Here is a 57,671-nt window from a genome sequence, read left to right as displayed (position 1 = left end):
ATTTAGGCGGGCAATGAATAACAATATTTAGAAATAAGATGAAATTCATCTTACGGGTAAGTATTGCCTAAACAAAGGATATGGCGATATTTACCCAGCCAATAACTCAAAAGTAATAAAAAAGGAAATTAAAATGAAAAAAGCAACATTGACAGTCGCTATTTTAGGTTCTTTATTCGCCACTCAAGTTTCAGCGGTCGATTTCTATGGTTACGTACGTGCTGGTTTGGGAGCCAGTGCTGATGGAGGGGGTACTAAGGGAGGAGATGAGTTTTATAAAACGACATTGGGCCGCTTGGGTAATGAGTTTGACACTTATTCGGAAATTGGATTAGGTCAAGAGTTGTTCAATGCAGATGGTCGTTCAATGTACTTTGAAAGTATGTTTGAAATGTCATCGGACGGGAATCTAGAGTCTGAAAATAGTAAAGATGACAGTGCCAACTTTGGAATTAAACAGTTAAATGTTCAAGCTAAGGGCTATATCCCTGCTTCTCCTGATGCGGTTATCTGGGCTGGTAAACGCTTTTATCAACGTCATGATATCCACATTATAGATACCAAATACTGGAATATTTCTGGCTACGGTGTGGGTATCGAGAACATCAAGCTAAATACCGGTGCGATTTCAGCAGCGGTTATCCGAGCCGATAATGAGTTGGCCGAGTGGGATGATACTGGCACCAAAACGAGTTACGGAGATCTGAATACTTACTTCTTAGATTTACGTTACGCTGGCTTTAGCCCATGGGAAGGCTCTTGGACTGAATTCGGTGTTGACTATGCAATGGTTAACCCAACGGATGAGCAAGAAGACGCCGCTGAAAACTTCGATAACGGTTTAATGTTAACGGCTGAACTTAGCCAGAGTTTCGAATTGGGATACAACAAGTTTGTACTCCAATATATGGACAAAGGACTTGCACAGAACGCTATCTCACAAGGTGGTGGCTGGTATGACATATGGAGTGGTGACGTCAGCGATGCAAAAGGGTTCCGTTTTATCAGTACTGGTGATTTGAATTTAGGCGAAAATGTCGTGATAAACCATGTTCTAACTTACGGTAACGTGAAAGATCATGGTGACTGGTTAGATAAGGAAGAGTTGTTCTCATTTGTAGCTCGTCCAACTTACAACTGGTCGCCATACAACAAGACTATGTTAGAGGTCGGCTACTTTGACCAAGAAAAAACTTGGGATTCAGGCTCTGAAGACAAGTTTAGTGGTACAAAATTCACTATTGCACATGCTATCTCAACGGGAGAGTCTTTCTTCGCTCGTCCAGAAATCCGATTCTTTGCGACTTATTTGAAGGACAATGAGGGTGACTCTTTTGACAACAATAAGAGTAACGATACGATCAACTACGGTGTGCAAGTCGAAGCCTGGTGGTAACCAATAAAAATTGCCATTTTACTACTTAGATAGGCCTGTTTAACTCCATTCTGGCCTATCTCAAGCTTAGGCTTGAAACGCTTATTAGTAGTGTGCTCTTAAAGTGGGTCATATTTTACCGAGGGGGAGGGGTATGGCGATGTTATCATTTTAGGAGCTTTTTTTATTTGTACTTGTCTCTGAAATTTCTTTTTCAAAAGAATAATATGATTTTTCTTGTTTTCTGACTCGCAGTGTATTTTTGTAACTTATTGTTTTTAAGGGTAAAGATAAATTTTTGCACTTTTATATAACGCAAATCGTAAGTCATTGGTAGGGCTGCGCCCTTAATCGTAACGATTACATTGCTTGGTGTAAATTTGATCTCTTTTCAAGTTTTATTCTTATCAGATTAGAGTTGTTACTACCCATCTTCAATTCAGTTAGATCACAGTTGCGTCCCAGTCAATGTAACAAGCCTCTGCCCCATTTGGTGTTAACGATTACGTTGGTTAACACTACATGTGAGCTGATTTTCCTTAAATTTTCTAATCCTTTATTTCGGTTTAATTTGATTAAGATTGCCTCCTTAGATTCGATTGTTACAGCTATGCTTTAATCGCTATAATGCTAATTCCTATAGTCATTTGTTGGATTTATGAAAGTTAGCTTAAGTATCCGCGCATATACCAAGCGTATGAGTCGCCATGTTCATCATGACTTTCACCAACTAGTGTTGCCTACTCAAGGTAATATTCATATCGATATGGACGGTTTTAACGGTAAAGTGTCGGTTGGAAACTGTATCGTTATTCGCAAAGGAGTAGCTCATGGTTTTAATGCAGACGATGCTTCCCGTTTTATCGTCGTAGATATTGAAGAGTTGCCTTGTCAGTTGCTTGACGAAGCTATAGTCGTTTTCTCAGTGACCTCGCCTTTACTAAGCTTTATTCAATTTGCGGAGAAGCAGCTTGAATATCAGGTAAATAGTAAGTTGGAAACCTCAATCGTAGGGACCTTCTTCTTGCTACTGGAACAACAGGAGTTGTCTCAAACCATCGACTCACGAATCCGAGCTGTACAATCATTGATCACCGAACAGCTTGAGCAGTCACTGACAATCACTGTTTTAGCTAATGCCGCCTACTTGAGTCCCACACAGTTTAAAAAATTATTTAAAGACAATTTAAGCATAAGCGTGCATAAATACATCACTTTGCAGCGTATGGAGAAAGCCAAAGCTTTACTGACTCATACGGATCTCCCTGTTCAACTGATTGCCGAACGAGTTGGATATAGTGATCTTTCAGCTTTTAGTCGAAGGTTTTCAAAACACTTCGGTGTTTCACCAAGAGAGTTCTCTCGAACTTGATTTAAATAGTCTGTTCAAACAACTATTCCGTCTTTTTAGCAAACAATCATCCTTTCTTTTCTTTTATGCTTTCTACCCAGTAAACGCTTTTAACTAGGCAGAAAATAGTGGCTTCTTCAGATATCAGTCTGCCCGCAATTGTTATCGTAAAGCTATGTTTAGCGTTATTAGACATCTGATTTAAATGGGAAAGAAAATGAAATACATAGAATGGAGTGACTTCCAAAAAGTAGATATTAGGGTTGGTACCATTATTGAGGTAGAGGGTTTTCCAGAAGCTCGTCGACCAGCCTATAAATTAAAAGTCGACTTAGGACCCGATTTAGGTGTAAAAAAATCAAGTGCTCAGATTACAGAGCTTTATACAAAAGATGCACTGTTGGGTAAGCAGGTGTTAGCTGTTGTTAACTTCCCGCCAAAGCAGATTGGTCCAATTATGTCGGAGTGTCTCGTTACAGGTCTACATTGTCCAAACGGCTCAGTTGTTCTTTCTACAGTTGATATGGAGTTGCCAAACGGTTCAAAGCTGGCTTAACAGACTTCTAAGCCTTCAAAATACTTCTCCTAATCTGACAGAAACGTTTTAGACCAATAGAGATAACGCGTTTCTGTCCAATAACGACTTAGCTCGAGTCGCGACATTAACGTCCATGACCAACTGTTCTTGTTTGCATCATAAGTGTCCCTATATATTGGTCAGCGACATCCATTGACCCACTCAACTTAATATTTCATTATCTATGAATGACTAATGTTATTTTCTTGGATGAAATAATGAAAAAACCTCGTCATTCGATGAGGCTTTGGTTAGGGGTCAAAGCTAATTATAACTTTTCTTAAGCGTTCTGCTTACGGTAAAAGTCGCGCATGGTTTTTATAAACAACGAGCGCACCTTATTTATTGAATGGGTCTTTTTGGTGATCGCCATTATTTCTACATAATAGTGTCTTGTATCTGGGGCGATCGGCACAAGTTCTCCATTATCGACATAGGGCTTAGCGTAGTTTTCTGGCAAGTAACCAATAAATCTGGACGAGAGTATCAACGCCATTCGAGATTCATAGTTATACGCCGTGGCTTTTAAGTTCATTTTAGATAAAGGAGAGTGGAGTAGCTCCTGTGGCTTTAATCCTGCGTAAACAACAGGGAATCCGTTGATGATGTCCTCAGAAAGCTCTTTCTCGGAAAGTTTGGCAAGCGGGTTATCTTTGCTGGCATAAAGGTAACAAATATCGGTATAGATGTGTTCGTATTCCAGGCCATCAAGCTCACGGTGAAAAGGGATAAAACCGATATCGGCTTCTTCTTGCAGCACTTTGCGTTCTATTTCCGTCATGCGAGCCACTTCAGCCGTTAGGTAAACTTCTTTGGCGATGCTGGAGAAGTTACGGATCACTTCAGGCATCTTCGCCCTATTATCCAAACTTATGTTATCGCTAAATAGCACTTCTAAGCTGCCAGACGGTTGAATGTCGAGATGGTTAATGGTGTTACGAAAGTCCTCAAGCTCCCCCAGTAGCTTTACTGTTGCCTCGTAGACTACGGCGCCTTCTTCCGTTAAAGCAAACCCGGATCGTCCACGACGACATAAGACAAGATTTAATCGTGATTCGAGATTAGATATATGAATACTGATTGTAGAGCGGCTTACGTTGAGCTCAGTTTCTGCAGCGGAAAAACCACCGCAATCAGCGACGACTTTAAAAATTTTCAGTTGTTTTATTTCGTAGTCACCAATGTGACCAATAGGTACGGCGTTTCTGGTCATTGTTTTATGCTCGTAAAACTTTATGTTTATCGAGGAATATTTATATGCCTCAATAGATTGTTATCATTACGTTAACTTCCATCGCTATTTTGTGCGATATGGTTTTTTAAATCTTTGACAGTGTTAAAGTTTATAACAGTAGGAATAGAACTAATGACAGATTTGGTCTTATCCCATGGTTTTATAAATGGGGAGTGGGTTGAAGGGCACGATGGTAAGCAAGTTGATGTAATAAACCCAGCTTCGGGGGAAGTAATTACCTCTGTCCCTGATATGGGGAAGGAAGAATCGGAAGCCGCTATCATGGCCGCTCATTCAGCATTTAAAGAATGGCGCACTACCACCGCGAAACACCGTGCTGGATTACTTAAAAAGTGGTTCGATTTAATTATCGAAAACGCAGAGCAACTCGCTAAGATACTTACGACAGAACAAGGTAAGCCTTATAAAGAAGCATACGGTGAAGTGCTTTATGGCGCATCGTTTATTGAATGGTTTGCCGAAGAAGCGAAGAGAATGTACGGCGATGTGATTCCGTCAGGCAATCCAAATAACCGTTACATGACTATCAAGCAACCTATTGGTGTCGTTACAGCGATTACACCATGGAACTTTCCCGTCGCAATGATCACTCGTAAAGTTGGCCCAGCCCTGGCTGCGGGTTGTACTGTCGTGATTAAGCCGGGTGAAGACACACCGCTATGTGCGTTAGCAATGGTAAAACTTGCCGAGCAAGCGGGTATACCAAAAGGTGTGGTTAACGTTGTGACAACTTCTCGCCCTGCTGAAGTCGGCGATGTACTGTGTTGCCACCCTCTAGTAAGCAAAATCTCTTTCACAGGATCAACGGCTGTTGGAAAGCTGATTCTTCGCCAAGCCGCTGATACGGTCAAAAAAGTTTCTTTAGAACTCGGTGGCAACGCGCCATTTATTGTTTTTGATGATGCAGATATTGATAAAGCGGTTTTGGGTGCCGTGATTTCTAAATACCGTAATGCAGGGCAAACTTGTGTCTGTACCAACCGATTCTACATTCATGATGCTGTGTACGATGAGTTTATGGATAAATTCACTTCAGCAGTGAAAGCACTCAAGATAGGTGATGGTTTAGTCGAAGGTACTGAGATCGGTCCGCTAATCAATCAAAAAGCGTTTGAAAAAGTATCGAGTTTGGTAGAAACAGCAATAGAGCAAGGAGCGACGTTAGCGTTAGGTGGCCAGGGGCTGGAGAACGGTCAGCAGTTTTATCAGCCAACCATCTTAACCGATGTGACTGAAGCGATGGATATTGCCCATCAGGAGCTGTTTGGTCCGATTTCAACCATCTTCCGATTTAATGACGAACAGGATGTGATTCGTCGAGCCAACGACACGCCATATGGCTTAGCGGCTTATTTCTATACACGAGATCACAGCCGCGTATGGCGTATGAGTGAAGCGCTTGAGTATGGGATTCTTGGCATCAACGAAGGCATTATTTCGACGGAAGTTGCGCCATTTGGTGGTGTGAAGGAGTCGGGATGTGGGCGTGAAGGTTCTAAATATGGCATTGAAGACTATTTGGAAATCAAATACCTATGTCACGGAATTTAACGAGTCCTCCACTCAATGTGAGAAACGCTCAGTCTTTATTTTAAATGATTTACCCTAAGCAGTTCTTTTCCATATATTTGATAAAAATATTTTGCAGCACTTCGAGTGCTGCTTTTTTTTGTTTTAAAAACAGGTAATTCGCCGTGAGGTCGTTATCCCATTTCATTGGTTTGATGGCTGTAAAACTTTAGGTGAAAAAATATGAATTTAACGAATGTGATTAAAACGTAACAATGCTTAACGTGACTGTAACAAGGAGTGACGAGTCACTTCTCATTGTTTCTGGCTGCGTCAGAGCAAAAAATAATCCAAGGAGAAAGTTTATGTTTAAAAACTTAGGAAAGCTGAACAAACGAAGCCTGGCAAAGATTGTTGCTGCTTGTTCTCTTGCAATTTCAAGCACTTTATTCACGGTTCCTCAAGCGTTTGCAGCTGAACATAATTGGCGTTTTGTAAACCTATACCCACGTGGTACGGCATACGGTGAAGTGTACAAAGACTTTGCTGATAACATTGAAGCGATGTCAAACGGTCGTATTTCTGTTCAGGTCATGTACTCAGGTGAAGGTGTAGGGCAAACGGGTGTTCTTGGCTCAGTAAAATCAGGCTTGATAACAATGGGCGCTCCTTTCCAGCCAATGCATGCAGGTGAATTCCCAGCGGGTGTTGTGGAAGTTGGTTTGCCAGGTATGACCGATGATGTTGGTGAACTTAGCGCGCTGTTTCATGAAAAAGGCTGGGGAGAAGTCCTGGAAGAAGCATATGACAAGCAAAACCTAGTTTGGCTTGAACCTTACATCCAGCTACCCGTTTACGTCCTAACGAAAGAACCAATCAATTCTATTGAAGATTTTCAAGGTCTGAAGATTCGTGCTCCTGGTGCATACGGCAAATTCTTACGCAATTTGGGCGCATCGCCTGCGTCACTCTCTTACAGCGAAATTTACACCAGTTTAGCCACGGGCGTTATTGATGGCTCGATCGGCAGTAATATTATTGACCACCGTGACGGTAACCACGTTGAAGTAGCGAAGTACATGTACCGCCTACCAATTGCTGGCGCGCAAACTTTACCGATTGTGGTTAACAAGGGAGCATGGAACAAACTATCGGATGATTTGAAAGCGATTGTTCGAGCAGCAAGTGCGGTTCATGCCCGTGAGCAGATGACTAAATCTCGTCTTTGGGAATCACAAGCTATCGCTGAAATGGAAGCGAAAGGCATGAAGTGGAGCCCTGAGCCGAGCGAGCAAGACAAAGCGAAATGGAACGAAAGTGCAGGCTCACTTTGGAAAGAATATGCAGATTCTGACAAGTACAGCCAGCGCCTAATTAAGATCGTTCAAGACACCCAATAACGCACTTTAGATGATTTCGCTGGGGGAATCTCTCCGGTTGAATCAGCACTTAAGGGGGAAATGCCTTCCCCCTATCTCTTTCACATTGTTATAGGTGATGTCTATGTTGATTAGAGTATTAAAAATCTACTGTCGCGGTATTAATCAGATAATTTATTGGATTGGCCTTTCTGCCTCCATCTTAATGCCTGTTCTCGCTGCTACCGTTGCCTTCGAAGTCTTTTCTCGTTATGTGCTCGGCAGTCCAACTATTTGGGCGTATGACGTTTCACTTTTCTTATTCGGGTATATAGCGGCGTTGGGTGGGGCACTGGCTCAACAAAATAAAGCTCATATTAATGTGGATGTGCTGTACCTGTCGGTATCTAAGCGTGTCCGTTCGTTATTTAACCTTGTGTCTTATTCATTGGCCATATTCTTTCTCTGTGTGGTTTTAATGATGGCACTGGGCAAATTTGAAGAAGCTATCGAGTTTAATTATCGTCGCCAGTCTGAGTGGGCGCCTTCTATGGCACATTTCTGGGTGATGATGATTGTCGCTTGTGGGGCGTTTATCGTGCAGTTTACCAGCGACATTATTCAGGACCTTTACTACCTGGTAACAGGTAAAGCGCTTATCGAACAAGTTCCTGAAGAACGTGAACAAAAAGAGACATTAGTAGACTCAGCGGAGGGCATATGAGTATTGAAGTTCTTACGCTGTTACTCGTTGGTTGTATTCTTTTCACCTTTGCACTTGGAGCACCAGTTGGCCTTGCTTTAGGTGGTATCGCAATGGGGATGGGGTACCTTACTTGGGGTGAAGGGATTTTTAACTTGGTTCCAACAACTATTGAGAGCAACTTTTTTAGCTTTATTTTGCTGGCGATCCCTCTGTATATCTATATGGGCCAATTACTAACTCGCTCCGGAATAGGCGATGCGATGTTTAATGCAAGTCAAATGGTTATTGGGCGTATTCGTGGTTCACTCGCGGTCAGTGTCATCGGCGTTTGTTCCATGATCGGTGCTATGGTTGGCATTATCGGGGCAGGGATCATGACCTCGGGGAGTATTGCACTTAAGCCAATGTTAGAGCGTGGCTATGATAAGCGACTGGCTCTGGGGGTGATCATGGCCGGCGGTGGCTTGGGAATTTTGATCCCTCAGAGTATACCGATGATTATGTATGCTGCGACGACCCAAAACTCGGTTGGGCGGATGTTCTTAGCAGCGCTGATTCCCGCGCTTATCTCTATTGTTTTGCTGATGGCTTACGTGATCATTAGCTGTAAGCTTAATCCGAAAAAAGCACCGCTAGGCACGGGCATTGAAAGCAAAATGACGGGTAAAGAGAAATTCACGACGGCACGTGATGGTCTTTTTTCTCTTCTACTGATCGTGGCGGTATTGGGCAGCATTATTACTGGTATTGCTACGCCAACCGAATCGGGTGCGATCGGGGTTGTTGGCGCGATCATACTTGCGATTGTTTTTAAACGATTCCGTTTCGAGATGTTCAAATCATCAGGGTTTGAAACTGCGATGCTGGTCAGCGTGTCGATGTGGATCATTTTAGGCGCGTCACTATTTAGTAACTTCCACATGTTAAGTGGCGTGCAAAATATGGTGGCGCAAATCACTGAGGATCTGGGCTTACCGCCTTGGGGCGTGATTATCTTAATGCAGGTGATCATGTTACTGCTTGGCTTCATTATTGATGAATTAATCATCGTTTTGATGTGCGCTCCGTTGTTTACGCCAATTGTCGTATCCCTGGGCTATGACCCAATTTGGTTTGGTATTTTGATGATCCTAAACATCGAAATTGCCGTGCAAACGCCGCCTTATGGTTTCGCGCTGTTTTATCTAAAAGGGATTTCACCTCCAGGGGTCAGCATGATGGACATCTATCGCTCGATTCTTCCGTTTATCGCGCTAAAACTGTGCGTACTGATCTTGTGCATGATGTTCCCAGAAGTCGTGATTTGGTTACCAAACACAGTGATGGGAGTAAATTAATATGAGCCTCAAGCGAATTCTAATGCCAGTTGACCTTTCCCATACCGATGTAGTGCAAAAAGAGATCGACGTGGCGCTTAAGCTGATAGACGAACAAGGTGTCATCGACATGTTGTATGTCGATGAGGCACGGGTGCATCACAGTATGGTACCGACAGCATCTGGAAGTGCTTTTTCAGCCCAACATCAAAGTGCCTTTGATTGTGTGCAGACGATGTTAGAAACCTACGTGCCAAAACAACATCGTGGCAAAGCGATTGTTCGTAATGGTGTGGTGTTTGATGAAGTGTTGCTGCAAGCCAAATATTCTCAAGTGGATGCCATTGTTATGGCATCCGCAAATCCGAATTTTCGCTCATATTGCTTAGGTTCTAATGCCGCAAAGATAGTTCGCCATTCTCACTGTTCGGTGTTTGTGGTGAAAGGCGATCCTACTTAACGATTCTTCGCGTTTAGCTAACGCATACAACAATAAATAGAAACTAAAGTCGCCAAAGGGAATCATTCCTGGCGGAGGTATATGTACAACTCAAGGAATACAAAAATGACTAACCAACAACTACACGAGAGAAGAAATCAGGTATTTTCTAACGGTATGGGTGCACTTTACCCACTGTATGTTGCCAAAGCTGAAAACGCCCTAATCTGGGATGTGGAAGGCAATAGATATATCGATTTTGCGGCGGGTATTGCGGTAAATAATACGGGTCACGCCAACAAGCGTATTACTGAGGCAGTAAAAGCACAGTTAGATAACTTTTCTCATACCTGCGCTTTGGTGACACCTTATGAATCGTTTGTTGAGTTGGCAGAGAAGTTAACTCAAATCGCACCGGGCGACTCAGAAAAGAAAGCGATTTTCCTGACTACAGGCGCAGAAGCCGTGGAAAACGCGGTAAAAGTGGCTCGTGCACACACTGGTCGTAGCGGCGTGATTGCATTTAAAGGTGCTTTCCATGGTCGTACTAACCTGACGATGGCACTAACGGGTAAAGTTGCGCCGTACAAAGCGAGTTTTGGTCCGTTCCCTGGCGAAGTTTTCCATGCACCGTACCCGAACGAGTTCCACGGTGTATCTGTAGAACAGAGCTTACAAGCACTTGAGGACCTATTTGCTTGTGATATCGAAGCAGCACGTGTTGCGGCGATCATCTTCGAACCAGTACAAGGTGAAGGCGGATTCTACCAAGCGCCAGTTGCCTTCGCGCAAGGCTTACGTGATATTTGTGATAAATATGGAATCATGTTGATTGCAGATGAAATCCAAGCGGGCTTTGCACGTACTGGTAAAATGTTTGCAACTGAGTACTTGGGTATCGAACCAGACATGGTGACCATGGCAAAAGGCATTGCTGGTGGCTTCCCAATTTCAGCCGTGGTTGGTAAAGCTGACGTTATGGACTCAGCACCAGCAGGTGGCCTTGGTGGTACCTATGCAGGCTCTCCGATGGGCTGTGTTGCTGGTCTGGAAGTGTTAAAGATCATTGAAGAAGAGCAGTTGTGTGCAAAAGCGATCGGTATTGGTGAAGTTGTTAATGCACGTATGACGAAGCTACAAGAGACGGTTCCACAAATCGGTCAGGTACGTACGATTGGCGCGATGATGGCAATCGAGTTCACTGATCCAGAATCTGGCAAGCCACTACAAGATCTTACTAAGGCAATCATTAGCAAGGCGCAAGAGAATGGTGTGATATTGCTTTCTTGCGGCGTAAAAGCGAACGTAATTCGTCTACTTCCAGCACTGACCATCGAATCTGAAATACTAAGCGAAGGCTTGGATAAGCTAGAGAAAATCATCAAAGAACTGGTTTAAGTTGCTCAAATTTTTGAGCTTTTTTATTCAGTTCAGGAGAGGTAATAGTATAAAAAAGCCCCATCGTGAGATGGGGCTTGGGTTATGGAGCACGGTATAGACAAGTATTGTAGATTACAACTTTTCCTGGATTCTTTCTGCGTACCAGTTGATGAAATCAATAACACCAAACTCAAAGGTTTCTGAGTAAGGTCCTGGCTCGTAACTTAGCGAGTTGATACCACGTTGGTTTTCTTCGCCTAGTCGACGGTCTTGCTCGTTCGTCGCGTCCCAAACACGACGTAGGTTTTCTGGATCATAATCCACACCTTCGATAGCGTCTTTGTGAACAAACCACTTGGTCGTTACCATCGATTCTTGCGCTGAGATAGGCAGAACGCGGAAAACGATAAAGTGATCACTTTGCATGTGGTTCCACGAGTTAGGTAGATGCAAAATACGCAAAGAACCCAACTTGTCGTTTTTGATGCGACCTAGCAGTTTTTGTGAGCCGCTCGAACCATCGATAGTCATTACCGATGTACCTTCTTTCAAAGGCATGCGCACCAAGCGGTTTCTACGGCCGAATTTTTTATGCTCGTGAGGGATTGATTCCGCATCCCACTCTGCAGCCATACTCTCGTAATATTTCAAGAATTCTTCAGTCGCACGTGGGTCGTTTGTGTCATCCCACTCCAGAAGCGTGTTTAGAAGCTCTGGGTGGCTGCCTGAACAGTGATAACATTCACGGTTGTTTTCTAGAACAAGTTTCCAGTTCGCTTTTTCATACATGTTGGATTCAACAGCGAGCTTGGTGTTCTCAACGTCGTACGGTTCCATGTATTCTTCTAGCGTTGCCAGGAACTCATCAAAATCTGATTCTGGTGGCTCTTCGCCAAGGCAGATAAAGATAAAGCCACCGGCCGTTTTACAATGAACTGGTTTGAGTTTGTGTTTTTGCATATCAAACTCATCGCCCATTTCAGTGCCAGCGAATAATAAATTGCCTTTCGTATCGTATGTCCACTGGTGGTAAGGACACACTAGGTTGGCTACTTTCCCTCTGTGCTCCAAGCAGATTCGAGAGCCGCGGTGGCGACATGTGTTGTGGAACGCGTTAACTTGTCCTTCTGCGTCACGGACGATAAGGACAGGGCTCTGCGCGATCTCTACCGTAAAGTAGTCACCTTTTGACGGTATTTCACTCGTCATGCCAACAAATAACCACTCCTTCTGAAAGATCTCTTCTACATCAATTTTGAATAGAAGTGGATCATTGTATAACGGACGCGGTAGTGAATAATTAATACGACGCTCTTCGAGCATTTTTTTCATTTCTGCTCGAGCTACTTCTAGGCTCGAGTAGCTGATGTTGAGAATATCGTTTTGTGTCATTGTCTATCTTCTTCTAGAAAATGTGGACGATACGCCCTACTAGGGGGCTTCCATGCGTTTTGGGCCAACAGCCTTACTAAAAGTGGGTAAATGTTTGGCTCGGAGATATCCTGCCATTATTGGCATGTTTAGAAGTGGTCTAAATGCGACATTGAGTGAGCCTATTTAAGACACGTAATAAACTATTTTCCCTTACGTGACCGTTTTGGATAACTCCGTGTCGCTAATGGATAACTAGAAGAGTCAATAATACCGAAAATAAGCACAACCCATGGAGGGAATCCACCAAATACACCGTTGCGGAGAAGCCGGATATGAATACCCCAATGAACTCTCTAGCCACCAGTGGCTCTTTTATACCTGTTGAAACTCAAATTTGGGATAACGGTCGTCACGCAGTTCGATGCGTAAAAACCATTCAAGAAACTTGGGACACAAAAACCTTTTGTTTCATGGCTGAACAGCCAATCATGTTTTTCTTTAAGCCAGGTCAATTTGTAACGCTTGAGCTTGAAATCGAAGGTGAGCAAGTTTTCCGTTCTTATACTATTTCTAGTTCGCCGTCAGTTCCTTACAGTTTTTCGATCACGGTTAAGCGTGTTCCTGGTGGATTTGTATCTAACTGGATTCACGACAACCTGGAAGAAGGCTCAGAACTAGCAGTCCATGGACCGGTTGGGGCGTTTAACAGTATTGATTTTCCGGCAGAGAAAGTTCTTCTATTGTCTGGCGGGGTTGGTGTAACGCCGCTGATGTCTATGGCACGCTGGATTTATGATACTAATAGCGACGTTGATGTTACTTTCGTTCACAGTGCTCGTACGCCGCGTGACATTATCTTCCATCGTGAACTTGAATTCATGTCATCGCGTATCTCCAACTTTCACTTGCATCTAATTTGTGAGCGTCTGGAGTCTGGACAAAACTGGTCGGGATATCGTGGTTACTTAGACGACATCAAACTACTGATGATCACGCCAGATCTACATGAGCGTGAGATCTTCTGTTGTGGTCCGACACCATACATGCGCGCGGTAAAATCTATCCTTGTCAGACTAGGCTTCAACATGGAACACTATCATGAAGAAGCATTCGGCGAGGCTCCGGCTGGCGTAGAAGAACAAGCGGTTCAGGATGCTGAAATTGCAGCGGAAGAAGCAGAACAACTGAGTGAAAGCGATCTAATCGAAGTTATGTTCACGGAAAGCGACAAGCAAGTTCAGGTCGCACCGGGCGAAACCGTACACGCTGCAGCTGCAAAAGCCGGTCTTACTATTCCGAAAGCGTGTGGTATGGGTATTTGTGGTACTTGTAAGGTCAAGAAAGTCAGTGGTGACGTTGAAATGAGTCACAACGGCGGTATTACCGACGAAGATGTCGCAGATGGCTACATTCTTTCGTGCTGCAGTGTTCCAAACGGAAACGTGGTTATCGACTGCTAATCAAATAGTAAAAAATCACAACCTTAACTTCAGTACTTAATTCAAAGAATAAGTGTCATTAAATTTAAATTGGTGAATTTATAGCGCTTATATATTTGAATTAAGAACTGAAAGATCTTGCGCTAAAAATATTGTTAATAAAGTTATTAATAATGTTTTTTAGGATTGTAGACAAGGAGGTGTACATAACAAGACTTATTGATTTTTATCGGGATTTTTGCAGAGCGTAAGCTCTGCTTTTTTTATTTAAAATTAAATTAAAAGATGTCGCAAATCCGCAGATTTTGTCGTATTTACGCAAGCGAAATATTACGAATTAATTACTATTGAGTTGTCGATTAGGTTTTCATAGTAACGATTTTGAATTCAACGTCGTGCGGCAAACCTGATGCCTAAACAGGGAAGCGAGATTCCAGTATCAAGGAGAAGATATGTTTAACAATACTCAAAATATCGAAGCGTACGACAACGAACTATGGTCGGCGATTGTAAAAGAAGAACAGAGACAAGAAGACCACATTGAGTTGATTGCTTCTGAAAACTACACCAGCCCACGAGTGATGCAAGCTCAAGGTAGTAAACTAACCAATAAATACGCTGAGGGTTACCCGGCAAAAAGATACTACGGCGGCTGTAAATTTGTTGATGAAGTAGAAGAATTGGCGATCGAACGTGCAAAACAGTTGTTCGGTGCAGAGTACGCGAACGTACAACCACACTCAGGATCACAAGCAAACGCTGCCGTGTACATGGCTCTTTGTGAACCAGGTGACACGGTTCTGGGCATGAGCCTGGCTCACGGTGGTCACTTGACTCACGGTTCGCACGTTAACTTCTCAGGCAAAATCTACAACGCCGTTCAATATGGTCTGAATGCCGAAACAGGTGAAATCGACTACGAACAAGTTGAGCAACTTGCCCTAGAACACAAACCAAAAATGATCGTAGCTGGTTTCTCAGCGTACTCACGTGTCGTTGACTGGCAACGTTTCCGCGATATCGCGGACAAAGTTGGCGCTTACCTTTTCGTTGATATGGCGCACGTGGCGGGACTGGTAGCAGCTGGTGTTTATCCAAACCCTGTTCCTTTTGCTGATGTAGCAACAACAACAACACACAAAACTCTACGTGGTCCACGCGGTGGTTTGATTGTATCTCGCGACGCTGAGCTAGAGAAAAAGATCAACTCTGCAGTGTTCCCTGGTGGTCAAGGTGGCCCACTAATGCACGTGATTGCTGCAAAAGCAGTAGCGTTTAAAGAGGCGTTAGAACCAGAGTTTGCTGAATACCAAAAACAAGTAGTCGCTAACGCACAAGTGATGGCTAACGTATTTATCGAACGCGGTTTCGACGTTGTCTCTGGCGGTACAGATAACCACTTGTTCCTGTTGAGCCTAATCCGTCAGAAATTGACAGGTAAAGCGGCAGACGCAGCGCTTGGTATGGCGGGCATTACGGTAAACAAAAATGCCGTACCGGACGATCCACAATCTCCATTCGTTACTTCAGGTCTGCGCATCGGTACACCAGTAATCACCACACGTGGTTTTAAAGAAGCTGAATGTGAACTGCTGGCAGGTTGGATCTCAGACATTCTAGATGTACTTGATGACCCGCAAGCGCTTGCAAGTACGATTGAAGTGGTAGGAAGCAAAGTTAAGTCACTATGTCGTGATTTCCCTGCATACCAATAGATATCAAAACGGTATTTGACTTTAGCTGAAATGAAGGAACAGACAAATGCAGCATTATTCTGGTTTTGGTCTACTTAAACACTCACTTTCCCATCACGAAAATTGGCAGAGTGTATGGCGCAACCCGACGCCAAAGAAAAAGTATGACGTAATTATTATTGGTGGCGGTGGCCATGGTCTAGCGACCGCTTACTACTTGGCAAAACAACATGGTATTACCAATGTTGCCGTCATTGAAAAAGGTTATTTAGGTGGTGGTAATACAGCACGTAATACAACCATCGTTCGTTCTAACTACTTGTGGGATGAAGCTGCATTTCTATATGAGCATTCACTGAAACTATGGGACGGCTTGTCACAAGATCTGAACTATAACGTGATGTTCTCTCGTCGTGGCTGTCTCAACCTGGGACACACACTGCAAGATATGCGCGACATCGAACGTCGTGTTGCAGCAAACCGCCTGAACGGTATCCAGGGTGAAGTTCTTGATACTCAACAGGTTAAAGAACTTGTACCGCACATGGATTGTTCTGCGAACACTCGTTACCCAATCCTTGGCGCTTCATGGCAGGCAAATGCTGGTGTAGCGCGTCACGATGCGGTTGCTTGGGGCTTTGCTCGTGGTGCAGACAGCATGGGTGTTGACCTAATTCAGCAAACTGAAGTCGTTGACATGATCATTGAAGATGGCGCGATTGTTGGTGTGAAAACGAACCGTTATGGCGACATCATGGCTGACAAAGTGGGTTGTGTGGTAGCAGGTAACTCAGGCGTGTTAGCGAAAATGGCAGGTTTTGAAATGCCATTAGAGTCTCACCCACTGCAAGCGTTGGTATCAGAGCCGATTAAACCAATTCTAGACACTGTTGTGATGTCTAACCACGTACACGGATACGTCAGCCAATCAGATAAAGGCGACTTGGTTATCGGTGCAGGTATCGACGGCTACAACGGTTATGGTCAGCGCGGTTCTTACTCAACCATCGAACACACAGTTCAAGCGATTGTTGAAATGTTCCCAATCTTCTCCCGTGTACGCATGAATCGTCAGTGGGGCGGCATTGTTGATACAACAGCAGACGCTTGTCCAATCATTACGAAAACACCGGTTGAAAACCTATTCTTCAACTGTGGTTGGGGTACGGGTGGATTTAAAGCAACACCTGGGTCAGGCAATGTATTTGCAGCCAGCTTGGCGAAAGGCGAAATGCATGAACTGGCTGAACCTTTCTCAATGTTCCGCTTCAACAATGGTGCATTGATCGACGAACACGGTGCTGCGGGCGTAGCGCACTAACAGGAGAAGAATTATGTTTCTGATTTATTGCCCTCACTGCTGTGAGTATCGCGAAGAAGAAGAGTTCCACCCAAAAGGTCAGGCTCACATTACACGTCCAGTCGATGCGGACAGCTGTACAGATGAAGAGTGGGGTCAATACCTATTCTTCCGTAAGAACCCAAGAGGACTTCACCACGAAATGTGGGTGCATGCAGCGGGTTGTCGCAAGTTTTTCAACATGACACGCGATACGCAGACTTATGAAATTAAAGAAGTCTACAAGATTGGTGAGCAACCTTCACTGGCTGCAGAGTAAGGAGTGTTAAGGATGACACAAGTAAATCGTATTTCATCACAAAGTCGAGTTGACCAGTCCAAGTCAGTGACTTTTGAATTCAATGGTAAGTCATACCCAGGTTATGCTGGTGACACATTGGCTTCAGCGCTATTAGCAAATGGTGTTGATGTTGTAGGTCGTAGTTTTAAATACAGTCGTCCTCGCGGCATCATCGCGGCAGGTGCAGAAGAGCCAAATGCAATCTTCCAACTTGGTGCGACAGAAGCAACGCAGGTTCCAAACATTCGTGCAACACAGCAAGAGCTTTACGATGGTCTTGTTTGTCAGTCAACCAACGGCTGGCCGAATGTTGATAAAGATATTATGGGTGTTTTAGGTAAAGTCGGCGGTGGCATGATGCCTCCAGGCTTTTACTACAAAACGTTCATGTACCCAAAATCAATGTGGGAAACCTACGAAAAATACATTCGTAGCGCTGCGGGACTAGGTCGCTCACCATTAGAGAACGATCCAGACCGTTACGAAAATATAAACCAACACTGCGACGTTTTAGTCGTTGGTGCAGGCCCTGCAGGTCTGATGGCTGCATTAACAGCAGCACGCAGTGGCGCTCGCGTAATTCTTGCAGACGAGCAAAGTGAGATGGGCGGCAACCTACTTAACACTAAAGAACAAGTAGATAACCGACCAGCGACTCAATGGGTGCAAGATGTACTGGCTGAGCTTGAAGCGTGTCCGGAAGTGAAGTTACTACCACGCTCAACCGTGAACGGCTACCATGACCATAACTTCTTAACTATCCACGAGCGCTGTACAGATCACCTGACTGATTTAGCGCCTAAGCATACTGCTCGTCAGCGTTTGCATCGTGTTCGCGCGAAATGGGTAGTGTTGGCATCAGGCTCTCATGAGCGTCCACTTGTATTTGGTAATAACGACTTACCAGGCAGCATGCTTTGTAGCGCTGTATCAACATACATTAACCGCTACTCAGTGGTTCCAGGTCAAAGCCTTGTCGTTATGACGACGAATGACAGTGGTTACCAGACCGCATTGGATTGGCATAGTGCAGGTCGTAAAGTTGCTGCCGTTGTTGATACCCGCGCAAATGCGGACAGTGCAATTATCCAGAGCGTGATTAAAGCGGGTATCCGTGTCATCAAAGGCTCTGCGGTTGTTGAAGCGCTAGGAAGCAAGCGCGTAACTGGCGTTCGTATTAACAAACTCGACGCGAGCGGTAAGAAAGTTGACGGTTCGAGCGAGACGCTACAAGTTGATACGATCGCAACATCAGGTGGCTACAGCCCAGCAGTACACCTTTCTTGTCACACTGGCAGCCGCCCTGTGTGGAACGAAGAGGTCATCGGTTTTGTTCCTGGTGAAACTAAGCAGAAGCAACTGATTGCCGGTGCGATCAACGGTAACTTTACTACTAAAGGTGCAATGCAAGAAGGTATTGACGCTGGTAATAAAGCAATCCAAGAGCTCGGCCTGAGTGCAGTGGATGTTGCGCTACCAAAAACGAATGAGTTGCCGGTAGCAAAACCAATGGCATTGTTCCATATCCCGCACCCTAAAAAGACATCGAAAGCGCCTAAACAGTTTGTCGACTTCCAAAACGACGTAACAGCAGCTGGTATTGAACTGGCATGTCGTGAGGGTTTTGAGTCTATCGAACACGTTAAACGTTACACTGCAATGGGCTTTGGTACCGACCAGGGTAAGCTAGGTAACATTAATGGTATGGCTATCGCAGCCAATGCGTTGAACAAGTCAATTCCGGAAACGGGTACGACAATCTTCCGTCCAAACTACACGCCGGTTACCTTTGGTGCGATTGCTGGACGTAACTGTAAAGAGCTGTTTGATCCTAAGCGTTACACTGCAATGCATCAGTGGCACTTAGAAAATGGCGCAGAGTTTGAAGATGTTGGTCAATGGAAACGTCCATGGTACTTCCCTAAACCAGCAGAAACGATGCAACAATCACTGGATCGTGAATGTCTGGCGGTACGTAACTCAGTCGGTATTCTGGATGCATCGACTCTTGGTAAGATCGATATTCAAGGTAAAGACGCGCGTGAATTCTTAGGCCGTATTTACAGTAATGCATGGGCAAAACTGCCAGTTGGTAAATGTCGCTACGGCTTGATGTGTGGCGAAGACGGTATGGTGTTTGACGATGGTGTAACGTCATGTCTTGGTGAAAACCACTTCTTGATGACGACGACGACCGGTGGTGCAGCGCACGTACTTGAGTGGTTAGAGCTATACCATCAAACAGAATGGCCAGAACTTGAAGTGTACTTTACTTCGGTTACTGACCACTGGGCAACAGCAACAATTTCTGGACCAAACAGCCGTAAACTGCTGCAAGAACTGACAGATTGTGATCTCAGCAAAGATAACTTTAAGTTCATGGACTGGAAACAAGCAACGGTTGCTGGCGTACCAGCGCGTATCTTCCGTATCTCATTCACTGGCGAACTCTCATTCGAAATCAACGTTCAGGCTAACTACGGCCTACACGTTTGGAAGAAGCTGATGGAGCACGGTGCGAAATACGACATCACGCCTTACGGTACTGAAACGATGCACATCCTACGTGCTGAGAAAGGTTTCATCATCGCAGGTCAGGATACAGACGGAAGTGTTCACCCTTACGACTTAGGCATGGGATGGTGTGTAGCAAACAGCAAACCATTCAGCTTTATCGGTAAACGAGGCATGGCTCGTGAGGATTGTGTGAGAGAGAACCGTAAACAACTGGTTGGCTTGAAAACAATCGACCCGAATGTCGTTATCCCTGAAGGCTCACAAGGTGTGCTTGATCCAAATGCGCCAATTCCTGTTCCAATGGTTGGGCACATTACGTCTAGCTACTGGAGTGCAAACCTGAATCGCAGTATCGCGATGGGCTTTGTAAAAGGTGGTCTGGACCGCATGGGAGAAAAGGTTTACTACCCTCAAGTCGACGGTAGCGTGATTGAAGCTGAAATCTGCAGCTCTGTATTTTTGGATCCAAAGGGAGAGCGCCAAAATGTCTGATACAACATTGATTGAAAAAGAAAACACACAACCATTGGTTGACCTAATGAACCAGGTACCTGGTGGAGAAATTTTCGGTGAATCTCCTTTGCATCATGCTGAGTTCGATAAACTAGCAAGTATGCCACCAGACCGCCAAGGTGTGGTTCTGAAAGAAGTGAAGCTGATGGGGCATCTGACTTTACGATGCGATCCAGAAAACGAAGAAATGATCAAAACGGTATCTTCGATTCTTGGCTTCTTATTACCGCTAGAGCCTTTAACATCAACGTCGAAAGGTGATTTTGCTGCTCGTTGGTTGGCGCCGGATGAATGGTTAATTACTGTACCTGGATTGGCTGCCTTTGATGTTGAATCTGCGTTTCGTGAGCAGATGAAAGGTCACTACTCTCTGGTTAACGGTAGCGGCGGCTCAACAATTCTAGAGCTATCTGGTACTCATGCTGTAGATGTGCTGAAAAAATCAACGCCGATTGATCTTCATCCTAGCGAGTTCCCAGTTGGAAAAGTGGTTTCAACAGTTTTCGCGAAAAGTGGCGCAATCATTCGTCGTCTTGACGAAGACAAGTTCGAGTTGGTCATCCGTCGTAGTTTCGCTGACTACCTATGGTTGTGGATTCAAGATGCAAGCTTAGAGTTTGGTCTGACCATCGCGAAATAAAGCTAGCTAACTTGTTATCGAGCCGGTACGGGATGTACCGGCTATACCATGAGTAGAGGGAACTATGGAAAATTCAACTCAAACTTGGATTCTTACCGCACATTGTCCAAGTGTAAGCGGTACTGTTGACGTCGTTACTCGTTATTTGGCGAGCGTTGGTCACTACATCAACGAAATTCAGTCATTCGATGACAGAGCAACGGGTCAGTTTTTTATTCGTATTGAGTTTATTCCTGCAGAACCAGATTTTGATCCGCAGCAGTTTGACTCAGAATTTGGTGTAAGAGCGAAAGATTTCTCTATGGAGTGGAATCTAACCGCTTCCGGTCAGCGCATGCGCATGGCTATCCTGGTGTCAAAATACGATCACTGCCTGAACGATTTGCTGTATCGCTACCGTACCGGTCAGTTGAACGTTGAAGTGCCGGTTATCATCTCTAATCATCCAGATTTGGAAAACTTGGCTAAGTGGCACGGTATTCCTTACCACCATCTGCCGATTACTCCAGAGACCAAGCCAGAGCAAGAAGCGGAAATCGTTCGCTTGCTGGATGAGTACGACATCGAATTGGTTGTATTGGCACGCTACATGCAGATTCTCTCTCCTTGGCTATGCGAACGTTTAAGTGGACGTGCAATCAACATCCATCACTCTTTGTTACCAGGCTTTAAAGGCGCTCGCCCATATCATCAGGCCTGGGAAAAAGGCGTGAAGATGGTTGGTGCAACGGCCCACTACGTAAACAACGATTTGGATGAAGGTCCGATCATCTCTCAAGGCCTCCAGGAAGTCGGGCACGCTCACTACCCAGAAGACTTGATTGCTAAAGGCCAGGATGTAGAAAGAATCACCTTGTTTAATGCCGTAAAACATCATGTTGAGAGACGGGTATTTTTATCCGGTACTCGCACCATTATTTTAAGCCATTGATAGGAGTAGCAAGGGATGTCTATCAGTGTTTTTGATTTGTTTAAAATTGGCGTTGGACCATCAAGTTCGCACACCGTAGGCCCTATGGTTGCCGCCAATCGATTTGCCAACGAGTTAGATGAGTTAGGTTTCTTAGAGGCGACTCATCGTATCGTGGTTAAGTTAATGGGCTCCTTGAGCGCGACTGGTGTCGGTCACGGCACAGATTCCGCCATTATCGTTGGTCTGATGGGAGAACTGCCTGACACCGTCGACACAGCTACGATCCCGGTTATCACACAGGAGTTAAAGCAAGGTGGTGACCTATGGCTAAAGCGTAAAAAGTTAGTTGCGTTTGATTGGCCAAACGACATGAAATTCTTACGTGAAGTGCATCCTTATCATCCTAACGCAATGGAAATCATTGCTATCGATGAAAGCGGAAATACGCTATATCGAAATGCATACTTCTCAGTAGGCGGTGGTTTCATTTTAGATAAGAAGGAAGCTCAGTCAGAGTCGTCTGCAACCGATACTGTTACTCTGCCTTATGACTTTCATAGCGGTGAAGAACTTCTGCAGTTATGCGAACAAAATAATCTTAGTATCAGCGAACTGATGCTGGAAAACGAAAAGGTTTGGCGCTCAGAGCAGGAGATCCGCGACGGCTTGCTTAATATCTGGTACGCAATGAAATCTTGTATTTCTAATGGCCTCAGTGCTGAAGGCGTGTTACCAGGCGGGCTAAATGTTAAACGCCGTGCAAAGAAACTGTTTGATTCGCTTGTCTATTGCGCTAATCCGAATGTCATCAGCTCCACACTTAGCGGCATGGATTGGGTCAATTTATACGCATTGGCGGTTAACGAAGAAAATGCGGCTGGTGGTCGAATGGTGACGGCACCGACCAACGGTGCGGCGGGTATCATTCCAGCAGTATTAATGTACTTCAAAGAGTTCACTCCGAATTGCTCTGACGAGCAGGTGGTTGATTTTCTACTCACAGCAGCAGCGATAGGTATTCTATGCAAGAAGAATGCGTCTATCTCTGGCGCGGAAGTGGGTTGCCAGGGTGAAGTTGGCTCCGCGTGCGCAATGGCTGCGGCTGGTGTTTGTGCCGTTCTAGGGGGAACGCCACTACAAATTGAAAATGCAGCAGAAATCGGCTTAGAGCATAACTTGGGATTAACCTGTGACCCGGTCGGCGGGCTTGTTCAGGTACCTTGTATCGAGCGCAATGCGATTGCGGCAATGAAAGCAATCAACGCTGCACAAATGGCGCTACGTGGCGACGGGGAGCACTTCGTCTCTCTGGATAAAGTTATCAAAACGATGCGTGATACTGGCTTGGACATGCAGGACAAATATAAAGAAACATCAACAGGTGGCTTAGCTGTTAATGTGATTGAGTGTTGATATTTTCTATCTCTCGTCCTTGGTGTTGACACTCACTTACTAAGCCAAAGAAGACACAGCGGGCTCTGTGTCTTCTTTTTTTATGGCCGCTGTTTTTATCGGAACTTGGCTTGTCATCGCGTTGGATGACCGGAATTTTTACTCTTCATGTTTTGACGCAGTTGAGTCGGTGTGTAACCAAAGAAGTCTTTAAAACAGTTACTGAAGTGACTGCTACTCACAAAGCCACAGCTTAAGCCGATTTGAATGATCGGTTCTTTATTCTTCTCCAACTCTTTATGTGCCGCTAACAGACGTAGTTTCAAATAATACCTTGATGGTGACAGTTCTAAATGGGTTTGAAATAGACGCTCTAGCTGTCTGCGTGACATCGATAAAAATCGTGCCAGTTCATCAGGGGTCAAAGGCTCTTCAATGTTTGACTCCATAAGAGTAATTGCGTCTTGTAATGCCTCTGGGCGGGCGAGGGTATCCACCGACGGCTTGTTTGGTTGGCTGTGTAATATTGCTTGTCTTCCCTCAGATGCTTGATCACAGCTTAAAATCTCGCGTACAGCACGTACTAACTGTTTATCAAATTTCGCCTCAATAATATTCAGCATCATTTCCATTGCACTGTTTGGTCCCGCACAACTAGCACGATTGGCCGAGACTTCATACGTATGTGTTGATAACGCCAGAGTGGGAAATGTCGAATGAATAAACTGATGGCTGTTGGGATGTACCGCCGAAGGTGTCGTCTCTTCGAGGGTATCCGCGTGTGCCAGAGCAATGGTTCCATTCCAGATGCTTCCCAGGCTCACTTTTTGATTGTGGGCGGAAGTTAAACATTCAGTGAGCGGAAGTGAAGCTTGAGTGCTGCAACGGTAACCTCCGCACACAAACAGCCAATCCAGTGAGCCTCTGTTATGTAAGTTCAAAGACTCAACCGTTGCATCTGTTGCTATGTCTATTCCAATGTCGCTAAGTACCTTGCGTGAATCGATACCGAAGGTTTGGATTTGAAAGTGTTCCATTTCATGTACAAGGTTGGCCGTAATCAGTGCATCCATCGCAGCGGTAAAGGCCATGAGAGAAAAATGTGGTTGGAGAATAAAACCGATTCTGATTGGTTCAGGATAAGTATTACGCTGAATAGATTGCGGGTTTTGTTCCGGCATTTACTTCTCACTTTCTCTTAGGTTGGGGCATATGTTTGGATATGGATATTATTCCTATATTTAGGCATAAATATCTCCCGACGGCTAATCACTTTGACTGAGATTGTGAAGGTGTGTGAATGGGAGAGGAACTGGTGGCTTCTTTTCTGATTTACCTCGTGACTTTAGGTTTTATTCCACGGCTAAGTGAATAGATAGCAACCCTATGCTTTTTGTGCGCAGACGACACTATATGAATGATTACCGTTGAGCCTCGCTTAATCTGATTTCGGGTGACTACTATTGAGCAAGGATAAGAGATTATCGGGCAAGAACTGTGATCACTAAGGGTATAAGGTGACAGTGATGACATCTATTTGATAGTCATCCTATTTTATTAAGCAATAGAGAATAAAAGGATATTGTGACATGAAAACAGTTGGATACGCGGCACAATCAGAAAATACGGATCTTGTACCATATCATTTCGAACGCAGAGAGTTACGTCCAAATGATGTCGCGATTGAAATAACCTATTGTGGTGTATGCCACTCAGATTTACACACAGTGAACGGTGACTGGGGCCCTCAGCCTTACCCGCTTGTTCCTGGCCATGAAATTGTTGGTATCGTTACTTCTGTAGGCGCTGAAGCGTCCAAATACAAAGTGGGTGACCGAGTCGCTGTTGGTTGTATGGTCGACAGTTGTCAGGAATGTGATCACTGCCATGACAGCGAAGAGCAGTACTGTCGCAATGGTATGACACCGACTTACGGTGCGCCAGATCGTCATACTGGTGAAATCACGCAAGGTGGTTACTCTAAACACATCGTGGTTCGCGAAGAATTTGTATTAAGCGTGCCAGACTCTCTAGATATGTCTCGTACTGCGCCTATTCTTTGTGCTGGTATTACAACATACTCTCCGCTACGTACCTGGAACGTCACTAAAGGTTCGCGAGTAGGGGTCATTGGTTTGGGCGGTCTGGGCCATATGGCAGTTAAACTGGCTGTAGCGATGGGCGCTGAAGTAACGGTAATCAGCCGTACAACCAGCAAGGAGCAGCAAGCAAAAGCGTTGGGTGCCAAGGCTATTCTGGCGTCAACTGACGAGCAGTCTATGCAAGATGCCGCTTCTTCGTTCGACCTTATCATCGATACGGTTCCAACCAAACATGACGTTAACCTCTACACACCATTACTGGATCTAGATGGTTCACTTGTGATTGTTGGTCAGGTTGGTCCGTTAGAAGAACTAATGAGTGTTCCGCTAGTGTTCGGTCGTCGTCGTGTTGCTGGTTCTCTGATCGGCGGTATTGCTGAAACGCAAGAGCTATTAGAATTCTGTGCAGAGCACAACATTTATCCAGAATGTGAAATGATCAAAATGGATGAAATTAACGATGCATTTAAACAGCTAGCGGCTGGTGACTTGGCGCATCGTTTTGTTATCGATATGGCTTCAATAGGATAATCCATCAACTAGCCAAAAATCGGAAAAACAAAAAGCGAGCTATGAAGCTCGCTTTTTTATTTTATTTAGTAACAACAGACGGTTAGAAACAGTCTTCCAGAATGTTCAGAACTTCGTCAGTCGTTAGCTTTTTATAACCATTACCAATGATGATGGTTGTTTCTGCAATTTTTGGTAGCATCTCTTTTGTTGCGCCCAGCTCTTGAAGAGAAGTAACAATGCCACACTCTTTAGTGAATGCTTCTAGTGCATCAATACCTGCAAGTGCAATTTCTTCTTTCGTTTTGCCTTCAGCAGATACGCCCCAAACTTGTGTTGCGTAACGTACGAATTTGTCTAAACCAAATTTGTAGATTAGGCGGTAGTAAGGCAGAGATATTGCAGCCAGACCCATACCGTGAGCACAGTCTGTGTAAGCGCCAAGCTGGTGCTCAATCATATGTACTTGCCAGTCTTGAGTCTTAGACAAGCCAGTGATTGTGTTCAGCGCTAAAGTCGCGTTCCACATGATGTTGCTGCGAGCTTCGTAATCTTCTGGATCTTTCAGAGCTGCACGTAGGTTATCGATTGAAGATTTAAGCAAGCTTTCAATAACGTAGTCAGTTGTGTTTGCACCTTGATCAGAGAAGTATTGCTCCATAAGGTGAGACATCGTATCAAATACACCACTTACCATTTGGTACTGAGATACGGTAAATGTGTACTCAGGGTTCAGGATAGAAAACTTAGGGTAAGCTACTGGCGGGAATACGCGACCCGCTTTGTTTTTCGTTTCTTCATGAGTGATCACTGAGCCACCGTTCATTTCTGAACCAGTACCTACCATGGTAAGAATAGAAGCTACAGGCACAACTTCGTTTGAGATATCTTGCCATTCTACCCAGTATTTTTGGAATGGGTCTTCATCGGTACAGTGTGCTGAGACTGCGATACCTTTTGCACAGTCAACAACTGAACCACCACCAACAGCAAGAATCAGGTCTACGTTGTGCTCACGAACAAGCTCAACGCCTTCCATCATTTTCGCATAAGTAGGGTTAGGCATAACACCAGACAGTTCAACGACTTTTTTGCCTGCTGCTGTTAGGCTAGCGATGACTTTATCGTAAAGGCCGTTTGATTTAATCGCGTTACGGCCATAGACCAACATGACCGTTTCGCCGTAGTTTGGTAGTTCGCTGTCTAGTTTTGCTAAAGAATCTTTACCAAAGTGAATGGTTGTTGGGTTGTAGTATGAGAAGTCTAATTGCATCGTCACATCCTTCTAAGGTGTTATCACTTATGATTTATGGTCGCAAAACCAGACAGTCACAAGCCGTTTATTTATCGCTCACAAATTGAATCGCAAACGTATTTACTATAGGGCGTATTTTAGAAGACGAAAGGGTTTTCGTGAATGTCGGATCGTCCCCGAGTATTGCCTATTCCTCCAAATTTATGAAGCTGAAAAATAAAATGACAACTCATAACTTACCATGATTTAACTTAACTTTTTGTAATTTATGGTGTTTTTATTTGGTTGATGCATTGAGCGTAATTTTAATGCTGGTTTTATTTTGCCCAAAAGTAAGTTAATTTGAACAAATAAACCGTAAAAAGTTTATGGTTATTTTGTTGGTGAGAAGGGGAGGATTTATGGAGCTGAATTTTGTGCTTGAGAGAGGCTTCCTCCGGTGGTTGTCACCGGAGGAGTAGACCTTTAAGGCGTGTTGGCTTCTTTTAGGGCTTTAATATCTTTCGAAGGTGGCGCACCAAACAGGCGGCTATATTCACGGCTGAATTGGGAAGGGCTTTCATAGCCAACTCTAAATGTTGTCGCCATTGCATCTAAGTTCTCTGTCAGCATCAATCGACGTGCTTCACTGAGTCGCAATTTCTTCTGGAACTGTAATGGCGTCATTGATGTCATCGAACGGAAATGCGTGTAAAAAGCAGATTTACTCATACCGCTGTAGGCCGCAAGGTCACTTACACTTAATGGCTTTACAAAGTTGTTCTTAAGCCAGTCAATCGCTTTCGAGATTTGATGGCTGTGGCTGCCTGTTGTCACGATCTGGTTTAAACGAGCGCCTTGCTCAGTCATTAATAGTCGGTAAAAAATTTCTCGCTTGATAACTGGTGCAAGGATCTTAATGTCATCTGGCTCATCTAACAGCGCCATCAGGCGAATGAACGCATCTTGTAATGAGTTAGAAAGTTCACCTACCGCTATCCCTTTTTCTGCTTCTCTGCTGTTATTAAAAGAAAGCTCACTATCAACAATGAGTTGAGAGATCTCTTGTAAATCCAGTTCCATTATCAAGCCTAGGTATGGCTCTTCTTCACTTGCTTCCAGAATGTTGGCGGTAATAGGGAGATTAACGGATGAAATCAAAAAATGGTTGGCATCATAGGTGTAGCTATCTTCACCAAGTAACACACGCTTCTTGCCCTGCGCAATCAGGCAGATACTTGGGTTATGGGTGTAACTGGTTGGTGGTGTTGGCGTTGTCCATCGACTTAATTTCAGCCCTGGAATTGCGGTATCAAATTGCGTGGCGTCACCGGTCCACTTTTGGATTTTTTCAGCGAGGATTGATGCTGCTGCATTCATGTTGTGTGAGTCGTTCATAGCTACTCCATGGGCAACCAAAGGGTTGGACTACTTCTGGTTTTGACTATTTAGTTATAACAGCTATTTTTTTTATGTAAAGATTATTAGGCAATTCCTTATTGACCAATTTATCACATTTTACGTGGCCGATCTCTCGCGATCTCACTCGCTAAGTTATACTTTATATATCTATAAATGGATATATAACAACGAGTTACACCATAGTTGCTGTGGGGTAATTTCAAGTCTAGCCTCCATTCTGCTTTCTACACCAAAACACTCATTTGGATAATTAGGCAAATATTGGCAACCATTAGGCTAACGGTTTTTGCAATTTAGGCGTAAATTTAAACATGTCGTCACAGTAAACAGAGCTCACTTTCTCGGGCTCAAGTCGTACGAGACAACTATTTACCTTTGACTCAAATTTCGGGGGGAACCATGCAAGAACACTTTTCTAATAAAGAGAAAGCCATCATCCCAATCGCGGCATTCACGGCAAGTGGTGATATTGAAAATCTGAAGACGAGTTTGGTCGAAGGTCTGAACGCTGGTCTTACCGTCAGTGAAACCAAAGAAATACTGGTTCAGATGTATGCTTACACCGGCTTTCCAAGAAGCCTTAATGCGTTGGGAACGTTTATGGCGATCGTAGGAGAGCGGAAGCAACAAGGTATTGTTGACCCGGAAGGGGAAGCGTCAAGCCCACTACCAACAGACGAAAGTAGCTTAAGTTTTGGTACTAAAAATCAAACACAGTTAGTCGGACAACCTGTTTCTGGTGCCTTGTTTGATTTTGCCCCTGAAATCGACCTGTATCTTAAAGCACATCTGTTTGGTGATATTTTCCAACGTGATGTACTGACATGGAAAGAACGAGAGTTAGCGACAATTGCAGCCTTGGCAAATATGCAGGGTGTGAATGGTCAGCTTCAGGCCCATTTTGGCATCAGTCTGAATAATGGTATCACCCCAAGCTTGTTAAAAGAGTTTGTTGGCGAAATGGCGCAGCACTGTGGAAAGGAAGTGGCGGAAAATGCCAGCCAAGTTCTGGAGAAGGTTTTAGGCTCTAAATAAACGAGAAGAATATTTCTATCGATTTTCTTAAGTAATAAATAAAAGAAAATAACGTCTGAAATATTCAAAAAATCTATATTGACCTGCTCATGAGCAATATAGGTGGAAATAAATGTATTAAAGAGGTTGTCACCTAAGAGACGATCTCTTGTAAGTAGTTTTGCGTAAGGTTTACCGGTCCACTGCCTTTTTTGTATTCCTTACCTTTTTTATTAAGTGTTAGTGTGGGTAACTTATTTAATTACCTACGCTAAATACAATAATAACAATGATTAGTAGGGTACCTGTGTGGCGCCCGGGGCGTTTGTTGCTCAAATATAAATAATTTAAAGCGTTGGTATACGTCAACGATTATCCCAAATTCGCTAAGTTCAGGTACACCATGACTCTATCAAAGACAATTCAAGAAAATCTCTGTAATCAAGAGAAAATCTGCGACACCTTTTTTGAAGGTGAAAGACCGTTATACGCGGAAGAAAACAAATATCTGCATAAAGTGCGATTTTACCCAGGGGAGTCAGCACTTAAACATACTCAAAATATAATGGTTAAACACTGTGAGTTTATGGGTAAGTACCCATTCTGGCACAGTAATGAAATCCTAATTGAGCAGAGTCTGTTTACGGTATATGCACGAGCGGCAATTTGGTACACAGAGAACCTAACCATGAACAACTGTGTTGTCGAAGCACCTAAAATGTTTCGCCGCGTCTCGAATCTTACTATCGAAAACTCACGATTTCCTAATGCGGGTGAAACATTGTGGATGTGTGACAATGTCAGCCTTAATAATGTTGAAATGCGCGGCGCTGACTATGTGTTTATGAACTGTGAAAATGTTGATATTGACGGTTTCAAGCTGCAAGGAAACTACTCGTTCCAAGATGCTAAAAACGTCACGATTCGCAATGCGTATTTGGACTCTAAAGATGCATTTTGGGGTACAGAAAATGTGACGGTGTATGACAGTGTTTTAGATGGCGAATATTTAGGTTGGCATTCTAAAAACTTACGCTTAGTGAACTGTACAATACGCGGTGAGCAACCGTTGTGTTACGCGCAGGACCTGGTTATGGAAAACTGTGTAATGGAGGAGACAGATCTGTGTTTTGAATACGCGACATTGAACGCAGAAATTGTTTCCGACATTATCAGTGTTAAGAACCCGTTGTCTGGTTCTATCAAGGCGCGCTCTATCGGCGAAATTATCCTTGATAAGCATTGTAAGAACCCAGGAGGGTGCACAATTGAAACGGAATTTGAGGTAAGAACGTAATGTCATCTTTCAACTTTGATCAAATTGTTGAACGGCAGGGAACAGGCAGCGTTAAGTGGGACAGTGTGAGTAATGACGCCATTTTACCGATGTGGGTTGCGGACATGGACTTCCGCACTGCCGAGCCTATCGTTAACGCGTTGAAAAAACGTGTTGAACACGGTGTGTTTGGTTATACGAAAGTGCCAGAAGGCTACTATAACTCGGTTATTAACTGGTTTAGTAGAAGGCATAACTTCCACATTAAACCTGAATGGATACAGTACACATCGGGCGTTGTTCCTGCATTATCAGCAATACTAAAAGCACTGACTAATCCAGGTGATGGCGTTATTGTGCAGACGCCAGCGTATAACTGCTTTTTCAGTTCGATTCGCAATATGGAATGTCACCTAGTTGAAAATCCATTAGTTAATCGTGATGGTTATTACGAAATGGATTTTGAAGATCTCGAACGCAAAGCCTCAAGAGGTGATGTCAAAGTTTTAATTCTATGTAATCCACACAACCCGGTCGGTCGAGCGTGGACAAAAGAAGAGCTTATCAAACTAGGCGAGATCTGCTTCAAGCATGGTGTCAAAGTGATCAGTGATGAAATTCATTGTGATCTTACGTTTCCAGGAAATGAGCACCAGCCGTTTGCTGCATTAGGCGATGACTTCCTTGCAAACACAGTGACCACAAACTCACCAAGTAAGTCGTTCAATATTGCGGGGCTGCAAATCGCCAATATCATCACTGCTGATAAATCACTACGTGACAAAATCGACCGCGCATTGAATATTCATGAAGTATGCGATGTGAACCCTTTTGGTGTGACCGCATTAATGGCGGCATATGACGAAGGTGAAGCATGGCTGGATGCGTTGAGGGAGTATCTGCATCAGAACTATTTGACGGTCGTTGAGTTTATCAACCGACAATTGCCACGTTTAAGTGTCATTAAGCAGGAGGCCACGTATCTGGCATGGATCGATTGTCGCAAGCTAGATATACCTTCCGCTGAAATCGGCGAAAAGTTGATCAGTGAAGGGGCTGTAATGCTCAATCAGGGCACGGTTTATGGAGGCCCGGGCGAGGGTTATATTCGTCTCAATATGGCTTGCCCGAGAGCGCAATTACTTGAAGGCTTGCAAAGAATGTCACGAGTATTACGTAATCTCTGATACTGCAGAAGGGAATCACTATTATGTTTTTAAACAAGTGGTACAAAAACATTTTAACCATGCTTACCGTGTTGCCCGCATTAATTATTAGCCAATTTTGTTTCGCTACTGAGAGTGGATCTATTACTGGGGAAAGTACCATGAAAATTCGTTTTGTGTTTGACGATCAAACCGTCACTGCAACCTTAAATGACAGCCCGAGTTCACAAGACTTTGTGGCTCAACTGCCATTAACGGTAGAACTGGAAGATTACGCAAGTACTGAAAAAATAGCCTACTTGCCATCAAAGTTAACCAAGCAAGGAGCACCCGCAGGCGTGAGCTCAAAGGCGGGGGATATCTCGTACTATGCACCTTGGGGTAACCTGGTCGTGTTTTATAAGAGTTTCGGATACGCGTCTGGCCTGATTAACCTAGGTAAAGTTGACGGAGATTTATCTCGCTTTACTTCTGGTGGTTCAATGAAAGTCACTATCGAAGTTATCGAGTAATACCCATAAGATTGTAAGAAGGCCTGTTGATCCTTGCGATTAATAGGTCTTTTTTATTTTCGCGCACTGCTTCATCTAAGATCCGCACATACCAAGTAATACTTTCCTGCGACTAACCATTATTAAGATAATTAATAAACGATCAGTCATCGCTATTTTATCTTCAAGTCAGCTAGCTTTATATTACAAATAGTCAAGTTCTTGCATTAGTTTAAAATGTTTCCGAATGTAACATATTGTTTTTTCTTTTATCTTTATCCTAAGTGAAATTATTTAATAGAAGATTAGGCAATAATTAGACTCTTCTAGGCAAAGTACTATGCGGATTTTGAGATAAGTTTATATATGAGAGTACACTTGAAGTACTCATAAATACAAAAGGGTATAGGGAGACTCAAATGTTTCGTATAGGCAGATATGTCAGTAAATGGTCCATGTTGGTGGCGGGTTTGTTAGCGGTATTGTCGATAAATACAGCAACAGCTGCAGAAGGTTTTGACGAAAAAGAAAAGGCGATTATTCCGATCGCGGCGTTTGCGGCTAGTGGTGAAATTGATAAGTTGAAAGTAAGCCTGAATGAAGGATTAGACGCTGGTTTAACCATAAACGAAACCAAGGAAGTCTTAGGTCAATTATACGCTTACGCTGGTTTCCCACGTAGCCTGAATGCGTTGGCGGCATTTATGCAGGTTGTCGAAGAAAGAAAGAGCAATGGAATCGAAGATGTTGTCGGGCCTGAGCCATCTCCATTACCGACAGACAAAACCAGCCTGGAATTTGGTGCAGAGAACCAAACTAAGCTAATCGGTGTTGAAGTGAAAGGGCCGTTATTTGATTTTTCTCCTCAAATTGATGAGTACCTAAAATCTCATTTGTTTGGTGACATTTTCGCTCGTGATGTGTTGAGTTGGAAACAACGTGAAATCGCAACCATTGCCACTTTATCCAATATACCGGGCGTAAACAGCCAGTTAGCTGCTCACTACAATATTAGTATGAATAATGACGTAACTGTTGATGAGCTAAAAGAATTCATCACCATCATTGAAAAACAAGTTGGTGAAGATGTTGCTAACAACGCACAACAAGTTCTGGACTCGGTTTTAAATAAATAACAGGGAAGATTATCATGAAAAATAAACTCGTTTTAACGTTACTAGCAGGGATTGTTTCATCGACGGCAATGGTTTCTACCGTGAGTGCTTCTGAGGAAGCAACAGAAGGTCAACAAGCGTATCGCGCGAAGGACCTGAAGTCGTTCAATGGACCAGAAGACTTGTTCACTGGTAATGTTAAAGTAGACATGTTATTCCCAGAAAATGATGTCGCGAATTACAGTGCTGCTTATGTGACATTTGAAAAAGGTGCTCGTACAGCGTGGCACATGCACCCAGCAGGTCAGCATATGATTGTCACTTCTGGTGTGGCTCTTACTGGCACCCGAGACGGTAAAGTTATTCGCTTTAGCGAAAACGAGAGCGTTTGGTGTCCACCAGGTATCGATCACTGGCACGGCGCGACTCCTGAAGCTCCAATGACACACCTTGTTGTTACGGCATCGAAAGATGGCAAAAATGTTATCTGGAAAGAGAAAGTCACTGATGAGCAATATGCTGCTGGTCAATAAAATCTAGCCATCATTAAAGTAGTCATTGAAGCCCGGTTTGCCGGGCTTCATTTTATGTAAGAAAAACAGTCTACATAAATAAAGATAGGAACAACGCAAATGAAAAAGTATAGCGTACTTAAGCGAGCTGGATTTTTAGTTGCTTGCCAGATGCTATGGCTCGCCTGCATCAATGCTGTATCTGCTGCAGAGCAGGTTCATAAGACGGAAATAAAAACGCTAGTCATTGTTTCTCACCCTTATCCTGAGCGCTCTGTGATGACCAAAGGGATGCAGCAAGCCGCCGAAAGTGTTGAGGGCGTGACTGTCAGAAATCTTGAAACCATATATGGCTTTGATACCCGTGCTATAGACGGCCAAAAAGAGCGTGAGTTAACAAGACAACATGACCGCATCGTATTTATGTTTCCAACTCATTGGTTCAACATCACTCCAATGATGAAAGCTTACATGAACGATGTATGGGGAAGTGTAGGACCTGGTTTATGGCAAGGTAAAGAAATGTTGTTGGTTACAACTGCAGCTGGTGGCACGAGCACATACGGTGAATCAGGAAGGATTGGTGTTAAGTTAGAAGACGTTTTCTTACCGATGAAAGCGAGCGCGTTACATGCAGGGATGACTTACCTAACGCCTTTAGCATTTCAATCTGTCTCGCGATCGAAACTGCCTGAGTATCAACAGGATTTAATTGAAAGGTTGAAACACTAGAAAAAAACTGAGACGAAAGAGGCCGCTAATTTCTTAGCGGCCTTTTTACTAAATATGGCGGAGTGCAAGGTGGGAGTTCAGCTAGGAGTTTGAACCCTTGATAACTCTTTTTTCACCATAAGGCACTGACTCCATGAGATTTAAATTCGTTTCAGCCTAGGTAGGCCGTTGGATTGAATCAAAACATCGCCGGATCCCGAAACAAGGCAAGTATTTAGGTGCTCAGATAACGAAAACCAATGACGTCAATTGCTGATTGATTGCCTAATTTTTTATTTGGGTTAGGTAGGACGCAATCTGTCTATTCACATATTGGCTTCGATACTTTCTGCGTTCCCGCCGTAATAGATTAGCGCCTGCGACTGGCCTTCATTGAGCATCCAACCACAAAGCTGTGCGCCATCTACAACGAAGCAGATATTCATCTCGCCGTAAACATCACTGGCAAGCTGGGGAAAGTACAGAAATCGACGTTGCAGTGAGTAGAAAGTAAGAGTAAAAAGTGTGTAGCACACCACCAAGGTAACTAGCATGCTTTTCATTCCCATCACCGTTGTTGCTTGCTCTTATACCAATGATAGACGAGCCCATAAATAATGATATTGATCCCCACAGCGACAACACCCAGTAAAATCTGAACATCAAGGCTCAACTCCGCCGGGTAAATAACAGGAATGATATAGTGTTCGACAAATCCTCCCTGATAACCTTCGCTACCTGCCTCGTACCTCAATTGGTTTTCCAAGGGAGTCAGAGGGCAGATCCAGCCTTTGAAACTGATCATTGCAACCCATACTGCCGCAGGAATATGGACAAACAGCATATAGACACGCCATCGTACCAGCAAGCCTCCGAGCAACGCGAAGATGATAAAGAAAAGGTGGAGTATTACGACAAGATCTGCCAGCATTCGATAGATCATAAGCTATCCCTCCTTGCCTTGGTCAAACATAGCTTATCAAAGCGATAACGGTTACCACATTCAGCGCTAAAAGTGATACCAAACTGCAACATCGGGTTGTTAGGTGTTGTTAATTATGTTTGGGTCAGTGCCAGCATCGAGACCAAATATTTAGCCCAGCAAGCTTACATCTTTATTGCTCCGTTTTAATTTAGTGTGGTGGCTCATTTGCAACCTGTTTATATCAATTTGTGATATCTCGTCTATTGCGAGGACAGGTAAAGTTATTTGGGGCTGTTTAAAAACAAGGTATGGAGGCGTTTGATAATTCGTTAGTGATCTTGCACTTACGAATTAGAGTGAGAATAGCTTCGAATATTTGACAATATTTTCATTGAAACTCCCCAGATAATAAACTAATTGTATATAATAGTGCTACGAACGATTCGCCAAGTATTATTAGAATACGGACGGACGAATATCAATAAGGAAATTAGACTTCAGATCCTTGCCTTATCTGCGTCGAGTATTTAATTCCCTTTAAATTCTTATGACGGAGATTCAACATGCCTAGCTATTTGCATCCCGGTGTTTATATAGAAGAAGTTCCTAGTGGTTCAAAACCTATTGAGGGAGTGTCCACTTCTACCGCCGCCTTTGTTGGTGCGACCTTCAGAGGCCCAGCAAATACCCCGACACTTATCGGTTCTTGGGATGAATATGTCAGCCAATTTGGTGACTATTCTCAGTCATCTGGTGTCAAGGACGAAAATGACGATATGGCACTTGCAGTACGTGCTTTTTATCAAAATGGTGGTAGGGCAGCCTATATCTGCCGTGTGCTGGAAGATTCTAATGTCAACACACCCGATGCCGCCACCGTTAACTTACAAGAAGGTGGGGCTGACGTGTTGTCGGTCACTGCTTCCAGTGAAGGTGGGTGGGGTAATGCGCTTCGAGTCGCTGTGGACCATGATGGTGATTTGTTTGAGCTGCATGTCGGTACCCAAGATGCCAGTAATAACTTTATTCCAATAAAGACACAAACGTTTCGCGGTTTAAGTATGGACCCAACGGAGGATAACTTTGTTGAAAAGGTGGTAAACAGTAGCGCTAGTTTAATTGTGGTAGAGGTATTGGATAATGCCACTGCGAACCCGGAAGCTAATGCAATCACAGATGGCGCCTTCGACAACTTTGCAACCTTGGTGGATGGTGAGGAAGCTGGTCCTGCTGCTGGCGATTATCTTTCTTTCTACAACAATGTACTAAGAAAATACCGAGATGTGTCAATCATTGTTTTACCCGGCCAGCAATGGTCAGCAGACGACAGTGGTAACGATTTTATTAGCAATACCATTAGCCATTGTGAAGCGACCATGAGTCGAATGGTGATTGTTGATCCGCCCGCTGACACAGAGTTAAAGACGGGCAATGATGTCAGTACGATGGATTTACCTACCTCCACCTATTCGGTGCTTTATTACCCCTGGGTAAACGTGAGTAACCCGCTTTACCACCCTGATTCTAACCCTACTGCGAGTAAAACTCTGACTATACCGCCTTCTGCCATTGCCGCAGCAATGTGGGCGAAAATTGATAGTAGACGTGGAGTGTGGAAAGCCCCGGCGGGTGTAGAAACCCGTATAAGTGTCAGTGGGTTACAGTATTCCGTGGAAGACTTAGAACAAGATGGCCTTAACCCCAAAGGTGTTAATTGCCTGCGCAGTCGCCCTAGTTTCGGCCCCGTTTTTTGGGGTAGCAGAACGTTAGCGACCAATGCAGATCCAGAATGGCGCTATGTACCGGTTAGACGCACGGCTATATTTATTGAGCAAAGTATTTACAACGGTATTCAGTGGTCAGTATTTGAGCCCAATGATCACCCACTGTGGAGCGCTCTAAGAGCGAACATCTTTTCTTTTATGAATGGCTTGTTCCGAGCAGGCGCCTTCCAAGGCAAGACAGCGAATGAGGCATTCTTTGTACGGTGTGGTCTTGGTGACACTATGACTCAAGGTGATATCGATCGCGGACAGGTCATCATTCAAGTCGGCTTCGCCCCGCTTAAACCCGCAGAATTCGTAATTTTGCGCATTCAACAAAAAGTCAACCAGCAGTAATCATTGCGGTGGTGGCGCTCTATTTGAGCGTCACCTTCGTCCCTTTTTCAAGGAGAAACAATTATGGCAGCCCCAATGTTTAATGTGAACTCGCATCGATATGACCCTTATCGAACCTTTATGTTTCAGGTCATTATTGATGGTCAAGTAGTTGCGGGTTTGAAGAAGATGAGTGTGTTAAAGAAAACCACAGAAGCGGTGAAATGGCGCACGGCAGGTGATCCAACACACGAAAGGATCTTACCTGGTGGGACAAGTTATGAAGCCATTACCCTGGAACAAGGGCTCACCCACGATCCTGTGTTCGAAAACTGGGCTAACTTGGTCAACAATATTCAGGGTAACGCGGCAATGTCGTTGCGAGATTATCGCAAAGACATCATCTTAAATGTCCTGAATTTACAAGGTAATGTCGCTATTTCCTACAAAGTTTATCGTGCCTGGGTATCCGAATATCAGGCCCTCCCTGAGTTTGATGCTGGCACGATGAACGCCGTTGGTATTCAAAATATTATTATTCAGCATGAGGGGTGGGAAAGAGATACTGCGGTATCCGAGCCTGCTGAGTCCTAATGATATTGCCCGGTGGATTGATTAAAAACGGACGTCGGTATAGAAATTTTGAGCTAAAAAAACCAGGTGGCGAGATTGAGCTGGCATTGTACGATGCCATGAACTCAGCACCCAATCACCCTCTCTGGGTTAGTGAATCCTTATTGGCTGTCTTGGAATCATTGGCCGATGTTAAACCGTCATTGGAAGACGTTCAGTCGCTATGTTTGGCTGACCGTCAGGCTATCGCGATTGCCTGGTGGTTAGAAACAGGCCAAACCACCCAGTGGCGCAGTATCGAATGCTGCCATTGTCTTCAACCATTTGATATCGCCATTCCCATCGATCAACTGCCGCAAACTGAAGCCGCGAGCCAGTTTCCTTTTTGTTACGCGCAAGTAGGAGAGCAACGCATCCAATTGCGTGCGCCCAATGGCTTTGATTTAGAGGCCCTAGGGGAAATTACGGATGCTGCACAAGCTCGAGCCATGCTAGCCAAACGGCTAATACTGGATGCCAATTATAGCGAGCTGTTGAATTACGATTGTATTAGTGCAATAGAGCAGGCAATAGAGGTGATGGTGCCGGAAATCGCGACGGAGTTACAAACCACTTGCCCTGAATGCGGTAATGAAAACATCATCTCTTTTGACCCATACCAATGGTTGCACGCAGATATCGATGAGCTATTGGATGAAGTACATATCATCGCACAGAATTATCACTGGAAAGAAAAAGATATCCTCAAGCTACCAACGCCTCGCAGGCATCAGTACCTAAAACGCATTCAGGGTGAAACTGTGTTGACAAGGGAGTTGTTATGAGCGGCTATTTTACCCGGTTTATCGCTGAGTCTCAGCGTCCCCTAGAGAGCGTTGAGTCACAGCAAGATACGCATTTTAAGTCTGTTGCTGTGGGAGATCAGAGCTCACAGTCAAAGACGAGTGTGCCAGGTATTGATGACGCTTTAGATTCAGTATCTCCAGCTCAACGTATTGAGACTAAACCGTCGCACAGGGATGGTCATTTTGAGCCAACCCCTGGCAGACTTGAGAGCAGTCCAAACCGAAGTGAGACAAGTGTTCAGCAAGATAGTCAGAGCTTAACTACAGTCAATAGTGACAGTGAAGATACAAAAATAGAACTTAACAAAAAGAAAGAGGCGGGTGAGGTAAGAAAACATCGCCCATCAGAGCCGCATACGCCTAAGCCAAGTCTCAAAATTACACGAAAAATTCGCAACGATGCACCAACCCATCACACGGCAAAGAGCGGTACTCGCTCACAACAAGTTTCCTGTGAAAGTGATGTAACAAAGCCTGAAAAAGCTACACAGACAGGGATAGAGTCAGAAGGAATTCAAAGTAGTGCTGAAGAAAAAAGCAACCTAAGTGAGGAAAACGCTGAAAACCGTTCACATCATCCTAATCAAAAACCTGAAAAAGCGTTACGTTTGCGAGATACAAAGCCGTCGTTCAGGAACGATTTACGCCAGTCTTCTCCGACTCAGAATGGTATTAAACAAGAGCCTCAAAAGCCCAATGTATATATTGGCGAAGTAAGAATAAGCGTTGTAGACACGACAGAGAAAACCAAACCAACCAACGATAAGCCGAAAGTGACTGAAGACTCAGATAGTCGCTTGTTAATCAGAGGACTTTAGGATGCCTATTGCTGATTCGTCGCTCTATCTGATTTGCAACTCGGTCGCCGATTTTATTCGCAGCGGCTTGCAGACTTTTGATAACGATATCAATGTTTATCTGGGATCGCCGGCCAACTTAACCGAACGCCGTGACGAAGATCGTATTAATCTCTTTTTTTATCGCTTCGAGCCATCGGGTTTTCAGGCCAACGCACATCCACATTTGCCGTGGCATCTGCGTTTACATTGCATGATTACCTCCATGGCCATCGACGATGACAACACCCATCCCGGAGAAGATGATCTGCGCCTGTTGGGACAAGTTCTGATGCTATTTCACGAGCACCGTGTCCAACCGATGCTCATGGTGAATGACATGCCTTTTCGCCTAAATGCGGTATTCAATCCTGCCAGTGATGAGCAACTTAATCAGCTTTGGTCCATTCAGGGGGATGCATCCTACCGTCCTTCTGCCTTATTTGAAATGTCACTTGCACCAATACAACCGGAAGAGTTAAAGGGCGAAGCACCTTTGGTTGGATTTACTGGTTCACAGGTAGCCGGTGCTTTCGATAGCCGTTTTGATGATTTCAATGGTTCGATCAGCACACCGATATTTTCTGGCGGTAGTGTGAATCCAAACAACCCTGCGTGGACGCCAATGATTTGCTGGGTAGAGGGGGAGGAATGTGTCACAAGTTTAAGTCTCGATGTGGAAAATACTCTCCCCGGAGACTTCCACCCACAACTCTGGGTTGCTGGCCGAATAGGAGAATCTGTCTCTCTGGAGTGGAAGGTTTGGCAAGGCGATAATTGGGTGACCGAATCAGGTGTTGATTTGGTGGTGAGCTCTGCCACGATCAGCCCAGAAACAATCCCACTTACGTTGCCCACTCTTGATTTACCAGAGCTAGCAGTTGATGGCGATCACGACCGTTGGCAGCTCATTGTGACGACTAACCGCAGTTACCAGGCCTACGCCGATGGCCCAAGCACTCTCTTTAAGAGCAATCCGTTAATCATAAGCTTGTATCGTGGGAGTACTGCATGACTTCTACTTTACGCAAAATTGCCGAGTTAAAACATTGGGCTGAATGGCAACGCATTGAGCTATTAAGCTTGTGTTTACTAGCGGGTAAAGAAGGGCCATCAAAACAACTCATTGAAGAATTACGCGTGCTGCAAAAACAGTCGCAAATGTTCAGACAAACAGGATGGTGGTCGAGATTACAAACCCCGCTCTCACACTTTCAGGTCGATATTTTGTGCTGCGTTTTTGCCCCGTTTATTTTACCTCGGGTTGGTTTGCTCTATCAAAGTTTACAGTCCAATCAACAGCAATATCCCAGCCTTCACACTATCGCTTCACTGTTGGCACTCGCTGATGATGAGTTAAACACGTTACGTGAAACGCTTCGTGAGTTGGAACGTCTGGGTTTGATAATCAGGCCCAGCGACGAGCCATTTGTGCCGATTCAACCGGACCGCCTGGCTTTGGCAAAAGTAATGGGGTGGGAACAGCAATGCTGTGCGCCTCAGGGGGCATTCCCGCTAAAACTCAAAGCCACATGGCAAGATCTTATACTGCCCGATGAGCAAGCTCTGATGCTCAAAGAATTCTTGTATTGGATTAAGCACAGAAAAACCGTTATCGATGAGTGGGGCGGGCAGCAAACCGGTGGCCCTGTGGCCTTGTTTGCCGGCTCTTCTGGAACCGGAAAAACGCTGGCTGCGGCGGTACTGGCGAATGAGTTGGATTGGCCCATATTTCGGGTTGATTTGTCGGCACTTGTAAGTAAATACATTGGTGAAACTGAGAAAAATATTGGCCGACTGTTTGATGCCACGCATGGACGTCAGGTTATTCTGTTTTTCGACGAAGCGGATTCGATTATGGGCAAGCGAGGCGAGTTAAAAGAGGCGCGTGATAGATACGCCAATATGGAAGTGAGTTATCTATTAGCACGTATTGAGGAGCACGATGGTCCGTGTATTTTGGCCACTAATTTACGTTCGCAAATAGATAAAGCGTTCTGCCGTCGTTTTCAGATGGTCATTGAGTTCCCCAAACCAGATGTGGCGCAAAGACAAAAATTATGGACGCAATTAATGCCGCCTCAAGCACCATTGGGCAAAGACCTAAATATTGATTTATTGGCCTCAGCAGTCAGTTTGTCAGGGGGGCAAATTCGCAATGCAGCACTGCATGCTGCCTACCTCGCAGCCGAAGAGCAAGATGCCATTCAAATGCGTCACATCGCACTTGCGGTATTACGGGAATTAAGTAAGTCCAGTCCGCAAGTGAAAACCAACCAACTCGGTAAGCTCACGGTTTATCTTGAACACGGCAATTCGGGGGAGCAATCCAAATGAGTCTACACATCGATCAATTATCACTTGCTCTGCCAGTCAGTCTGACAAGACGCAAGACGGCCATTGTACAGTTGCTAAGAAGTGAGCTGGCACAATATAGCTGGCCGACGGACGTTCATATCGCACAAATGACGCCCGCAGATATCAGTATTTCGCCACAGCATACAAATTTGCGCATTGCCAAGGTGATTGCCCAACAAATTCACCTTTCCACTATGGCCTATGTGCGTCGGGGGGAATCAGTATGATATTCAACAATACCAGGGGGGCGTTAGTCGAATACGGTATCACCGTACCCCCTCTTATGCTCGAGTTTGAGTTCAATCCAGAGTCCCTGAGTCGCACTCGCAGTGTGGCAATAACGACAGGCAATGCACCGGGCACCCGGGGAGGATATGACTTCTCGTTTCCATGGGAAACTAACCGTGTCGCACAGGGGGTAACGGTGGATCCCGAGCAATTCAGTATTGATATATTGCTGGATGCAACGGACAAAATGGCAGACGGCAATGCGTTAGGCCACAGTATTGCCAATGAGTTTGGTATTGAACCGCAATTAGACACCTTGCGCTCTATGGTTGAACCCAAAGTGCAGGGACCCGGTGGCTTGCAAACACTTGCTGGAATGGGGTTGGGTAGTACAAGAGCATTTGCCCGCGATGAACATCCTTCGGTATTACTATTGGTGTGGGGGTCACATATCTTGCCGGTTTTTATGACCAGCATACAGGTGGATGAAATCGCTCATTTACCTAATTTAAAACCCTATCGGGCTAAGGCCAATCTCAGCTTTCAGGTGATCGAAGGCAACAACTCTTTCTATCAAGTAGAGAAAATACGCCAGACCGCAGGGGCCAGTCTTAATTTTGTTTCCGGGGGAGCGAGTGCCCTGGGCAGCTTATTTTAATAGGGAGGACGATAGATGTTGTTGAAAAATTCCCGCTACAAAAGTGCACGGCCATTTGAGCCGGTAGGATCAACACAGACCTTTAGCGGCCTCAGAGCCAGAGAAATCAACGTTGTTGAAGGGGTAATAGAGCATCAGGTGCAAGAGAACGATCGTCTCGACCATCTAGCGCAACACTATTACAACGATTCACGCCTATGGTGGCGAATCGTCGATGCCAACCCAGATCTGTTATTTGCCGACCATATGTTGAGTAAAGAGTGGGTTGGGCGGGCAATTGTCATTCCAAGCGGGCGATAATTATGTTGCTCAATTGGCTTGATGATCAAAATCGCGAACCGGCAGCTTGCATTGTGAGGGTAAACGGCCATGAGATCAGTGATTTTTACCCGAACTTGGTTGAGCTTTCCGCAGTGCTCGATCACCAGGACAGCGCACAAGCCACATTAATTTTCGAAACCCGAAGAATGGATGATGGCAGTTGGCATGTGCACGACGATGAGCGTATTCGTCCTTGGGCTAGCATTAGTATTGCCGCTACGTTTGGTGACAACGAGCAGGCTGTATTTGATGGATTTATTCGTCAGGTCAAAGTGGACTTCCCCGAACAAAAAGGTGCAGCCGTGGTAACGGTGATTTGCCAAGATACCTCATTGTTGCTTGATCGCACCCAACGCAATGTTCGATGGGGAGATGAAACACCGACTACAGATGGCGCAATAGCCAGTCAGATATTGTCTGAAGCGGGCATTAATTCAATCGACTTCCCCGGGGAAGGCTTTACCAATTTGGTTGCCAACCAAAATACCACCGACATTAAATTCTTAAAAAAGCGGGCGCAGGAAAATGCCTACGATATCTTTTTTCGAGAAGGAAAAATGTACTTTGGCCCACTGCGTATGGACCGCTCTCCGCAACCAACGATTTTGATTTATGCCGGCCCAGAAAGTAACGCCATACGCTTTAATTTGGAAGACGATGGACATCATCCTGAAACCATCATTTACGAAGTCGCGAATGATGAAGATAGCAACACCGAGGAACAAAGTGTAACCAGTGGCTTACCGCTCTATGGTACGCAACCTGCGACCTCAGAATCGGCTGGATTAGGAGACTTTGCGTGGCGACTGCGCAGAGAAGGTTCCGCGAGTGAGGATCATGCCAATCAAAGAGCACAAGCCATCGCCAATGAAGAAGCATTGCGAATAAAAGCCACTGGAGATTTAGATGGCGCCTTATATGGCCATGTATTGTTGCCCGGTGAACCGGTGTTCGTTGACGGTGTGGGCGCGCGTTATGGAGGACGATGGTACGTGATGAAAGTAGAGCATAAGTTCGACGTAAACGGCTATAAACAAAGTTTCGAAGTTGCCAGAAATGGCTATGGAGATGATTTTGAGGCGCCAACCAGCCCGATAGCCGGGTTACTTTAGATTGGAAAGGAAACTGTCATGCCAACTGCATTAGAACAAACGGTTCAGCAAGCCCAAAACAAATTTTACGGTAAATATCGTGCATTTGTCGTTGCTAACGAAGATCCTGAGCAGCGTGGTCGTATCCGGGTCGTTATTCCCTCTGTTTTCGGTAAGGAAGAAAGCTTCTGGTGTTTGCCATGCCTGCCGTTTGGTGGCCTTGAAGAGCAGGGTTTATTTATGGTGCCAGAGGTTGATGCACAGGTGTGGGTCGAGTTCGAGGAAGGAAATCCTGACATGCCGATTTGGACGGGGGTTTTTTGGCAACCGCAAAGGGCAATCCCAAGTGAAGCCCAAAAATCACCTCCTACCACGCGAGTCTTAAAAACGCCCTCAGGTCACGTGTTGCAATTTGATGATGAGTTAGACGCCGAAAAAGTGGTATTGAAACACACCATCGGCAGTGGACTGTCCATTGATGAACAGGGTACAACAGTATTAACCGACCAAAACGGCAGTAAACTTACCCTCGATGCCGATGGTAATTCAGTTACTTTAGAAGACAGTAATGGTAACCAGCTGGTCATGAGTAGCAGCGGCACCAAAGTGTCGGATGCGTTTGGCAACGAAATTGAAATGTCTGGTGCGGGTATCAATGTCAAAGGTCATATGGTCACAATCGAAGGCAGCCAAGTTGCAATCGGCGGCGCTGGTGGCGAGCCACTGATCAAAGGCACCAGTTTTCTGTCGTTATTCGCCACTCATATGCACACCTGTACCGCACCTGGTTCGCCCACTTCGCCACCTATTCCGCAGGGTGAAATGAGCACTTTAACCACCAAAACAAAGGCGAGTTAGGGAAACCGCTATGAGTCGATTAAATCAGCCTGACTATACACACTTTCCGTTGCAACTGGGGCATGAAGGCGGGCAAACGACCCAGCGCATTGAGCATATCAGGCAAAAAATAGAGCAAGTGCTCTTTACTGAACCAGGAGAGCGCTGGTTCAGACCAGAATTTGGCGCGGGGGTAGGAAGTCTTATCTTTGAACCACAGTCCACAGTGCTTTGGCAAATCACCAAGCAACGATTACAAAGCAGTTTGGTAGAGGCGCTAAGAGGGGAAGTGAGCCCTAAAGATTTAGCTATCGAAGTAAGCGCCGACCCAGACTTTGCCGAACGTCTGATCATTCAAATTAGTTATCGACTCACTGCTTTGAATCACAGTGAAACGCTGGAATTCGAAATTTCGGGAGGTCTTAGATAATGGCTAATACTCCAGTTCCTAAACTCCATTTTACTGTCAGTTGCCGTGACTGTGGATACCGCCAAGTCACGCTACCTGATCCCATGCCTCCGATTGGCGATGATTTTGATTGGCTAACTGGCGATTACGACGGATTTCGTTTATTCATGATGGAGGAACTCGCAGCCCGTTTCCCCGAACGTCCAAACTGGACGCCAGCAGACATAGAAGTGATATTAGTCGAAACCCTTGCGGTGGTTTTGGATCAACAATCGGACGCATTAGACCGAATGCACAACGAGGCATTCCTCGACTCGGCAAGGCGTCCGGATAGCGTGCGCCGGTTACTTAAACTGATTGGCTATGATTCCGTTTACCAGCACTATGTACCTACTTGGTCTAGCGCGCCACTGGTTAAGCATCTCCTTGAATATAAATGTATTAGCACCGAAAGTTTTGATTTTCCTTTGGACTTAACACATACCGCCAACCTCCAGAAATTGCTAGTTCAGCTAGGGAAAGCGAAAAATTTTCTTGGTGCCAACCCAAGCATAAACGACCCGGAGGTGCAAACTCAGTTATTCGATTTAATCGGTTATCACGAGGTTACTACCTTGGTTGAGGCGCTGGATCTCGATGTACCTCAGCATCGCTTATTTGCTACCGAGCAACTGGAAAAACAGTGGCGCGACAATGCCCATTTGATGGATCAAGCGCGCGCCAGAGGACCAAGAGAATTACATACCAATCGCCGCATGGTGACGCTGAGCGACTATCAAGAGCGATTGGAAGACCATCCCGCAGTGCTGAGAGCGGCCAGTGTGCAAAAATGGCAAGGGTCTTGGTATACAATTTTAATTACTGCTGTGCTAACGAATAACGCCAACATGGATGATACCGTTGAGTCGGCCTTGTCAGGTTTGGCCTTGGAGGAGTTTAAGCAGCAAACCAACCAATTTCATCGCGTTAATCAGCTCGCACCTATCGATTGGACCGAGTCACTGACCTTTCGCAGTGTGCTCAAAGCCTTAGTAGAAAAGTTTCGCATGGTCGGTCAGGAGGTTTGGCTAAAAGATGCCATTCCAGTCGGGGTGTCAATCGCACTGTCTATCAAGGTAGCGGACAATTATTTTCGCTCTGAAATTCAGCAGTCGATTACGCGAGCAATGAGTAATGAGCCTGACGGCTTTTTTGAACCAGGCAGGCTGGCTTTTGGTGCCAACCTCTATGCCAGTGATCTTATTGAATGGCTGATGTCATTGGAGGGGATTGATGCGGTTTGTCTGAACCGATTCAAACGGGTAGGGAAGCGGTACGCAGACCAATCAGGCAGTGGCGTTATTCGTTTGTCAGGGGAGCAGTTGGCACGTTGTGATAACGACCCAAGCCGTCCCGATATGGGTTTCTGGCGCATGAATTTACACGGAGGGGTAAGAGGATGAGTGACTTAACTCGGTGGAACCGTGCTGGCCTGACTAAGCTGACTTATATCGATGGTAATGCTGCGACTTATCAAGAAGATCTCAGACAAAGCTTACGGCTGTTATTTGAACAAGATGAGAAAGTACTGCAGTGGCTGGGTGATGAGGCCAACGATGCCACCATTCGTGAATGGCAACAGCGTTTACGTGAGCAATACCAGCATGAACGGCGCGATTATGTGTGGGAAATACTCAGGACTTTCGCCCGCGCGGTGCATATTTTAGCACATACCGTTGATGCTTACGCCAATGAACGCTATATCAGAACTGCCACCCAGTGGGATAATGTCAGACGGCTAGTCAACATGCTGGATTACCATCCCGCTCCTCCCGCTTCTGCAGAAACCTATATTGCGCTAATCGCAAAGCAAAACGAACAAGCCATAGGCACGGTTGGACAAGGCTTCGCGATTAAAAACAAGCCTGATGATGGTTCGGCACCTTTGACGTTTGAGTCATTAACGGATGTCGAGGTGGATTATCGCCTCAACGCGTTGAGGTCACCTGATTACAATCGCTCACCAGATAGGATTTTGTTGTCGGGCACCTTTTTCAACTTTGTGCCCAAGTCAATGCCAGACGATATCAGTGTCGGTGACTACGCTGTGTTGTCCGACAGCATAAAAGCTATCGCTGTCACTATTGAGGCGATTAACACACACAGCCTTACCCTGAAGAACATTGATGAAGAGTTCACCAGTGGTTATTTGAATGTCGCCGATTTAGCCCTTAAGACTTCAAGTGACTGGAGTGAATTACCTAAATTAAATGGTCCAAACGTTATTCAGGTAGACCAAATCGATACTGTGAAAATCAACGATGTTTTGGCCTTTGCTCACGGCAGCAATTATCTCGTACGTCGAGTTGTTGCTATTGCCAGTGACCGTGTGCAGTTAGATAAACTCAATAATGTCGGAGCTTCTGAAAGCTTCTATATGACCAGTTCATCAAAGCCCCAGAGCACAGAGTTCGGCAATCACTTTGTGTATCCAAAAGATCGGAAAAGCAACACAGTCTGGCTGGATAATACTAACCTGTCGCAAAAATCACCGCAGGTGCAGAACGTTGACCCTGAAGATGCAGGTTCCGCTGTCTTGCACCACAAGTTAGACGGTTGGTTGGCGACAAATTCATACTTTTTACCTGACGGGGCGAAAAAAGTGTTTGCCGTTAAGTCACTGTCACCAGCCTCAATCGAATTCTCTGGCTCCGCAAAAGGCCTGGCCAGTGGCCAGAAGGTCTTACTAAAAACGTCTAGCGGAGATTGGTATTGCAGAACTATCGCTGCCATAACTGAATTAGAGCAGAGTTACCAATTAGAGGTGACCCCCAACCTGCCAGCTGGCCAGCGTTGGGTACAGGCCGTCGGAAATTTTAAAGTGTCCTCAATGACTCAAGGCCACAATATCAATAACACCAGTATTTGTAAGATTGCCTCTGACACCACCAGTGAGATTGAGGTGCAGCTAGATACTATCGTGGAGTCTCTAATATTTGGGCGTTTACTTTGGGTCGTCAGTGACAAGCGAGCGCAAACTGTAAAACTTCTAAAAGCCGAGCACAATCAAGACAAAGGCACAGTCACACTTTCAGTGACACCCTCCCTGAGTGACTCACAATTCAGTAAATCCAACACGGTTGTGTATGGCAATGTGGTACGTTTTGGTCACGGTGAATCCAAGGGTGAAAACGTCTTGGGCGATGGCGACCGCGTGATCAGCCAGCAAAGTTTTATTTATCAAAAGAAAGACGTTTCGTTTGTGCTGGACAGTGAGTTCTCCAGCGGGGTTAAGGCAGGCATTCGAATTTGGGCTGATCAACGCGAGTGGACTCAAGTAGAAAACTTGAGAAATTCTGCACCTACGGATACCCACTATCAAGTGCAGCTAACCCAAGACGGCTTTATACAGGTGACTTTTGGCAATGGTGTGAATGGGCAACGCCTACCAACCGGGAATAATAACGTGCGCATTCACGCCCGCTTTGGCAATGGCCTACAAGGAAACCTGAATGCTTATGAATTGGTGAAAATTAAGCAACCGCATCCGCTGTTATCATCGGTTGTGCAACCCGCACCTTGCACTGGTGGTGGCGATTTAGAAAACCAAGAATCTATTCGCACCAATGCGCCTGCATCCGTGCTGACGCTTTCTCGCGCGGTATCCGTTGGCGACTTTCAAGCGCTAGCGAAAAGGCAAAGTAGTGTCTGGCATGCCCATGCCTATTCTCTGCCGCCAAAGCCTGGTTCTGCTGACAGTTTAGCTGTAGTGATTGTCCCTGCCGGTGGTGGCCCACTCGGTGAGTCACAACACACGCTGACCGCCACTCTAATGAGTCAAGCCCAGCCTGGCGTTAATGTCGTAGTCAAGCCGTATAAGCCAGTATTGCTGTCATTAGACATTACTATTCGCGTCAATGCGCAGGCCTACAACGTGGATGAAGTCACCATGGCAGTGCGCCTGGCTTTGAGCAATACATTGAGTCTGCAACACGCTGAATTTGGAAAAACCTTTTACCGTTCACGACTCTATCAAATCGTTGAAGCGGTGGAAGGGGTAGAAAACGCTGATTGTGTCATCAATAAGGAATTTCTGGACGAGAGTGGGGTACCGCTTGGTCAGGTGAAAACGTACGTTAGCAGTGATGGCTATATTCGTAATATCACACCAGGCAAAGAGCAAATCATCTTCGTCAATGCCAATGTGTCTGCACCTGTAATTCGCACGGAGGTGTTTAATGGTTAAGCGCACGTTAAGCTTGTACGACGTCTTACCCGAGTATATCCGGCAGCAAGACGAGAACTTGCACACCTTTAAATTACTGCGTTCGGCTGATGATTTGCTCGACAGAGTTCACGAAACTTTGCAGCAATACTACGCTGATAATTATGTAGACCAACCAGACCGTTCAGAACCACCTGCGGTTTTTAATAAAGTCAGCCAGGACTGGCTGTTACCTTATTTTGCCGACCTACTCGATGTCCATCAGGTATCGCCACTCATCGAGGGTCGGCGTGACGAAATTACCAATGCAATTAGTTGGCGACAACGTAAGGGTACCTTATCTGTGGTTGATGCCGTAGTAGAAGCGGTGGGTCAATGGGAAGCGGTAGTGCAAGAGGGGTGGCAACGCTTGGCTATTACGCCGCGCTTTGAAGCGCCTTTGTTGCCCGAAAGTTACTTTGGTGCCGCGCCACAGTTGAACAGTGAAATCCCACAAGAGATTGCGCGGCACCCGGGCTTGGCAAGTGTTACCCCTGACTTTCGTCGTGGTAGCCAAGCCGTAGCGGATGAAAATAATATTCCTTCCAGTCAGGTTAGTCATGTTTATGGCGAGTCTTTGCGCTGGCGACAATATTACCCACACGGGGTACCTTGTCATCATCAACGCGTTGACTTAGATGGTAGTTATCGCACAGCTGCTTTTGATGATGTGTCTAAACGCACCCCAGATATTCGCGATAGTAATTGGCAAGTCGGTCACTTTCATCCGCGTAAGGTACTCATCCATGTTGTGCAACCAGAAGGCTTCTTCCAGACGCAGCGAGTAAGAATTACCTGGAAACAGCAATGGTTACATGATGCGACGATACCTTCGAATAAATTCTTAGAGCACATACGACTGTATTCAGCGTTGTCAGCAACAGGCAAACCAATTAATTGGGATGGACCCTTTGACCCTGCCCTGGTATTTGAAAATCGAAAAGTTAACACGTCCCCCTTTACGGCGGTTGAGCTTGTAGGTCGTCTCACCAAGGGCTCTCCGGGTGAGGATGACCCGGAATATGTTGATCAAAGCATACAGGAAGACGACCCATACTCAGTCTGGCAGTTTACAGGCATCATCTTGAAAAACCATCTTACGTTGTATCATGGCAGAGCCCACTTTGATAAATGTGCAGTCAATAAAGCGGAAGTACACGACAGTAATGATGAGATGCCGGTTATCAACGCCACCAATACTTTATTTAAAGAAGTTCATGCAGCGACAGGCTTGGTGCGTCTCGAGTATTGCACAGTGATGAGCAGGTGCCTGGCGGACTCCTTACAGGCCAGTGATTGTATATTCAATGGTTATCTACACAAAGATGTACCAAACAATATGCCGCCTTCACCTATGTGTGTGCGCTATAGCCTAATTAGGGAAGATCAATTACCGATTGGTGACGGCCAGGACTTAGCCAAACATTTTGCCAATCATCGTCAGCGCCCGATCTTTTTTAGTGAAAAATTTGGTCAAGCGGGATGTGGGGTTATCCACCCTGCGACAGACGATGACGTAAAATATCACGCAGAAGACAGCACTGAGCCCGGTGCATTCCACTTTCTGCAAATTAGCCTGCGTTTTGACGCTGTGCAGGAAAAACTCAAAGACTATTTGCCTGTGGGTTATGACGCGGTCGTCATCCCGGATCAGCACCTAAGTCGCCTTCCTGAAACCCTTTAAGACACGGAACGAGTATGAAAACACAAATATCACGTCGAAGTTTTAAAGCAAATCAAGGTTATTCTGGCGTTTATCAACAAATGGGCCGGATGATTACTGATGCTGATTGGAACGAGCTCAATGATATCGTTAAAAACAGATTGGCGGATGCCTTGGTTGATATTATTGGTAGCGGTATTCCCAGAGACAATGGCTTAGTACGACAAATCTCGCCCGATAACTATCAGCTGCATTGGGGGCAGGTTTATGTCGATGGCATCGGCGCGCACGTGAGACCCGATAGCAACAACGCATTGGCTTTTAACTTTAGTCAGCAGCAGGATTTTCCGGGGGCTCCGGCACTCATTGCTGGGGAACATAAGCTTTATCTGGATGTTTGGGAAAGAACCGTCACGCACCTTGAAGACAGTCGCTTGTTGGACTTTGGCTTAAAAGGCGCAGACACCTGTACACGCACACAAGTGATGGCCCAGGTGAAATCTTGTAGTACAGATTATTCCCGAGAGGACATCGAAGCGAATAATCGTATCAATCCACCTATTGGCAACCAACGGGTAAGTTTATCTATTCGGCAGGGGCAAACACTGAATGATCCCTGCGACCCTTGCTCAGAAGAACTTAATATTCCTGAAGACATAGGTAATTTTTTATTTCGTGTTGAAGTGCATGATGTGCAATGGGATGAGAATAGTGACAATCCCAGAGTCGTTGCGCTGACATTGAAATGGTCAAGTGAAAATGGCGCCGAAGCATACGAGGTGTTGCAAAACCCTATTGGTTTTAAATCGAGCCAGTGGGCCTATGAATTCTTCTCTGGGCCTAGTGATAATCCTGACGACAATATGCTCTCTGAGAAACATCTTGGGCACCATTTAATGGCAGGTTTCAGCGCCGAACGCGCCATTCTTACCAATGGTTTCACACCCGGGGATGCACCAGGTAAAAACCTGGTACGTCGCTGGGATGGCTTCGCCCGCTTTATACACGATAGTGACGGTTGGCATTTAGACGAAGGCTATGATCGCGGCAGCCCACTTAGTACAGGGCTCAGCGATACAAACCATGGTTATGTGGATGTTGATGAGCAAACCGTTTTAAATTTAGAGAAAATTAGACTCACAATCGAGCTTGATGAGCCTATCGCTGTCGCCGGGGATTATTGGCTGGGTGAAGTGAGAGAAACTATCCACAACGACCAGCCAGACATCATCCTATCAGCGTTACCACAAGGGATATTACATCACTACTGGACACTCGGAACGGTACGGGTTGATGACAACGATGGTGAGAACGTGATAACTGGATTTATGCCAGAAGAGCAGCTTTGCCAGTCATTCGGATTTCCACCGCTCACCGATATTACCGCAGATGACGTTTGCTATCCGATTCCTCATTGTGGCGATCAACAACAACCCAGTGTACGTAGCCTGTTAGAAAAAGCATTGGGCACCGATTTTCCTGATGCTGGCAGCACTAGCAAAGTGAGAGCCATTCTCGACGTTTTGTTATGTCATCACAACGCCACGACATTACCACTTGAGAAAAATGAAGATCTCTGTGTGTCATTAAATACGCCCGAGATTCACAGCGTGCAAGATGCTCTGAATGAACTGTGTAAACGAGAAGTGGATGGCTGTGCCACCTTTACCGTCTTTCCGCGCCCGGGCTGGGAAAGCGTATTTAAGGAAATTGGCCGTAATCAGGATGCTCGAATTTGCTTCCGTGAAGGTGATTATCCGCTGGATGAACCCATTACTGTCAAAGGGAAGGGGCATCTGACCTTGAGTGGTGCTGGCAAAGGTACTCATATCTGGTCCAAGAATCACGAAGCCGCTTTGATTTTCGATAACTGTGCCAGTGTCTCTATGCAGGCTATGTTTGTTGAGGGTAAGGTCGCCAATACGCGAGATAAACAAATTGAGCACCTCAATGGCTCTGTCACCTTTAGTGATTGTGCCAGTGTGAATATTGAGGACATCACCCTGAAATGTGCTTCGGGGATCAGCACTGCGGCAACCTGTTTGACCATCACCAATTCAGGTAACCGTACTGGTAAAGCGACCATAGAGGATTCAACGTTCGCAGTCGGTCATCGTCAAGTCGCTATGCTACTGCTGAATTTAAGTCGTACTCATGTGGATAATAATTACATCACGACAACGCCCAAACCCAAATCACTGACGATTGAGCATCAGCTAAAAGATCGTCGCCTGGCTGCGCAGGCCAGAAAATTCCTGATCAATAAAGGTACCGTGCGCGACTTTGAAGAAAAGCCTGCCAGAGCTAAGAAAGATATTCATATGCGGAGTCAGGGGCAACGCCGTATCATGATCGATTCACCTATTGCAGCCAATATTTGGCGTGAACAACTGGAAGTCGCAGTGGGCGAAAAGACAGTAAAAACCAATCAAGAACTGCTTACCGTTGCTAAAAACGTGGCAGACAAGGCACTGTTTAATAAAGCGTTTAGAGCTGAAAATATCGCTTTTTTAAAATGGTTTGATGCATTAAAAATGCAAAACCCTTCTGTATCATTTAAAGGCATCGTGTGTGGTGGGCGCAGCGCCAAAGAAGTGCGCATCATCAATAACACCCTGGAGGGAGTTCAAGAAGGTATTCACGTAGGTGTGAGTGATAAAACAGATTCTAAGCGCTATGTTGCGGGTAGGGTCGTGATTGAAAACAACACGATAAATGTGCGCATACCGCCGTTAATTGTGCACAGGCGCGGCGGCATTTATGTGGGTAACTGCAACCACCTTTCTCTGTCACAAAACCATATCAGTGTTCAGCGTTTCAACTGGACGAGCAAAACCGAAGTGGAAGCCATTCGTGTTTACGGCTATCTGGGCTTTATGGCCACCATTGACAAGAATTACGCGACAGGATGTACGACTGGCGTGCGTTTTGAAGCCCTTAACGCAAACCCGGACGAGCGCTATCAGTATCTTATTGCCGACAACATGATGTTGAATACACAACGTATTGTCCAGTCTGGGATCATTAATCAGCTCGTTCTCAGGAATAATCGTAACTAGCAACTTAGCGGGGGAGTGGAAGCATGCAGCCAGACAATCAATATATGCTATGTAATTTGCAGCAAACTCGCCTATTTATAACGCAACTTTTGGGTTGTTGTACTACACTTAAAATTCGCGCCAGACCTGTTGGTGCAGGCATATCGGCAATGGGTTGTGTAAGACAAGACAGAACAATGGTTCGGTTTAGTTTAAGCATGTATTTAACGGAGTCGGTAGAGGGTTCAACACCCTTGAACAAGTATTGTGATTCAAGATCACAATTTATAGAGCGGGGCAGCAGATGGCTCGCTTTTTTATTGCCTAAAGAAAAGTGGTTTGCGCTATGAACAGCCAAATGCACGCCAATAAAACACAAGATAAAACGCCTACCATTGGGCGACAACAACGTAGCGCTGAGTCACGTAAACAGTCTGATACCGTCAGCTCGATTATTGCTGCGAATGCAAGTTCACCTATTGTTCAAACAAAACGAGCAGTTGCAGAAGAAGAGCTAGATGCCCCTGTGCAAAGAAAAAAGACGGACGAAGAAGACGACACATTACAACTGGTCAGTGGCGCGCAAGCCAAAGGGGCCAGGGCACAGGCTGAAGACCCGTACGAAAAAGAAGCGGACAACATTGCTAATCAAGTGCTCGCGGGTGTGCGCAAAGATTCAATTCACGCCGTGAGTGCAGCATCGCAGCGTAGTCGGGGCAATTCGGCTGTCGCGTCAAAAGCGAATGACAATCAGGCTCCTGAAGCAAATACTGGCATCGCGCAACGGATTCGCGCTCTACAAAGTGGTGGTAGCTCACTGGAAAACCGCGATTACTTTGAATCACGAATGGGTTATGACTTTAGTAATACTCGTATTCACAACGATGCCAACGCACACGACCTTGCCAAATCCATGGGGGCTAAAGCCTTTACCTACGGTAATCATGTGGTGTTTGCAAAAGGGCAATACGTCCCCAATAGCCAAAGTGGCAAACACCTTTTAGCCCACGAACTGACTCACGTTGTACAACAGGGTGCTGCTTCTTCATCGAGCCCGGGCAGCCCGCAAATTCAAAAAGCTGAGGACGATACAGCCGAAGAAGTTATTCCAGATGTAGCGGGCAATAAAAATTCTGGGTTGGTTGATAGAAGTGACGCCACTAATCCAACTATTACGTGGTCGGAATTGAAGATCCCGCGCTTTAAAAATCGTGACCATCGTGCAGCGCGTTACCAAGCTCTTTCGCCTTTAAAACGAGGGCGGGGACGGCGCGTAGATCGCACCGGCGACAATAATCCAGAGCAGCGTTCAAAATGGCTGACTCAGGTGAGTGCCACTAATATCCAAACTGCCTTAGAAGAAAAGATTAGAACGGCAAATGCGGGCGAAATGCCAGAGGGGAATACCCATGTGTTTGAAGTGAGAAACTCTGACAGACAAAATCGCTATTACAGCGGAACGTTAGAAAACTTGGCCTCGGAATTCAGGATCCCCACCTGGGGTGGTAAAGGTCGTACTGCCACGCCTAAGTTCTTTCATGTAGACCATATTGTTGAGCTCCAACTGGCTAATTGGCCACATGACTCACGAGGCAACGATATGGAAAATATGGAATTGTTAGACGGTGTTAAAAACCAAGAATCGGGTAGGATTATTCGCGATAATATTGTTAAAAAAATCAATGGCTTTATTCGCGCAACCAATTCTGATTACGGCGACTCCGTTAGCGATATAAAAGAAAACTTCACGCTGGTTTTTGAACAAGTAAAAGGGTCTGGGGCTCCTTCTGTAACACGTCCAGATTATTGGACAAGAGCCGAGATAGAAGCGGGTGAACATCTTAATTCTGTGGCGGCGGCTGATCCAACAAAAATTGGTGGTCCAGGGCTAGTTCGGGTGTTCTCGCGCCCAAGTGGTGGCGTGAGCAAGGCGTTTAGCTGGACTGGCAACACGACAGAAGAACAAACTGTGCCGTCGCGACTACGAAGTGAAAGGTATTGGCTGGATCCGCTCGTCATCACCCACAAGTACTTTAAAACTGACCCAGAAGAAGAAACTGACAGTAGCGACTTTGGCTATTTACGAGTACATATTTCGCAGCAAAACCCTGTATTCAAAACCACCGAGCCAACGGATATTCCACTTAGCCGCTTTATTGGTGCAAGGTATGGAGGCGCGCTTCCAGATACGCTAAGAAGTACCATTAATAATTTTAAAGCTAAGTACTTTAGCCCAATTGAGTGGGATCAAATTGATATCTATGGTGATCAGGGCATAGTTGCGACGGGTAATATTAATGTATCGCTTCCCTTCTTTGCCGACAGCACGCAAATTGGTTTAAGGCTGGCCAATCGCGAACTTACCGCCTTTAAAGAATTTACCGCTGAAGATATCAATGTGCCAGCGCCATTCAACATCAGTGAGTGTACGCTGGTCGCTTCTTATGGTTCAGGAACTGGCTGGGGTCTTAACGGCAATGTGAACTTTGGTATCGACAATGTCGGCACCGGAGAGATAACTGCGGGCTTGAATCAAGAGCAAGGATTTAGTGCAACGGGCCTGTTTGAGTTTGAATCCGACCTGTTTAATCCTGCACAATTAGAGG

At 45.2% G+C, this 57,671-nt stretch carries 49 protein-coding genes (1 of these 49 running past the window's edge); 42 read left to right on the top strand and 7 right to left on the bottom strand.

The window, feature by feature from the left end:
• The first annotated feature begins 133 nt into the window (after nt 1–133).
• The 3 genes from RXX31_RS04315 to RXX31_RS04305 all read left to right on the top strand — a co-directional run bounded on the left by RXX31_RS04315 (nt 134) and on the right by RXX31_RS04305 (nt 3,282).
• Nucleotides 134–1,396, top strand: a complete 1,263-nt coding sequence (locus tag RXX31_RS04315; RefSeq protein WP_182023853.1) for a maltoporin — start codon at nt 134–136, stop codon at nt 1,394–1,396.
• Between the two features lie 637 nt (nt 1,397–2,033).
• A complete protein-coding gene (locus RXX31_RS04310) occupies nt 2,034–2,747 on the top strand; it encodes an AraC family transcriptional regulator (RefSeq protein ID WP_317587858.1) in 714 nt (237 codons plus the stop codon).
• Between the two features lie 196 nt (nt 2,748–2,943).
• Nucleotides 2,944–3,282 carry a tRNA-binding protein gene (locus RXX31_RS04305; protein WP_317587857.1) on the top strand — a complete coding sequence of 113 codons (339 nt, stop codon included), beginning with the start codon at nt 2,944–2,946 and terminating at the stop codon, nt 3,280–3,282.
• A gap of 301 nt (nt 3,283–3,583) precedes the next feature.
• Here the strand turns inward: RXX31_RS04305 and RXX31_RS04300 are convergent, their stop codons facing one another.
• Nucleotides 3,584–4,516 carry a LysR family transcriptional regulator gene (locus RXX31_RS04300; protein ID WP_020335230.1) on the bottom strand — a complete coding sequence of 311 codons (933 nt, stop codon included), beginning with the start codon at nt 4,514–4,516 and terminating at the stop codon, nt 3,584–3,586.
• Between the two features lie 153 nt (nt 4,517–4,669).
• On the opposite strand from RXX31_RS04300, the gene RXX31_RS04295 reads away from it, so the two are divergent.
• The 6 genes from RXX31_RS04295 to gabT all read left to right on the top strand — a co-directional run bounded on the left by RXX31_RS04295 (nt 4,670) and on the right by gabT (nt 11,284).
• Entirely contained in the window at nt 4,670–6,109 is a 1,440-nt protein-coding gene (locus RXX31_RS04295) for an NAD-dependent succinate-semialdehyde dehydrogenase (protein WP_317587856.1), read from the top strand.
• 323 nt (nt 6,110–6,432) lie between these two features.
• The gene (locus tag RXX31_RS04290; protein ID WP_317587855.1) at nt 6,433–7,467 is read left to right on the top strand and encodes a TRAP transporter substrate-binding protein; all 1,035 of its coding nucleotides are present in this window, start codon (nt 6,433–6,435) and stop codon (nt 7,465–7,467) included.
• Between the two features lie 103 nt (nt 7,468–7,570).
• Entirely contained in the window at nt 7,571–8,149 is a 579-nt protein-coding gene (locus RXX31_RS04285; protein ID WP_014234569.1) for a TRAP transporter small permease subunit, read from the top strand.
• Complete coding sequence (locus RXX31_RS04280) at nt 8,146–9,468, top strand: TRAP transporter large permease subunit (protein WP_317587854.1); 1,323 nt, start codon at nt 8,146–8,148, stop codon at nt 9,466–9,468. Before RXX31_RS04285 ends, RXX31_RS04280 begins: the two co-directional genes overlap by 4 nt.
• Before the next feature lies 1 nt (nt 9,469).
• Nucleotides 9,470–9,907: a universal stress protein gene (locus tag RXX31_RS04275; RefSeq protein WP_317587853.1), complete on the top strand. Its 438-nt coding sequence runs from the start codon at nt 9,470–9,472 to the stop codon at nt 9,905–9,907.
• A gap of 105 nt (nt 9,908–10,012) precedes the next feature.
• Nucleotides 10,013–11,284: a 4-aminobutyrate--2-oxoglutarate transaminase gene (gene gabT / locus RXX31_RS04270; protein WP_014234566.1), complete on the top strand. Its 1,272-nt coding sequence runs from the start codon at nt 10,013–10,015 to the stop codon at nt 11,282–11,284.
• Between the two features lie 114 nt (nt 11,285–11,398).
• On the opposite strand, the gene RXX31_RS04265 is transcribed toward gabT, so the two are convergent.
• A complete protein-coding gene (locus RXX31_RS04265; protein WP_317587852.1) occupies nt 11,399–12,658 on the bottom strand; it encodes an aromatic ring-hydroxylating dioxygenase subunit alpha in 1,260 nt (419 codons plus the stop codon).
• A gap of 326 nt (nt 12,659–12,984) precedes the next feature.
• Here RXX31_RS04265 and RXX31_RS04260 point away from each other — a divergent pair, with 326 nt between their 5' ends.
• The 8 genes from RXX31_RS04260 (at nt 12,985) to RXX31_RS04225 (ending at nt 23,409) form a co-directional block, all read left to right on the top strand.
• Nucleotides 12,985–14,100, top strand: coding sequence for a hybrid-cluster NAD(P)-dependent oxidoreductase (locus RXX31_RS04260; RefSeq protein WP_317587886.1), 1,116 nt, complete (start codon nt 12,985–12,987; stop codon nt 14,098–14,100).
• Between the two features lie 431 nt (nt 14,101–14,531).
• Entirely contained in the window at nt 14,532–15,794 is a 1,263-nt protein-coding gene (glyA, locus tag RXX31_RS04255; RefSeq protein ID WP_317587851.1) for a serine hydroxymethyltransferase, read from the top strand.
• A gap of 46 nt (nt 15,795–15,840) precedes the next feature.
• Nucleotides 15,841–17,094: a sarcosine oxidase subunit beta family protein gene (locus RXX31_RS04250; RefSeq protein ID WP_317587850.1), complete on the top strand. Its 1,254-nt coding sequence runs from the start codon at nt 15,841–15,843 to the stop codon at nt 17,092–17,094.
• 13 nt (nt 17,095–17,107) lie between these two features.
• Nucleotides 17,108–17,392: a sarcosine oxidase subunit delta gene (locus tag RXX31_RS04245; RefSeq protein WP_317587849.1), complete on the top strand. Its 285-nt coding sequence runs from the start codon at nt 17,108–17,110 to the stop codon at nt 17,390–17,392.
• Nucleotides 17,393–17,404: 12 nt separating this feature from the next.
• A complete protein-coding gene (locus tag RXX31_RS04240; protein WP_317587848.1) occupies nt 17,405–20,422 on the top strand; it encodes a sarcosine oxidase subunit alpha in 3,018 nt (1,005 codons plus the stop codon).
• Nucleotides 20,415–21,083, top strand: a complete 669-nt coding sequence (locus tag RXX31_RS04235; RefSeq protein WP_317587847.1) for a sarcosine oxidase subunit gamma — start codon at nt 20,415–20,417, stop codon at nt 21,081–21,083. The genes RXX31_RS04240 and RXX31_RS04235 overlap by 8 nt, the downstream gene beginning before the upstream one ends.
• Before the next feature lie 64 nt (nt 21,084–21,147).
• Entirely contained in the window at nt 21,148–22,014 is an 867-nt protein-coding gene (purU, locus tag RXX31_RS04230; RefSeq protein ID WP_317587846.1) for a formyltetrahydrofolate deformylase, read from the top strand.
• A gap of 15 nt (nt 22,015–22,029) precedes the next feature.
• Nucleotides 22,030–23,409 carry an L-serine ammonia-lyase gene (locus RXX31_RS04225; RefSeq protein WP_317587845.1) on the top strand — a complete coding sequence of 460 codons (1,380 nt, stop codon included), beginning with the start codon at nt 22,030–22,032 and terminating at the stop codon, nt 23,407–23,409.
• 113 nt (nt 23,410–23,522) lie between these two features.
• Here the strand turns inward: RXX31_RS04225 and RXX31_RS04220 are convergent, their stop codons facing one another.
• Entirely contained in the window at nt 23,523–24,569 is a 1,047-nt protein-coding gene (locus tag RXX31_RS04220) for a GlxA family transcriptional regulator (RefSeq protein WP_317587844.1), read from the bottom strand.
• A 408-nt stretch (nt 24,570–24,977) separates the two neighbouring features.
• Here RXX31_RS04220 and RXX31_RS04215 point away from each other — a divergent pair, with 408 nt between their 5' ends.
• Complete coding sequence (locus RXX31_RS04215; protein ID WP_317587843.1) at nt 24,978–26,021, top strand: NAD(P)-dependent alcohol dehydrogenase; 1,044 nt, start codon at nt 24,978–24,980, stop codon at nt 26,019–26,021.
• 82 nt (nt 26,022–26,103) lie between these two features.
• On the opposite strand, the gene RXX31_RS04210 is transcribed toward RXX31_RS04215, so the two are convergent.
• Both RXX31_RS04210 and RXX31_RS04205 read right to left on the bottom strand, forming a co-directional pair.
• Nucleotides 26,104–27,273 (bottom strand): iron-containing alcohol dehydrogenase, encoded by a 1,170-nt coding sequence (locus tag RXX31_RS04210; protein ID WP_317587842.1) that lies wholly within the window; start codon nt 27,271–27,273, stop codon nt 26,104–26,106.
• A 447-nt stretch (nt 27,274–27,720) separates the two neighbouring features.
• Nucleotides 27,721–28,632 carry an AraC family transcriptional regulator gene (locus tag RXX31_RS04205; protein WP_317587841.1) on the bottom strand — a complete coding sequence of 304 codons (912 nt, stop codon included), beginning with the start codon at nt 28,630–28,632 and terminating at the stop codon, nt 27,721–27,723.
• A gap of 423 nt (nt 28,633–29,055) precedes the next feature.
• Here RXX31_RS04205 and RXX31_RS04200 point away from each other — a divergent pair, with 423 nt between their 5' ends.
• The 7 genes from RXX31_RS04200 (at nt 29,056) to RXX31_RS04170 (ending at nt 34,962) form a co-directional block, all read left to right on the top strand.
• A complete protein-coding gene (locus tag RXX31_RS04200; RefSeq protein ID WP_411197963.1) occupies nt 29,056–29,691 on the top strand; it encodes a carboxymuconolactone decarboxylase family protein in 636 nt (211 codons plus the stop codon).
• Between the two features lie 382 nt (nt 29,692–30,073).
• Complete coding sequence (locus RXX31_RS04195; protein ID WP_317587839.1) at nt 30,074–30,967, top strand: DUF3737 family protein; 894 nt, start codon at nt 30,074–30,076, stop codon at nt 30,965–30,967.
• Nucleotides 30,967–32,133 (top strand): MalY/PatB family protein, encoded by a 1,167-nt coding sequence (locus tag RXX31_RS04190; protein ID WP_317587838.1) that lies wholly within the window; start codon nt 30,967–30,969, stop codon nt 32,131–32,133. The genes RXX31_RS04195 and RXX31_RS04190 overlap by 1 nt, the downstream gene beginning before the upstream one ends.
• Before the next feature lie 140 nt (nt 32,134–32,273).
• Entirely contained in the window at nt 32,274–32,624 is a 351-nt protein-coding gene (locus tag RXX31_RS04185) for a cyclophilin-like fold protein (RefSeq protein WP_317587837.1), read from the top strand.
• Nucleotides 32,625–33,022: 398 nt separating this feature from the next.
• Complete coding sequence (locus RXX31_RS04180; protein WP_317587836.1) at nt 33,023–33,739, top strand: carboxymuconolactone decarboxylase family protein; 717 nt, start codon at nt 33,023–33,025, stop codon at nt 33,737–33,739.
• A 14-nt stretch (nt 33,740–33,753) separates the two neighbouring features.
• Complete coding sequence (locus tag RXX31_RS04175; protein WP_317587835.1) at nt 33,754–34,251, top strand: cupin domain-containing protein; 498 nt, start codon at nt 33,754–33,756, stop codon at nt 34,249–34,251.
• A 99-nt stretch (nt 34,252–34,350) separates the two neighbouring features.
• The gene (locus RXX31_RS04170) at nt 34,351–34,962 is read left to right on the top strand and encodes an NAD(P)H-dependent oxidoreductase (protein ID WP_317587834.1); all 612 of its coding nucleotides are present in this window, start codon (nt 34,351–34,353) and stop codon (nt 34,960–34,962) included.
• 305 nt (nt 34,963–35,267) lie between these two features.
• Here RXX31_RS04170 and RXX31_RS04165 read toward each other — a convergent pair whose 3' ends face one another.
• Nucleotides 35,268–35,504 (bottom strand): hypothetical protein, encoded by a 237-nt coding sequence (locus tag RXX31_RS04165; protein ID WP_317587833.1) that lies wholly within the window; start codon nt 35,502–35,504, stop codon nt 35,268–35,270.
• Nucleotides 35,505–35,509: 5 nt separating this feature from the next.
• Nucleotides 35,510–35,884, bottom strand: a complete 375-nt coding sequence (locus tag RXX31_RS04160) for a DUF2784 domain-containing protein (RefSeq protein WP_317587832.1) — start codon at nt 35,882–35,884, stop codon at nt 35,510–35,512.
• Nucleotides 35,885–36,429: 545 nt separating this feature from the next.
• Between RXX31_RS04160 and RXX31_RS04155 the strand changes: the two genes are divergently transcribed.
• From RXX31_RS04155 to RXX31_RS04075, 17 genes are all read left to right on the top strand, one after another.
• Nucleotides 36,430–37,986 (top strand): phage tail sheath family protein, encoded by a 1,557-nt coding sequence (locus RXX31_RS04155; protein ID WP_317587831.1) that lies wholly within the window; start codon nt 36,430–36,432, stop codon nt 37,984–37,986.
• Nucleotides 37,987–38,049: 63 nt separating this feature from the next.
• The gene (locus RXX31_RS04150; protein WP_317587830.1) at nt 38,050–38,559 is read left to right on the top strand and encodes a phage tail protein; all 510 of its coding nucleotides are present in this window, start codon (nt 38,050–38,052) and stop codon (nt 38,557–38,559) included.
• Nucleotides 38,559–39,362 carry a hypothetical protein gene (locus tag RXX31_RS04145; protein WP_317587829.1) on the top strand — a complete coding sequence of 268 codons (804 nt, stop codon included), beginning with the start codon at nt 38,559–38,561 and terminating at the stop codon, nt 39,360–39,362. Before RXX31_RS04150 ends, RXX31_RS04145 begins: the two co-directional genes overlap by 1 nt.
• Nucleotides 39,359–40,201 carry a hypothetical protein gene (locus RXX31_RS04140; RefSeq protein WP_317587828.1) on the top strand — a complete coding sequence of 281 codons (843 nt, stop codon included), beginning with the start codon at nt 39,359–39,361 and terminating at the stop codon, nt 40,199–40,201. The genes RXX31_RS04145 and RXX31_RS04140 overlap by 4 nt, the downstream gene beginning before the upstream one ends.
• Before the next feature lies 1 nt (nt 40,202).
• On the top strand, nt 40,203–41,234 hold the full coding sequence (locus tag RXX31_RS04135) for a DUF4255 domain-containing protein (protein ID WP_317587827.1): 1,032 nt from the start codon (nt 40,203–40,205) through the stop codon (nt 41,232–41,234).
• The gene (locus RXX31_RS04130; protein WP_317587826.1) at nt 41,231–42,556 is read left to right on the top strand and encodes an ATP-binding protein; all 1,326 of its coding nucleotides are present in this window, start codon (nt 41,231–41,233) and stop codon (nt 42,554–42,556) included. Before RXX31_RS04135 ends, RXX31_RS04130 begins: the two co-directional genes overlap by 4 nt.
• A complete protein-coding gene (locus RXX31_RS04125; protein WP_317587825.1) occupies nt 42,553–42,804 on the top strand; it encodes a hypothetical protein in 252 nt (83 codons plus the stop codon). The genes RXX31_RS04130 and RXX31_RS04125 overlap by 4 nt, the downstream gene beginning before the upstream one ends.
• A complete protein-coding gene (locus RXX31_RS04120) occupies nt 42,801–43,463 on the top strand; it encodes a hypothetical protein (RefSeq protein WP_317587824.1) in 663 nt (220 codons plus the stop codon). The genes RXX31_RS04125 and RXX31_RS04120 overlap by 4 nt, the downstream gene beginning before the upstream one ends.
• A gap of 18 nt (nt 43,464–43,481) precedes the next feature.
• Nucleotides 43,482–43,763: a hypothetical protein gene (locus RXX31_RS04115; protein ID WP_317587823.1), complete on the top strand. Its 282-nt coding sequence runs from the start codon at nt 43,482–43,484 to the stop codon at nt 43,761–43,763.
• Nucleotides 43,764–43,765: 2 nt separating this feature from the next.
• On the top strand, nt 43,766–44,896 hold the full coding sequence (locus RXX31_RS04110; protein WP_317587822.1) for a hypothetical protein: 1,131 nt from the start codon (nt 43,766–43,768) through the stop codon (nt 44,894–44,896).
• Nucleotides 44,897–44,914: 18 nt separating this feature from the next.
• The gene (locus RXX31_RS04105) at nt 44,915–45,733 is read left to right on the top strand and encodes a phage baseplate assembly protein V (RefSeq protein ID WP_317587821.1); all 819 of its coding nucleotides are present in this window, start codon (nt 44,915–44,917) and stop codon (nt 45,731–45,733) included.
• 10 nt (nt 45,734–45,743) lie between these two features.
• Nucleotides 45,744–46,142 carry a GPW/gp25 family protein gene (locus RXX31_RS04100; RefSeq protein ID WP_317587820.1) on the top strand — a complete coding sequence of 133 codons (399 nt, stop codon included), beginning with the start codon at nt 45,744–45,746 and terminating at the stop codon, nt 46,140–46,142.
• Entirely contained in the window at nt 46,142–47,563 is a 1,422-nt protein-coding gene (locus tag RXX31_RS04095; protein ID WP_317587819.1) for a hypothetical protein, read from the top strand. Before RXX31_RS04100 ends, RXX31_RS04095 begins: the two co-directional genes overlap by 1 nt.
• Complete coding sequence (locus RXX31_RS04090; RefSeq protein ID WP_317587818.1) at nt 47,560–50,346, top strand: baseplate J/gp47 family protein; 2,787 nt, start codon at nt 47,560–47,562, stop codon at nt 50,344–50,346. The genes RXX31_RS04095 and RXX31_RS04090 overlap by 4 nt, the downstream gene beginning before the upstream one ends.
• Nucleotides 50,339–52,048 carry a phage tail protein gene (locus RXX31_RS04085; protein ID WP_317587817.1) on the top strand — a complete coding sequence of 570 codons (1,710 nt, stop codon included), beginning with the start codon at nt 50,339–50,341 and terminating at the stop codon, nt 52,046–52,048. Before RXX31_RS04090 ends, RXX31_RS04085 begins: the two co-directional genes overlap by 8 nt.
• A 14-nt stretch (nt 52,049–52,062) precedes the next feature.
• A complete protein-coding gene (locus RXX31_RS04080; protein WP_317587816.1) occupies nt 52,063–55,086 on the top strand; it encodes a DUF6519 domain-containing protein in 3,024 nt (1,007 codons plus the stop codon).
• 325 nt (nt 55,087–55,411) lie between these two features.
• A protein-coding gene (locus tag RXX31_RS04075; protein WP_317587815.1) for a DUF4157 domain-containing protein crosses the window boundary here: on the top strand, nt 55,412–57,671 show its 5' portion. The gene runs 1,337 nt beyond the window's last position; 2,260 of the gene's 3,597 nt are visible here — the first part of the coding sequence; the start codon lies at nt 55,412–55,414; its stop codon lies off the right edge, out of view.

This window comes from Vibrio sp. EA2 (assembly GCF_033042495.1).
Taxonomy (GTDB): Bacteria; Pseudomonadota; Gammaproteobacteria; order Enterobacterales; family Vibrionaceae; genus Vibrio.
Note: the sequence above shows the minus strand (reverse complement) of the source record. Positions and strands in the feature narration are given on the sequence as shown.

What these genes read in the sequence shown, in the direction of transcription:
- RXX31_RS04140 (WP_317587828.1), top strand. Translation starts at nt 39,359, where the DNA reads ATGAGCGGCTATTTTACCCGGTTTATCGCTGAGTCTCAGCGTCCCCTA.
- RXX31_RS04210 (WP_317587842.1), bottom strand. Translation starts at nt 27,273, where the DNA reads ATGCAATTAGACTTCTCATACTACAACCCAACAACCATTCACTTTGGT.
- RXX31_RS04295 (WP_317587856.1), top strand. Translation starts at nt 4,670, where the DNA reads ATGACAGATTTGGTCTTATCCCATGGTTTTATAAATGGGGAGTGGGTT.
- RXX31_RS04085 (WP_317587817.1), top strand. Translation starts at nt 50,339, where the DNA reads ATGGTTAAGCGCACGTTAAGCTTGTACGACGTCTTACCCGAGTATATC.
- RXX31_RS04260 (WP_317587886.1), top strand. Translation starts at nt 12,985, where the DNA reads ATGAACTCTCTAGCCACCAGTGGCTCTTTTATACCTGTTGAAACTCAA.
- RXX31_RS04135 (WP_317587827.1), top strand. Translation starts at nt 40,203, where the DNA reads ATGCCTATTGCTGATTCGTCGCTCTATCTGATTTGCAACTCGGTCGCC.
- RXX31_RS04110 (WP_317587822.1), top strand. Translation starts at nt 43,766, where the DNA reads ATGTTGCTCAATTGGCTTGATGATCAAAATCGCGAACCGGCAGCTTGC.
- RXX31_RS04280 (WP_317587854.1), top strand. Translation starts at nt 8,146, where the DNA reads ATGAGTATTGAAGTTCTTACGCTGTTACTCGTTGGTTGTATTCTTTTC.
- RXX31_RS04190 (WP_317587838.1), top strand. Translation starts at nt 30,967, where the DNA reads ATGTCATCTTTCAACTTTGATCAAATTGTTGAACGGCAGGGAACAGGC.
- RXX31_RS04160 (WP_317587832.1), bottom strand. Translation starts at nt 35,884, where the DNA reads ATGATCTATCGAATGCTGGCAGATCTTGTCGTAATACTCCACCTTTTC.
- RXX31_RS04305 (WP_317587857.1), top strand. Translation starts at nt 2,944, where the DNA reads ATGAAATACATAGAATGGAGTGACTTCCAAAAAGTAGATATTAGGGTT.
- RXX31_RS04275 (WP_317587853.1), top strand. Translation starts at nt 9,470, where the DNA reads ATGAGCCTCAAGCGAATTCTAATGCCAGTTGACCTTTCCCATACCGAT.
- RXX31_RS04155 (WP_317587831.1), top strand. Translation starts at nt 36,430, where the DNA reads ATGCCTAGCTATTTGCATCCCGGTGTTTATATAGAAGAAGTTCCTAGT.
- RXX31_RS04215 (WP_317587843.1), top strand. Translation starts at nt 24,978, where the DNA reads ATGAAAACAGTTGGATACGCGGCACAATCAGAAAATACGGATCTTGTA.
- RXX31_RS04165 (WP_317587833.1), bottom strand. Translation starts at nt 35,504, where the DNA reads ATGAAAAGCATGCTAGTTACCTTGGTGGTGTGCTACACACTTTTTACT.
- RXX31_RS04105 (WP_317587821.1), top strand. Translation starts at nt 44,915, where the DNA reads ATGCCAACTGCATTAGAACAAACGGTTCAGCAAGCCCAAAACAAATTT.
- RXX31_RS04205 (WP_317587841.1), bottom strand. Translation starts at nt 28,632, where the DNA reads ATGAACGACTCACACAACATGAATGCAGCAGCATCAATCCTCGCTGAA.
- RXX31_RS04245 (WP_317587849.1), top strand. Translation starts at nt 17,108, where the DNA reads ATGTTTCTGATTTATTGCCCTCACTGCTGTGAGTATCGCGAAGAAGAA.
- RXX31_RS04080 (WP_317587816.1), top strand. Translation starts at nt 52,063, where the DNA reads ATGAAAACACAAATATCACGTCGAAGTTTTAAAGCAAATCAAGGTTAT.
- purU (WP_317587846.1), top strand. Translation starts at nt 21,148, where the DNA reads ATGGAAAATTCAACTCAAACTTGGATTCTTACCGCACATTGTCCAAGT.
- RXX31_RS04150 (WP_317587830.1), top strand. Translation starts at nt 38,050, where the DNA reads ATGGCAGCCCCAATGTTTAATGTGAACTCGCATCGATATGACCCTTAT.
- gabT (WP_014234566.1), top strand. Translation starts at nt 10,013, where the DNA reads ATGACTAACCAACAACTACACGAGAGAAGAAATCAGGTATTTTCTAAC.
- RXX31_RS04250 (WP_317587850.1), top strand. Translation starts at nt 15,841, where the DNA reads ATGCAGCATTATTCTGGTTTTGGTCTACTTAAACACTCACTTTCCCAT.
- RXX31_RS04120 (WP_317587824.1), top strand. Translation starts at nt 42,801, where the DNA reads ATGATATTCAACAATACCAGGGGGGCGTTAGTCGAATACGGTATCACC.
- RXX31_RS04185 (WP_317587837.1), top strand. Translation starts at nt 32,274, where the DNA reads ATGAAAATTCGTTTTGTGTTTGACGATCAAACCGTCACTGCAACCTTA.
- glyA (WP_317587851.1), top strand. Translation starts at nt 14,532, where the DNA reads ATGTTTAACAATACTCAAAATATCGAAGCGTACGACAACGAACTATGG.
- RXX31_RS04180 (WP_317587836.1), top strand. Translation starts at nt 33,023, where the DNA reads ATGTTTCGTATAGGCAGATATGTCAGTAAATGGTCCATGTTGGTGGCG.
- RXX31_RS04220 (WP_317587844.1), bottom strand. Translation starts at nt 24,569, where the DNA reads ATGCCGGAACAAAACCCGCAATCTATTCAGCGTAATACTTATCCTGAA.
- RXX31_RS04145 (WP_317587829.1), top strand. Translation starts at nt 38,559, where the DNA reads ATGATATTGCCCGGTGGATTGATTAAAAACGGACGTCGGTATAGAAAT.
- RXX31_RS04315 (WP_182023853.1), top strand. Translation starts at nt 134, where the DNA reads ATGAAAAAAGCAACATTGACAGTCGCTATTTTAGGTTCTTTATTCGCC.
- RXX31_RS04200 (WP_411197963.1), top strand. Translation starts at nt 29,056, where the DNA reads ATGCAAGAACACTTTTCTAATAAAGAGAAAGCCATCATCCCAATCGCG.
- RXX31_RS04125 (WP_317587825.1), top strand. Translation starts at nt 42,553, where the DNA reads ATGAGTCTACACATCGATCAATTATCACTTGCTCTGCCAGTCAGTCTG.
- RXX31_RS04175 (WP_317587835.1), top strand. Translation starts at nt 33,754, where the DNA reads ATGAAAAATAAACTCGTTTTAACGTTACTAGCAGGGATTGTTTCATCG.
- RXX31_RS04100 (WP_317587820.1), top strand. Translation starts at nt 45,744, where the DNA reads ATGAGTCGATTAAATCAGCCTGACTATACACACTTTCCGTTGCAACTG.
- RXX31_RS04240 (WP_317587848.1), top strand. Translation starts at nt 17,405, where the DNA reads ATGACACAAGTAAATCGTATTTCATCACAAAGTCGAGTTGACCAGTCC.
- RXX31_RS04225 (WP_317587845.1), top strand. Translation starts at nt 22,030, where the DNA reads ATGTCTATCAGTGTTTTTGATTTGTTTAAAATTGGCGTTGGACCATCA.
- RXX31_RS04195 (WP_317587839.1), top strand. Translation starts at nt 30,074, where the DNA reads ATGACTCTATCAAAGACAATTCAAGAAAATCTCTGTAATCAAGAGAAA.
- RXX31_RS04285 (WP_014234569.1), top strand. Translation starts at nt 7,571, where the DNA reads ATGTTGATTAGAGTATTAAAAATCTACTGTCGCGGTATTAATCAGATA.
- RXX31_RS04300 (WP_020335230.1), bottom strand. Translation starts at nt 4,516, where the DNA reads ATGACCAGAAACGCCGTACCTATTGGTCACATTGGTGACTACGAAATA.
- RXX31_RS04235 (WP_317587847.1), top strand. Translation starts at nt 20,415, where the DNA reads ATGTCTGATACAACATTGATTGAAAAAGAAAACACACAACCATTGGTT.
- RXX31_RS04310 (WP_317587858.1), top strand. Translation starts at nt 2,034, where the DNA reads ATGAAAGTTAGCTTAAGTATCCGCGCATATACCAAGCGTATGAGTCGC.
- RXX31_RS04090 (WP_317587818.1), top strand. Translation starts at nt 47,560, where the DNA reads ATGAGTGACTTAACTCGGTGGAACCGTGCTGGCCTGACTAAGCTGACT.
- RXX31_RS04170 (WP_317587834.1), top strand. Translation starts at nt 34,351, where the DNA reads ATGAAAAAGTATAGCGTACTTAAGCGAGCTGGATTTTTAGTTGCTTGC.
- RXX31_RS04290 (WP_317587855.1), top strand. Translation starts at nt 6,433, where the DNA reads ATGTTTAAAAACTTAGGAAAGCTGAACAAACGAAGCCTGGCAAAGATT.
- RXX31_RS04265 (WP_317587852.1), bottom strand. Translation starts at nt 12,658, where the DNA reads ATGACACAAAACGATATTCTCAACATCAGCTACTCGAGCCTAGAAGTA.
- RXX31_RS04130 (WP_317587826.1), top strand. Translation starts at nt 41,231, where the DNA reads ATGACTTCTACTTTACGCAAAATTGCCGAGTTAAAACATTGGGCTGAA.
- RXX31_RS04095 (WP_317587819.1), top strand. Translation starts at nt 46,142, where the DNA reads ATGGCTAATACTCCAGTTCCTAAACTCCATTTTACTGTCAGTTGCCGT.